Here is a 52,480-nt window from a genome sequence, read left to right as displayed (position 1 = left end):
GGGAACCGGGGGCCTGGTCGTTCTCCTGCGGGGTGGCTAGGCCGCCAGGGCCGTCCTTGGCCCCATCACCACCACCGGCCGCGCCGCCGGGTCCAGCCTGCGCAGTAGCTCCTGCATCCGCTCCCTCGGCAGCCCCACACACCCCTGGGTCCCCGCCCCGTGCTCCACATGGAGCCAGATGCCACCGCCCTTGGCGTTCCCCATCGGCCGGGTCCAACTCAAGGGGGTGTGCCCGGGTACGCGGTTGTAGTTGATCGCCACCACATAGTCGAAGGCACCGGTCAGCGGTTCGCCCTCGGCGTTGGTGCTGTTGGGCGGTGTGAAGCCGCGCCCCTGGTCGTACGGGAGTTTGCTGCCGGGGTCCTTCAACAGACCGCCGGCGTCGGTGAGGCCGTACACCCCGATCGGAGTGCGGAGATCGCCCTGCCGATGGTCCTCGGTCCAGCCGCGTACACCGTTTCGGGTGGGCCATACCGCCGAGACCGGCTGCCAGGCCCCTGACGCGGCGCGTTCATAGAGAACGGCGGTGCCCTTGTTGGCGTCGCGGCTCTCGGAGCTCACCACCAGCGCCTGTCGGGTCTTGAGGCCCAGCTGCTTTCTGGATTTTTGGACCAAGACCCGGTATCCCGGTGGATTTCGCGGACAGCGGGGAGGGTGCGGCCTGCTGGGCGGGCCGCGCCCCGGAGTTGCTGGGGGCGGGCTCGGCGCGCGCGGGTTCGCCACCGGGGGAGCCGTCGGCGGAGTCGGTCTGACAGCCGGCGAGCAGCAGGACGAAGACGAGCGCGGAGGCCGATATCGCTCCCGTACGGGAGGGCTTGGGGTTCACTGTCCTGCCTTGGAGCTGGAAGGGGGCTTGCTGGGGGAGGGCGCGGGGGAGGCGGAGCCGCCGAGACGGGCGTTGTCGATCATCGTCTGGACCTCGGCCCAGGTCGCGTCGGTCGTACCGGCCGCGGCACAGACCCGGAAGGTGGCCAGGATGCGGCGGTTGGGCTTCCCGTCATCGAGGAGGGCCACCCCACGCTTAGTGACACCTCCGATGGCCTCGCAGCCCTCGTCCGGGGCCGCGGAGGGCGAGAGTGCCCGCGAAGCCGTCTCGCTGGCCTGCTGCTTCCCGGACCATCCGCCCGACAGCGTGATCAGCACATCGCCACGGCCCAGCCGCCGCACCGGCGCGCAGTCGCGCGGGTCCGTCAGCTGGCAGGGGCGGGTGAAGGGGGCGAGTGACTGTGCCCCCAGAAAGCCCAGGGGGTCCGGGTGGACGGTGTCCGCGGGCACCGCCAGCGCGCTCCACCGCTCGGGCAGCTCGATCGTGAGCCCGTTCAGTTCGGGGAAGGACACCGGTTCTGCCAGGGGTGCCATCACCCCGGTGCTCGGCGGTGCCGCGGGCAGCGCCGGGCGCTGGGCCTCCTCGGTGGTGGGGAGGAGCAGCGCCCCGGCGAGCGTGAGGGCCGCCGCCCCGGTGGCGGTGGCCCCGGCCATCCGTAGCCGACGCCGGCGGCGCGTCACCCGCTCCCGCACCTGGCGCAACCGTCCTTCTGGAGCGCGCAACAGGGGTGTGCCGCGCTCCAGCAGTACCCGCAGTTCGTCCTCCAGGAGGGCGTGGTCGTCTTCATGCCGCACGTCGATCACCTGCCTCCGCCATGGTGGTGGGCAGCAGCGCCCGGAGCGTACGGAGCGCCTTTGACGCCTGACTCTTGACGGTGCCCGGGGCGCATCCGAGGGTGGCCGCGGTGTCCTCGACGCTCATGTCCTCGAAGTACCGCAGGACCACAACGGCCCGCTGGCGTACGGGAAGGGCCCGAATGGCCGCGGCGAGTGACTGCTCCAGATCGACGTGGGCGAAGGCGTCGATGGAGGTCACCGAGTCGGGGAGATCCCCGTGCGGCACCTCCCCGCGCCATCGGCGACGCCACCATGAGGCATGGGTGTGCACCATCGCCTTGCGGATGTACGCCTCTGGGTGTTCCGCGGCGATCTTCCGCCAGTTGGGCCACACCTTCGCCAGTACGGTCTGGAGCAGATCCTCGGCGAGATGCCGATCGCCGGTCAGCAGCCAGGCCATCCGCAGCAATCTGGGGCCGCGGGCGGCGACAAACGCCTCGAAGTCGCCGTCCCCGCCATCGGAGCCCATTGGCTCGCCCCCGCTTCCGTGTTTCGTCGACCACATAGAGAGAACGTGGTGACGAAGGGTTCGGGTTGCCCGAAAACAAGCAGATAAACGGTTCTTCAGAGAAGATCCGGAGAAGCAGGGCCGGGGGACGGTAGCGCGGAGATACGCATAGCCCGACCGGCGACCGACCGCAGACCGACCGTGAACCGGACACGGACCGGTCGCAGACCAGCCGTAGGCCAGACGCAGACCGACCGCGGGGTGTCCCAGCGGTACCGCGGACAGCGCTGAGGCCCCGCTACCGCGGTGGCGGCAACGGGGCCTCAGCCAAGCTCGTCATCAGCCAAGCCTTGGGCCCCATGCGAGTCAGCTTGCGGGACAGCCCTCACAACAGGCCGGGGGCGAGAGCCAATCGGCTGCCGATCGGGGCTGCTAGTCGGCGGACTTCGCCACCGGCTTGCGGAGCTGGATGTTCAACTCCCGCAGCCGGGACTCGTTCAGCTCGGTGGGCGCGCCCATCATCAGGTCCTGGGCGTTGCCGTTGAGCGGGAAGGCGATGGTCTCGCGGATGTTGGGCTCGTCGGCGAGGAGCATCACGATCCGGTCGATGCCCGGGGCGATACCACCGTGCGGCGGGGCGCCGAGGCGGAAGGCGCGCAGCATGCCCGCGAACTCGTGCTCGACGGTGTCCCGGTCGTAGCCGGCGATCTCGAAGGCCTTGAGCATGACCTCGGGCTCGTGGTTGCGGATCGCGCCCGAGGACAGCTCGATGCCGTTGCAGACGATGTCGTACTGCCAGGCGAGGATGTCCAGCGGGTCCTTCTCCTCCAGGTCCTTCATGCCGCCCTGGGGCATCGAGAAGGGGTTGTGGGAGAAGTCGATCTTGCCGGTCTCCTCGTCCTTCTCGTACATCGGGAAGTCGACGATCCAGCAGAACCGGAAGACGCCCTCATCGAAGTGGCCGGCGCGCTTGGCGGCCTCGACGCGGACCGCGCCCATGATCTTGGAGACCTCGTCGAACTCGCCCGCGCCGAAGAAGACGGCGTGTCCGGCCTCCAGGCCGAGCCGCTCGGTGAGGACCTTGACGTTCTCCTCGGTGAGGAACTTGGCGATCGGCCCGGAGAGGGTGCCGCCCTCGGCGACCCGCACCCAGGCCAGGCCCTTGGCGCCCTGCTCGATCGCGTACTCGCCGAGCTGGTCGAAGAACTTCCTGGGCTGCGCGGAGACATCCGGCACGGCCAGCGCACGGACGTGCTTGCCGGCGAAGGCATTGAACTCGGAGCCCTCGAAGACATCGGTGATGTCGACGAGTTCGAGTCGGGCGCGCAGGTCCGGCTTGTCGTTGCCGTACTTCAGCATCGACTCGCGGAACGGGATGCGCGGGAAGGGCGAGGTGACGTGCTTGCCGTCGCCGAACTCCTCGAAGAGTTCGGTCATCAGCCTCTCGACCGGCTGGAAGACGTCTTCCTGCTCGACGAAGCTCATCTCGACATCGAGCTGGTAGAACTCGCCGGGCGACCGGTCGGCGCGGGCGTCCTCGTCGCGGAAGCAGGGCGCGATCTGGAAGTAGCGGTCGAAGCCGGAGATCATCAGCAGCTGCTTGAACTGCTGCGGGGCCTGCGGCAGGGCGTAGAACTTGCCGGGGTTCAGCCGGGAGGGCACCACGAAGTCCCGGGCGCCCTCGGGGGAGGTCGCGGTGAGGATCGGGGTGGCCATCTCGTTGAAGCCGAGCGCGGTCATCTTGTGCCGGATCGCGCTGATCACCGCGGTCCGCAGCATGATGTTGCGGTGCATGCGCTCGCGGCGCAGATCGAGGAAGCGGTACTCAAGCCGGCGCTCTTCGTTGACGCCGTCGTCCGCGTTGATCGTGAAGGGGATCTGCTGGGCCGCGCCCAGCACCTCCACCTCGGCCACCTCGATCTCGACCTCACCGGTCGGCAGCTCGGGGTTGACGTTGTCGGCGCCCCGGCTGACGACCTTGCCGTCGATACGGACGACGGTCTCCTTGGTGAGGTGGCTCAGCGCCTCGTTGGCCGCGGTGCCGGGACGGGCGACGAGCTGGGTGATGCCGTAGTGGTCACGCAGATCGATGAAGAGGATGCCGCCCAGGTCTCGACGATTGTGCAGCCAGCCGCTCAGCCGGACGTCGGTGGAGACGTCAGAGGCGCGGAGCTCGCCGCAGGTGTGGGACCTGTACCGATGCATCGTCGTTCATCCAGTCTTAGCGGGAGTGGGGTGGGGTGGGCTTGTCAAGGTTACCGCCCGACTCACGCCGATCTCATTGGCATATACACGCCAGCGGTGGACACTGAGCGACACTGGGCCTGGCCGAGGTCGTAACTGACCCCACGAACAGCTGCCCGATGACCCCCGAAACGGACCAGGCGACGGACCCGGCGACGAACGGCACGACCACGACGCTCCATGCCCCGACCACGGAGTCTCGGCACCGCGCCTCCTCGCGTCGGCCGTCCCCTTCTACCGTCCACCCGGGGGCCGTTCCCCCGGCAGCGAGCCCCGGCAGGTCATGTGTCGGCAGATCGGAATAAAGTGAGGCAATGCGCACCGAGGACGTCCTGGCAGCTATCGCCACCGGCCTATGGCGGTGGGACAAGGCATCCGGGACGGTCAACCTCGACGCGGAGGCCGCCCGGCTGGTCGAGCTGCCCGCAGAGGCCGGTAGCCAACCCGAGTCAGTCGTACGCGCCCGTTTCCATCCCGTCGACTGGAACGAGATCAATGGCGTCGTCGGCCTAGCCATCGCCGAGGACACCCTTGCCGAGGGCCGGCTGCGGATCGTCGACGACGGCGGACGGGTGCTGCGTACGGTCCGCTTCCGCGCCAAGCCGCATCGGGTGGATCGCTCCCATGTCCTGGTGGGCATGCTCCAGGAGGTCGCCGAACCCACCGAGGGCACGGCGGCCAAGACCCCCATCACCGGAGACTGGCGCCGCTCGCGTGAGGCGTTTCTGCTGGACGCCGGGCGGGCACTGGCCGAGGCGCGCTCCACGGCCGAGGTACTGCGGGTGGCCGCCTCCCTGTCCATGCCCGGCTTCTCCCCCGATGGGCTCGCCGTCTTCGGGGCCGCGGGCGACCGGATCACCATCATCGGGCAGCACGGCCACCAGGGCGCCGGTGACGACCCCTTCAGCCATATGCGGATGGACACCGACCATCCGGCGGCCGAGGTGATCCGCACCGGGCGGGCCGTCTATCTGCCGAGCCCGGACGAGTACAACCGGCGATATCCGACCAGCTGGCCGCTGGCGCAGCCGCTGGGACGGCTGTCCTGGGCCTATCTGCCGCTGATCGTCGCGGGGCGCACGATGGGCGCCTGGATGGCGGCGTTCCGGCACCGGGTCACCTTCACCCCCGATGAGCGGTCGGTGCTGACGACGGTGGCCCGGATGCTGGCGCAGGCACTGGCCAGGGCCGGGGTCGCCGAGTCGGAGCGGGAACTCTCCCTGGGGCTCCAGCGGTCGATGATGCCGGTGCTGGGCCCGGCGATCCCGGGGATAGAGGTGGCGGCACGCTATGTGCCGACCGGCGGCGGGCTCCAGGTCGGCGGCGACTGGTACGACATGATCCCGCTGCCGTCGGGACGGATCGCGCTGGTCATCGGCGATGTCCAGGGCCATGACGTACGGGCCGCGGGACTGATGGGCCAGCTACGGATCGCCCTACGGGCGTACGCGTCCGAGGGGCATCGCCCCGACGCCGTGCTCTCCCGGGCCTCCCGCTTTCTGCATGGCATCACCGACACCTACGACCAGAGCGACTACTCCAGCCCCAGGTTCGCCACCTGTCTCTATCTGGAGGTCGATCCGGCGAACGGGCGCATCGACATCGCCCGGGCCGGGCATCCCGAGCCCGCGGTGCGGACGGCCGACGGAACGGTGCTGATGCGCCCGACCGAGGGCGGGCTGCCGCTGGGCATCGACCGCGATACGGACTATCCGACGACCCGGATGACGCTGGAGCCCGGCGAGACGATGATGATCTGTACCGACGGCCTGCTGGAGACCGGCGGACACGACCTGGACACCGGCTGGGCCCGGCTGCGCACGGTCCTGGAGGAGGACCTGGGCAAGTCGCTGGAGGAGTTGGCGGACGCCCTGGTGCAGGCGGTCCACGGCCCGGTCTCCCACTACACGACCGGCCCGCTGGCGGATCGCCGCGAGGACGATGTCGCGCTGGTACTGCTCTCCCGCGAGGGCGCCCCGGCCGCCCCGGCACCCCGCCGGATGGCGATGGCGGTGGCACAGGCCCAACCGGAGCGGATCTCGGCCGCCCGGCAGCAGGTGAAGGAGTTGCTGCACGACTGGACGGATGAGGAGCAGATCGACTCCGCGGTGCTGATGGTCTCCGAGATGGTGACCAATGTGCTGGTCCACACGGATGGGAACGCGCTGCTTTCGGCAGAGGTCACCGATGGCGACGGGGATGACCCACGGCGGCTCCGCGTGGAGGTGGCGGACACCAGCGATGAACTGCCGCACAAGCGGCGCCCGGGCGAGATGGCCTCATCGGGGCGTGGTCTGGTGCTGATGCAGATGCTGGCGGATGACTGGGGGGTGGACCCCCGGGGCGATGGGAAGTCCATCTGGTTCGAGCTGCACGAGTCGAGCACGGCGGGGGAGTCGGAGACCGCCGGGTCCCCCGGGTCGGGGTCTTGAGAGGGTCGGGGACCGGCGCGGTGAGCTGAACCGATCACCCAGCCCCTACCCACACGGACGGACACTTGGGACGGCCCGTACCAACCCTTCAGGGGGTCGGTACGGGCCGTCCGTGTCAGAGCGTGTGGGAGCGTGCCGGGGCTCCGAGGTCTACTTGCCGAAGTAGGCGTCGTGAACGGTGATGGTGCTCTTGTTGTTCTTCTTGTCCACGATCTGGGCCTTGAAGGCGATCGGCTTGCCCTTGGCGGGGTTCTTGATCGTGATCTTGCCCTTGGTGACGGTGACCTTCTTCCAGGTCCTGCCGCCGTCATAGGAGGTCGAGACCGTCAGGGACTTCAGTCCCTTGCCGGCCGCGGCGCCCTCGATGGTCACCGGGATGGTGACCAGCCTGCCCGCAGGAGCGGTGTTGTCCAGCGCCAGCTTCGGGGCGAAGCGGACCGAGGAGACCGGTAGCGCGGCAACCACGCCCTCAGCCGGCTTCTTGGAGCGGAAGGTCCAGCTGACGTCGATCCGGCTGGCGGACATCGCCGCGGTCTCGTGCTGCAGCACCGACGTCGCGAGCGTGTACTCCGCGTCCTCCGGGCCGACCGCGAAAGCTTCCCGACCCTCCAGCGGATCGTTGTTCTCACCGATCTTGATCTTGCCCTTGTGGAGGGTGGTCCTCGCCGAGGAGTAGTAGAAAGTCCCCTCGTTTCCCCTGCCGTCGGCGAAGACGTACGTCAGGCCCGCGATCTCGTTGCCGTACCTGAAGGCGCCGGAGTCCTCGTCCACCAGAGGAGAGTGGACCCCTGCACCGAGCGTCTCGGAGTAGGACTTGCCACCGGTGTACTTCCTGCCCGGGGTGCCGTACCAGGACTCCGGGGTGGGGAATCCATCCGGGTCCATTCCGTACTGCTGGGCCGACACGGACCAACTGCCCTTGCCGATCGTGGCCAGGTGCAGAGTCCCGGAGCCGGGGAAGGGCACCACGTGGCCGCTGCTCGCAGCCCAGCCCTCACCCAGCTGGCCCATCGCGTGTATCTCACCCCGCTTGTTCTTCATCGAGCCGGCGACGTTCACCTTGACCTTCGCGAAGTCACCGGTCTTGAACTTCTTGGTGTAGCCGGTGGAGTACTTCTTCACCGGGCCGCCGGCGATGGTGTTGTACTCCGTCGTCGAGGGACCCCTGCTCCAACGGGTGGAGAACACCTCGGAGAAGGAGCCGTCGGTGACCTCCGGGCCGAGGTGCGCGGTGCGCACATTGGCCAGCGTGGAGAACCTCTTCTCGCTCCCCACACCCGATTTCGGCTTGATCACCGTGTAGGAAACCGTGGCACGGCTCAGCCGGGCCTTCTTGTCCGGAACCGTGATCGAGACCGGCTTGGCCTTGCGGGCGTCGACCGTCATGGTGGTGTTCTTGTTCATCACCAGCTTCGGCTGGAGCAGGTGGTCAAAGCCCTTGGTGCTGTCCATGGGATCCACGGCCAGACCGGCGTCCAGAACGTATGCGCCCTTGGGGACACGGACCTTGGAGCTGCCCGACGTGCTGGTGAGGTGCTGCCAGTCGCCCCCCGTGCGATCATCCAGCGAACCGAGGGCGGTGGAGAAGCCATCGCTCGGCTTGCCGTCCCGCCCGAGGTGCTTGACGGTGAGGTCGTAGGACTCCACCTCGCGCTCCACGGCGGCCACGCTGCGCACACTCTGCCCACCGCCGGTCGCGACGACCGCGGCCGAGTAGGTGCCGTCGGCGGTACCGATACGGGTGTTCGCGGTGAGATCCACCGAAGCGGTGCCACCGGCAGGGACGATCACCTTGTTCGCGCCCAGGGCGAAGAAGCCGGCCGGGGCCGCCTTGCCCCGCGGGTCACGGCCGGTGACCGCCACATCGAGGGTGATGTCCCGATCACCCAGGTTGCGGTAGGTGACCTTCTGGGTCTCGGGCTTGTCGTCGTGGTGCGGCCACGCCTGCTTCGCGAAGCTCAACGATGAGGGCTCCGTGATGATGCTCTGCTTGATCGCCTGGTTCAGGGCGATACGCCCGGAGCCCTGCTGGAAGGAGTGGTAGCCACCGTCCTTGGTGGAGGCGGTCAGCGCGCTCTTCAGCTGCCCACCCTTCCAGGAGGGGTGCTGCTGCTTCAACAGGGCCGCGGCGCCCGCCACATGCGGAGTGGCCATCGAGGTACCGGAGATGGCGGCATACCCCGGTGGGCCCCCCGATCCGGTACCGGCCGCCGCCGCGGCGACGATGTTCACCCCCGGGGCGGTGACATCCGGCTTGATGGGGCCTCCACCGGACCGCGGGCCCACGCTGGAGAAGTCCGCCAACAGGTCCTTGTGGTCCACCGCGCCGACGGTCAGGGCGGCGTCCGCGCTGCCCGGTGAGTTGATCGAACCCGCGCCCGGGCCCGAGTTGCCGGCGGCGATGGCGAAGAGAACGCCCTTCTCCGCGGACAGCTTGTTGACATGGGCTTCCAGAGGGTCGATGTCCGGAGTGTCCCCGCCGCCGAGGCTCATATTGATGACATCGGCGCCCTGGGCCACGGCCCAGTCCATTCCGGCGATGATGCCGGAGTCCATACCGCCGCCGCCGTCGTCCAGCACCTTGCCGTTGAGGATCTTGGCACCGGGGGCGACCCCCTTGTGCGTGCCACCCGACTTCGCGCCCGTACCAGCGGCGGTCGAGGCGACATGGGTGCCGTGGCCGTTGCGGTCCTTCGCGTCCCTGGAGTCGCTGAAGTTCTTCCCCGCGACGACCTGGTTCTTCAGATCCGGGTGAGAGTCGTCCACCCCCGTGTCCAGGACGGCGATCTTGACGCCGGTGCCGTCGTAGCCGGCCTCCCACGCCTTCGGTGTGCCGATCTGGGCCACGCTCTTGTCGAGGTTGGCGGTGCGGACCCCGTCCAGCCAGATGTGCTGGACGCCGGAGACGGTGGTGGTACGCGCGTCCTTGCCGCTCGTGGTGCGGGTCAGCGCCTCCCACAGGGCGCCGGCCTCCCGCTCCGAGATGGTCACGGCATCCGCGTTCAGGCTCGGAAGGTTCCGGCTGACCTGGACATCACCCGTGGCGCGCAGTCCCTGCCTGGCCGTGGCAGCGGCGGCGCCGCTGTAGGCGACGATCACCTTCAGACCCTTGCGGTACGCCTTGCGGCTCTCCGCCTTGCTGAGCTCGGTGATGTTGAACAGCCGCTGGTCGAGGCGGCCGTCGGCGAGCAGCGCCCGCGCGTCGTAGGGCACCACAAAGGTGTTGTCGCCATGGGTGAAGGTCTGGACGGGCACGTTCTCCCGGCCCTTGGCGGAGTCAATGGTGACCACCTTGCCCTCGCCGTTCACCCCGACGCGGTCACCCGTGATCAGGGTCACCCAACGGAGTCCGGTGGTCTTGCCCTTGCTGAGCTTCTGGGTCAGCTCGGCGCCCGTCGCCGAAGCGGCGGCGGTGTCTCCGGGAAGCTGGGGAGCAGCGGACGATGCCGGGGCGGTCAATCCGGCGACGAGCGCTGCCGCAACCACCGTGGTGAGCGTTGCGGCACCGAGGTTCTGACGTCTCCTGGAAAACAATCAATTCCCCTTGCTGGGGCGGGGGTTGGGAGTAGGACCCGGAGTGGACCCGCTCCCCACTCCTGTCTGAGAACAGGGGAAAGGCGATCCTCTGGTTGTCACCCCATCCGGTGAATGGCTGGAACCCGTACCCAGGGAGGGAGTTCACCACCGCGATGATCTGCATGGATGCTGCTCGGTAGGAGAAAGAGCCGAGGAGATATCCCGTCAGCGAGGGCTGGATATGGATAGCCGGGCGGCCCCCGGCTCCCCGGCTCGCACCCCGGTCGTCAGACCCCCGGCATCGGGAGGGCGGAAAGCCTCCGGGACGCCCGACCAGCCCCGGGCAGCGGGGCTTCCGGGGCTGGTCAGGGCCTGGGGCAGACCATGGCACCGGGCCTGCCTATTACGGTGATACCCGTCTCGGGACCACCCGCGGGGGCAAGATGGGCGATCGCTCCGCGTCGATCGGGACGTGGGCCTGGACGGAGAGGTCAGCCATGTCCACAGCCGCACCAACGGATACCCGCGCGGTGGTTCACGATCTGCTGCGCAGGATCGGCGAAGGGGACCCCGAGCACATCGCCGAGTTGTATGCCGAGCAGGGTGATTGGAAGCTGAGCTGGCCGGAGGACGAACACGGTAGGGCTGCCACTCCGTGGATACGTCACCGGTCCACCCGGGCCGACGCGGCAGCCCACTATCGCGAGCTCGCCGAGCACCACCTGCCGGAGCAGGTGGCGACCGAAGTCGAGCGCATCCTCATTGACGGAAACGACGCGGTGGTGCTCGGCGAGATCCGCCAGATGGCCCGGCCCACCAAGCGTGCGTATCGCGCGCGGTTCGCCCTGCACCTCACCATCGAGGACGGGCTTGTCACCCGGCACCACGTCTACGAGGACAGCCTCGCCGTCGCGCGGGCCTTCGAGCCGGAGGATCGGTGAAGGGTGCGAACTGATCGCGATGACGCTGTTCACAGGCGCCTTTTGCTGACCGGGGCGAGGGTGTTGGCTTCGTAGCGGGTGATGAGTCGCCCACCGCGAGCGGCCAACGCCCGACGCCGCTTCAGGCGAATGCCCTCGGGCCCTTACGGGGACTTTGGCGGCGGCCCTTCCACCGCCGCTTGACCGGGCTCCTCGGAGCCGTCACCGCCGTACAGCTCCCGTAGCTCGCTGATGATCCCGAAGGCCGCGGCGGTCACGGGGACGGCGAAGAGCATCCCCAGGATCCCGGCCACCCCGGCCCCGGCGGTGATGGCCAGCATGACGACGGCCGGATGCATCTGGACCGTACGGCTCTGGATCATGGGTTGCAGTACATGGCCCTCCAGCACCTGCACGGCGAGGACGACGCCGAGCACCCAGAGCGCGATCACCCAACCCCGGTCGGCGAGTGCCACCAGCACCGCGACCGCGCCGGAGAGGAAGGCACCGAGATAGGGGATGTACGCGCCGACGAACACCAGCGCACCAAGGCCGAGCGCCCCCGGGACGCGCAGGATCAGCAGACCGATGGTGATGCAGACGGCGTCGATCAGCGCGATCAGCGTGGTCCCCCGCATAAAGCCCTCGACGGCGCCGAAGGCCCGCCGCCCCATGGCTTCGACGACCTTGGCGTTGCGCCCGGGAGCGATGGCTCGGGCCAGACCGGCCGCCCGGTCCGAGTCGCGGAGGAAGAAGAAGATCAGCAGCAGGGCGAGCACAGCGATGGCGATCATCTCCCCCACCACGCTGAGCCCGCTGATCACTCCGGAAGCGGCGGTCCCACCGAACTTGCCGAGCAGGTCCTTGGCATTGGCGGCCAGATCGCCCAGCGAGGTCCCAGCGGCCCCGAAGTGCTTGGCGATCCCCTCGGCGGCCTGCCGCAGCGAGGCGACGATCTGATCACCGGTGTCCACGAGGGCGCCGACGATGATGTAGACGGCCCCGCCCACGACCGCGAGTACCGCCGCACAGGTGAGCCCGGCCGCCAGCGACCGCTGAACCTTCATCCGGACCAGCCACCGGTACAGCGGCCCGAGAAGCGCGGTACCGAGCAGCGCGAGCAGCACCGGAGTGACCGCGGTCCGCAGATACCCGATCAGCCAGATCACCACCGCCGCGACCCCGGCGACCAGCAGCAGCACCACACACCAGGCGGCGAGCCGCCGCACGGGCTCGGGCAGAAGTCGTGACCGCTCTGGGGGCTGCACACCTCCAGCGGATCATGGACGGGCCCGGAGGGCGCGTGCTTGGGGGCCAGGTGGGTGACTGGGCATCAGACGGGCCCGTTGGTCGCTCCCGGGAGTGAATCACCGCACGGCCCGTACTCAGGCCGAGTATGGGCGGCATACGGTTGGGCTTCGGTAGAAGGAGGCTGCTCACCATGGCTGAGAAGACAACCTGGACAACGCTCGTCGACGGCCGGGAGGTACAGATTCCGGCGACCATCGACGGGGTACGCGCGACGCTCGCCGGTGAGCCCGAGCGGTTGGCGGAGTTCGAGGCCGAGATCGGACGGACTCCCGCGTTCCAGTTGGCGCAGACGCTGGCGACGTGGGCCTTGCCGGCCGAGGCATGGTCCGAGATCAACGCGGAGATGGACCGGCTCGCGGCCGGGGACTTCGCCGGCTGCACCCTGATGGAAGACCTGGAAGGGTACGACCCGGCCGGAGAAGAGGCCGCGTGAGCCGCTACCAGGTCCAATACACGGACCGGGCCCGCACGCAGCGGACGGCGATGAAGCCAGGAGTGCGGGACGCGCTGGATGCCGGGATGCGTCGGCTGGCGAGTTCGCCCTACGGGCTCGGCTCGGAGCAGGCCCCAGGCACCCCCCAGACCAAGGACAGGCGCGTGGTTTCCTTCCCCACCGCCATCGTTCTGTACTGGGTGCACGACAGTGTCCTCACCATCACCGCCGTCGACATCATCCACTGAACAGCGTCGCCGCCAAGCGATTCCAGGCACTCACGATCCCGCTGCTCTACTCACCGCACCAGCCAGAGGCGATCACTTGGTGTGGCGGCAGCGGGAGCTCTCCAGAAGGCCGGACGGGACGTTCTGCCCTCTGAGCGCGCCGTCTACCCCGTGCAGATGATGTTGCTGGGGGTGGGGCCCGGATCATGGTTGGGGAAGCAGTGGGGGCAGGTGTAGAGGGTGGTCCCGGGTCCGTTGGTGCTGCCGATATGGCGGATGGTGATGGGGGCTCGGGTGAGTTTGCCGCAGTCGCAGCAGTGGGCGACCGGGTCGGGTGAGATGTCGGGGAAGAGTTCGTCGGTGCTCATGCGGCTACCGCCGCTGTAGTGAACGAGACTTGGTGGACGCCGGTGGTGGCGGTGTACGGGTAGTCATAGCCGTGCTCGGCCCATGCGGTGGCGAAGAACCGCTCTCGGCACTCGGGGATGAGTAACTGCGCCTCTTCGGCTCGGAAGATCGAGCGGGCGAGTTCTGAGCTGGGGCCGGTCCACGGTCGGGACCATGCGCAGGAGTTGGGGCCGGGGTCCGGTTCCGGGGCCGTTGTGGTGAGGTAGCTGGCGGAGTGCCGTCCGGGCTGGGGGCGGCGGGTCCACGGCAGTACGTTCAGCACCCATACGAGTGCCCGGGCGATACGATCACACATACGTCGTTCAGCTCCTCTGAAGCTGTTCGGTGAGCCCCGATAGGCCGTTGCTGCGGCTTGTCGGGGCGTTGTTGTTTGGGACGGTAGACAACCGGTATAGGTCCGTCTAGGCATGTTCAGGCCTGACTAGGCTACCCATGTGGTGAGGTCCGTTGTCTACGCTTCGGCGTATGGCAGCGCGTGAGATTGACCCGAGGGCGCCAGAGCCCCCGTACCGGCAGATCGCTGCCGACCTGGGCGGAGAGATCGAACGGGGTGAGCTGGCCCCTGGTCGCCCGGTCCCCTCAGAGAAGGAACTGGTCGAGCGTTACGGAGTAGCGAGGAACACGGTCCGCTCCGCCCTCGCGGTCCTGCGGGCGTCGGGGCACGTCTACACCGTGCCGAGCCGAGGAACCTATGTCGCGGACCGGCCCGTAGCCGATCCGCGCGAAGGCGACGAGTAGACAGCGCACTCGATCTGACCCGGCGGGCATGTAGTGACGCTGGGCAGTGGGTGCGACTACCGAAGTTGCCCGCGTCGGTGGCTGACTAGCACATGAAGTCGAGCAGATGCCGAAAGCGCGCGTTACTGGTCGCCGCGTTCTCCTCGCCCACGCTCTCCGAGAAGTCACGGCACGTTACGGCTACGAACGCTTCGACGGCCCCGCGATCAGCCTGCCGCCAACTGGGCTGGCCAGACAGCCACGTATGTGCGTCCTCGGGCGTATGCCCATAGCTCATGAGCCAAGTGGCCAGATACGCCGCATCGACCCAGGCGGGTCCTATCGCGGGCATGGCCCAGTCGACGACGTAAGCGCGACCGTCCGCCGCGCCGATCAGGACGTTGTGAGGATTCATATCCGTGTGAAGGAGGTGCGACCCCTTGAGCGCATCCGCCTCGCCGGGACGCAAGCACCCGGCGAATCGCTCCGAGAGCTGGACGAGAGGCACCGCAGGAACCGGCAGCTGATGCATGCGACCCACAGTGAGCGCGATGGTCCCGAGGTCTCCCGTGCCAGGGCCGTAGTCGGCATGCCGGCCATCCACGTAACCGAAGGCCAGACATCGCCATCCAGCCCGTTCAAAGCGGTAACGGATGGTCGGGCTGATACCGCCCACCACACCGCCGATCTGTTCCTCGCAGCGCAGCCCAGCCATTCCGACATCGTCGGACAGACGAACGCCCTTGAGGAACAGCGAACCCGCCTTATGGGTGTGCACGACCAAGGCGAGCGAGCAGTTGAAACCACTGGTCACACTCTCCGACGTGATCACCGGGCCGGTGCAAGCTTCAACGGCCTCCCGGAGCACGGCCGGAAGCTCTTCCCACTGGACTCGTTCCACCATGTACTTCCCATCGCTGCTGGGAGGCGCACCAGGCTGCCCGGTGCCCCTCCCTCTTGGCTAGTTGTCAGCTCTGCGGCGCACCGCACTTACGACACCGGTTCGCCCCACTCCACTTGACCCACTCGTGCTTGCACTCGCCGAGAATCCACGGTTCCATCCCAGATCCCTTCTATGGGTGTGGTGCTCGTATGGCCCGCCCGACTGCTGCTGTCCGGGCTTGGTCGGGCGGGCCTTTTTCGCCACCCCGCTTGATAATCCCGCTGCATTTCCTTGGCCGGGTATTCAGGGGGTGGACGTTCTCAGGGCTGGTATCTCACCAGCAGGAACAGCAACACCAGGGACAAGGTGATTCCAAAGAAGAGGACCACCGGACAAGCGGTACGGGTCTTCTTCATGTGGTGACTCCCACAATGGTCCGGGGATCGTTGTCCCGGGGGGCGGGTCCCACTGCTTGGTGAAGGACTGGAAGAACAGATAGCGACGGTGCCCGGTCCGCCGAAAGTGGTGCTCCGTCCACGCCTCAGCGGCCTCAACGCCGAAGTCCTCAGCACCCTCCGGATCGGCACCACACACAGGTTCTCCCGAGACACAGGCGACATGCACGGAAACACCCCTGTCCTCGAAAAGCGTGAGCGTCCAGATCAGCTCCCGAAAGGTCCGGGTCATTCCCATCACAGCGCTCCTTGACGACTGTTGGCATTGGCAGAGTGGTGTACACGGCACGAGATGGACGCCTACCGGCCCAGGCCGGTCCGGCCCCATCGGATAAGCGAGAAAACTCAAGCAAAAAGAGAGCTTGCCCGAAGGGCAAAGCGGCCGTCCGGCGGTCAACTGCTCACTAGAGGGAGCTTAGTTGGAACTCGATCCACACTGTCTTGCCAACTGGGTGCTTCAGGACTCCCCAACGATGAGCTAGCTCTTCCACAATGCGTAAACCGCGCCCGGAGACTTGGTCCTGGGTAGGTGCGCAGACAAGAGGGGTCCCACCTCCACTATCGCGAACCTCGACGCGGACAACGTCGCCGTCGAACATGATCAAGACGTGGAAGTCCCGGCCCGGAGGGACTCCATGAGCCAGCGCATTTGTAGCCAACTCGGAAAGGCAAAGCACTACGTCACTCTGGAGACCGACGACGCCCCATTCTGCGAGGGCGAGGCATACCAAGTCTCGCGCGGCACTAACGGAGGTTCGCGATCGAGGGAACCTCCGTTGCCGCAACAGAGGGATGACTAGCACCTCTTTACTAGTGGAACGCACAGCGACTCCTCGCTAAGGGAGGGTTACCACCGGAACAGTCACCCCGGCACTCCTGGTAAGAGGGGGTTACCACCAAAGATGCATGCTCTCATGCGCCACTGTCAAGTCCCCCTTAGCATGGTCCTACGGGCACACCCCACGACAAGATCGGACGGTACCGAACAGTGATCGAAGAAGTGCGACGTGTCTCTTCGATGCAGAATCATGCGGTGCGAGTGAAAGCCGCAGTTGACCTCATGGCCGAACTTCAGGACGCCGTGATCGAGACATCGCGGATTCGTAAGGAGAGCATCGCCTGGCTTCGAGAGCATGGCCACTCGATGGCAGATGTAGCCAAGATCATGGGCGTTAGCAGGGCTCGCGTCGCGCAGCTTCGCGATGTTGGGCCACCAGCCGAGCGTGCGTTTCTAGGTCGGCGGCACCTCCGCGTTGCCGTGCCGCAACGCGTTGGCGAGCGCCAATATGTCACTGTTGAGGACAGCGCAACGGGACAAAAGTTGTTGGGGCTCGCTCATCGGCTGCAACTCAATGGCGAACTTGAGTACATCCCGACGACTGGCGAAATCGATCTGAATCGCGATGAACTCATCGTTGTCTGCGGGCCCAAGTCTTCAGCTGTGATAGCGGAGGCGCTACGGAAGGACCCGCAACTCTCTTTCGAGATGCTGCCTGACGGACGATGGGCGATCATCGAACGGCGCAGCGGGCGGGTGCATACCTCTCCATCAGATGCGCCAACCGACTCGATTCCCGGCGACATCGCGTACTTTGGCAGGCTATCCCGTCCAGATGGAAAGGGGTCCTTTCTCCTGATCGCCGGGGTTCATGCCGTCGGGTCCCTGGGAGTTGCCCACTTCTTGTCGAACAACCTGGCAACCCTCTACCACCGGGTAGGCACGGCGGACTTTTCCATGGTCATCGGCTGCGACTACAGCACGGAGACCAAGGCCGTGTCTGGCAGCAGGGAACTGACTCAAGCGCTTCTGCACGAAGTAACGTGAGCATCGTGCGAGTCTCGACCGCCAGCTTGAGCCGCCCGGGGCGAGCCAACGAAGACTTTGTGGTAGCCAGCCCAGAAGTCACGGTTGTCATCGACGGCGCCGGTACACCGGAAGGACTTGAAACCGGGTGTGTACATGGCGTCTCCTGGTTTGCTCGCAACCTGGGTATCGCCGCGTTTCGGGAAGCGCTCGGAGCGGATATCACTCTGAGCGCTTGCCTTGCAGCAGCGATTGAACAGACTGCTGACCTTCACCGCAGCACCTGCGCCGTAGATGATCCATTCTCACCATCCGCCACAGTCTCCATGTTTCGCGAGCGACCAACAGACTTCGAGTGGCTGGTACTCGGTGACTCCCTCGTGGCCCTCGACTCCGGCGGGCCAACACCACTTGCCGTCTCGGACCAACGGCTTGCCTTGATTGCAAGGGACATACGGGGAGATCTCAAGCACGCACGGTCAGACTCTCCAGAGCATCGCGAAACCCACCGTGTGCTAGTCGAAGCGGAACGCTCTCTGCGCAACACATCAGGGGGCTACTGGGTTGCTGCTGCGGATCCCCAAGCGGCAGCCGAAGCACACACCGGCAGTGTGGCGCGTAGCAAACTGGTCCGAGCCGCGTTGCTGAGCGACGGAGCAGCACGGCTCATTGATGAATTCAGGATCGCTAGCTGGTCAACAGGCCTCGACATCCTTGAACGCAAGGGCCCGGGAGAGTTCATTGACCAGGTCCGTCAGGCCGAGCTGAGCGATCCCGACTGCAAGCGCTGGCCGCGTGGCAAAGTGCATGACGACGCCACCGTAGCCTTTCTCCAACCCTGACCCCGCGACACACTGGCCCCGCCCGTCCAGAGTGGGAGTTGTCGACTCCGCCTTATTTGACGCGGTGACGCGAGTCCGCCCAGATGCTTCGGATCGTGTTCCGGTCCACTTACCATCGGCTCATCCGCGCCCCGAATGTAGGCCTATCCAGCCCTGTGCCCTCTCAGGAGGAAGGGCCCGGGGGTCCTGCCTTTCGTATCAACAGGGCGAAGTCCCACCCGCCGGTGGGACCTTTCCGTCGCGGACAGGGCCATTGCTTGGTGCCGACGGTGTGTGTGGGTGACGCTCACTCCGGCGGCTGGCTGTACCCCTCCAAGGCCGCCTTGCTGGTGGAGCGGTCAACAAGCCGCAACTCCCACGGTCCGGTGTTCACGTCAAAGTCCTTGCCAAAGCCAACCCACTTCCCTGCCATGCGTCGGCCGGTTGGCTCAACCAGGAGCTGAATGGCTCCGTGGTAGCGGGCGCCGTTGTAGTAGCCGTCTGCGGCTGTCTGCTCGACCCACGTACCTGTAACCACGTTGCGTTCAACCGTCAGATCCAGCGTGAGTGGGCTGAACGGATTACTGCTCGCCCCGGGCAGGCTCTGAGCGGTCAGCCGGTTTCCGTGCTGGACGATCACTACGTAGTGCTTGCCCTCATACGCCTCCCCCCGGCTCGAAGAGTAGAACTCGTAGCGACTGAGCCACACCCCCGAAAACGTCTCCTCACTCGTCTGCCCGGCGGACTGCACGCCCACTGCGGCAGAGATGGCGCCATCTACACCCGTCTCCATGTCGTGCCCGCCCTTCCCATCTCCGTGCACCCGTGCCATCGGTAGCGGCAGGGTGAACCCCAGGGCCTCGACCGGACGGCCCGTGACCCGCTCCAAGGCCCTGGCGTACACGCCCCGAGGGGTCTTGCTCGTACCGGACTCCCAGCGCTGCACCAGCCGCTTCGAAGCCTCGTTCGGTTCTCCGAGTTCCGCACCTGCCCGGCGGAGCGCCTTTGCCCAAGCGCATGCCGATACGTACGGCCCGCAGCACATCATTCAGCACCACGGCGGTCGTCATGTCGTCAAAGCTAGACCCGAACAGACCTCCAGTGACGCCCGTTTGACGCCCTCGCAGGCGTCATTGACCCCCCTCCGAGTGACGCCCCCGATCGCGGGGCTACAGCTGCCCGGCGTCGTATATCTCTCGCGGGTCTGACGAAGAGCCCGCTGTCGCCAAACGGTGGGCTTACGAACCAGATGTCTGGGTGCTACTCCTCAAGGAGTACGAGCAGGTACCGGACGTCGAAACCGTTGCGTGAGGCACGGGATAGTATCCGCGATCTGCTGTCGAACTAGGAGGACGCATGACGACTCTGGCAGTGACCGGGCACATGGATCTCGCCTCTGACAGCGTCCCCCTGGTGCGGGCGGCGCTCCGCGAACTGTTGGCTGGGCACCACGATGCCGATCTGATCGGTGTGTCCTGTATCGCCGCCGGGTCAGACTCGTTGTTCGCAGCGGAAGTAGTCGCCCTGGGCGGGCGCCTGGTCGTTGTCGTGCCGTCGCAGGACTATCGGGCCGCGAAGGTGAAGCCTGATCACGGACCTGTCTTTGACCAGCTGATCGGCACGGCCGCCGAGGTGTTGGTGCTGCCTTACGAGACCGCGAACCGGCGGGCCTACGAAGCCGCGAACCGCGTTCTGTTGGAGCGGGCTGACAGGCTCGTCGCCGTCTGGGATGGCGTACCGCCCTCAGGGAAGGGCGGCGGCACTGCGGATACGGTGGAACTGGCCCGCGCAGCCGGGCTTCCCGTCGATGTGGTGTGGCCGACTGGCGCCAGGCGCAGGAGCGCCATCGCCTGAATCCCCTGGCGAATCCGGGCGGGACGGACGGTCTAGTCACACGTACGGGCGTGGCGCGACCCCCTGTTTCGCACCACGCCCGACCCCGTACAGCTCGCTCGACCCGCCCGCTACGGACGGTCATCCGGTGCCGGGAACTGCTCGTCCAGGGTCGCGTTCAGCAGTGCCCGTACGTCTTCCCGTTCCATGCCCGTGGCCCGTGCGCTGTCCATCCAGGTGACGAGTGCGGTGGTCAGCCGTTCGCTGTCCTGGGTGGGGGGGCGGGCGAGGGACTGGGAGACGAAGGTGCCGACGCCGGGGCGGGGTTCCACCAGGCCCTCGCGTTCGAGTTCACGGTAGGCCTTGAGGGTGGTGTTGGGGTTGACCCGGGTGGTCGCGGCGACCTGGGCGGCGGTGGGGAGGCGGTCGCCCTCCACCAGGATGCCCAGTCTCAGCGCCTGCTTGACCTGCTGCACGATCTGGAGATACGTGGCCAGGCCGCTGCGCCGGTCGATCCGGAACTCGACCACGGTCACTCCTTCACTCTTCCCTCGTACTGCCTCACAGCGACTTGCGGTGCGTCCACCACACCGTGGCGGCGAGCATGGCGATGGTCATCGCGAGCAGTACCGCCGTCATGGACCATTGGATACCAGGCAGCTGATCGAGCTTCACATACTCGACCACGTTGTTCACGATGCCATGTTTGTTCACACATGCCGTGCTCTCGGCCTCCGTCATGCGGACGCAGGTGCCCCATCCGTACAGCTTTCCATCCGCGGTGCCGACCCAGTTGTCCACCTGGATTTCGCCGGGCTTGAGCTCGGTGAACTCGCTGGCGAGGGGATACGTGAACTGGTGCGGTGTGACGAAGTAGGACGCCACGCGATCCTTCACCGTCATGGTGGCCATGGTGAGGACGACGAAGGTGAGGCCCATGGCGGCGACGGAACGGCGCAGGATCGCCCCGGCGAGGATGCCGAAGGAGGTGGCGAAGAGGCTGAGCGCCACGGGGAGCGGTCCGGTGGCGTTGATGACACTGGAGCCCCACCAGTCTCCGCCGGCGTATTGGGTGTCCACCGAGCGCCACACCCAGGTGAAGGTCACCGTCATCAGGGTGGTGAAGACCGTGATGGCGAGCAGCGGCACGGCCAGCGTCGTCAAGATGATCCGCAGCCGGGCGATGGACTGCGTGGTGGTGAGCCGGAGCGTGCTGTTCTCGTGCTCGGCCGCGATCAGCGGGCCGCCGAGGAAGACGCCGAGGATGATCGGCAGGGTGGCGAGCAGCAGGAAGGCGTTGTCCAGCCTGTCTTCGTGCTGCGAGAGGAGCTGGCCGGGGAGCTCGGCGGCCTTGGGTGAGTTCAGGAAGTCGATGAGCTGGCCGCGCTGGTAGACGCAGAACGCGATGAACAGGGCGGTGGTGCCGAGCAGCAGCAGCAGGCCGGTGCGGTTGCGGCGCCACACCACCCAGGTCATTCCGCGAAGGAAGCTGCGGCCCGGCGTTGCGGTGCCCTCGCTCGGGGCGGCGGTGGTCGTCAGGGTGCTCATGCTGCCCTTCCCTTCTGCGAGGCCGGTACGGCGGTGGCGGAGACAGCGGCCCCGGGGGTGATCAGCGCGGGTGCTTCGGTGGAGCGCAGATAGGCGAGCAGGACCTCTTCGAGGGTCGGCTCCACGCTCTCGTAGGAGTCGTCCAGCTCCGATCCACCATGGATCAGGGCGGTGAACTGCCGCCCGGTGATGCGGGATTCGATCACGGTGTGGCGCTCGGCGAAGCCGGAGGGCAGAACTCCGTTGTCGTTGGGACCGGTGCCGGGGCCCGGGTCGGCGAGTCCGGTGATGAGCCGGTGGGCGGGCACCAGCTGGTCCGCGTAACCGGCCATCCGAAGCCGTCCGCCGGACAGGACGACCAGGTGATCGCACATCTCCTCCAACTCGGAGAGCAGATGCGACGACATCAGCACGGTCAGGCCGCGTTCGGCGACCTCCGAGAGGAGCAGCGAGGAGAGCTCGTGCCGGGCCAGTGGGTCGAGGTCGGCCATCGGCTCGTCAAGGAGGAGGAGCTCGGCCCTCTTGCCGAAGGCCAGTGCCAGTGCGACCCGAGTGCGCTGTCCTGAGGAGAGCGTGCCGATACGGGCGCCGAAGGGCACCTTGCCCGCTTCAACGATCCGTTCGGCGGTCGCCTGGTCCCAGTGCGGGTTGAGTTCCCGGCCCAGGCGCAGGGTCTCGGCGACCGTGAACCCCTTGTAGAGCGGGCGCTCCTGGTCGACGAACGCGGCGCGTTGGAGCGCCGCCGGGTCGCTGACCTCCATGCCGAAGAGCCGGAGACTGCCGGTGGTCGGGCGCAGCAGCCGGGCGGCGATGCCGAGGAAGGTGGACTTTCCGGCGCCGTTCGGCCCCACAAGCGCACTGACGCAGCCCGCGGGCAGCCGGAAGGAGCACTCCTGCAGTGCCCAGCCTCGCCGGTACTTCTTGCCCAGATCCAGAGCCTCGACGGCGTACGGATAGGAATCGCCGCTCATCTCGGTCCCCCCTTTCACTAGTTAGTTAGTGGAATGATGGTGAGTATGAGGGTCAGTCGGCCCGGGAGTCAAAGGGTGTGGCCGTACGGGCGTGCCGGGTGGGTGGCCGGGAACGGGGGCGGGGCGGCGTCGTCCGATGTGGTGTCGGAAGTACGCCGCCCCGGGTGGGACGAAGTGCGGGAGTGGCCCGCGGAAGCCGTCCGGGCTACTTCGGGTCCCGGTTGAAGAGCGCCCTTGACCAGAAGTAGCCGAGCGCCGCGAGAGCCAGGCTCCAGACGACGGTGAGCCATCCGTTGTGGCCGATCTCGGTGCCGAGCAGCAGGCCGCGCAGGGTTTCGATGGCGGGGGTGAAGGGCTGGTACTCGGCGATCGGCTGGAACCAGCCGGGCATGGTGTCGGCGGGGATGAAGGCGCTGGAGATGAGCGGGAGGAGGATCAGGGGCATGGCCATGTTGCTGGCGGCCTCGGCGTTCGGGCTGGCCATGCCCATCCCGACCGCGATCCAGGTCAGCGCCAGGGCGAACAGCGCGAGCAGCCCGAGCGCGGCGAGCCACTCCAGGGCCGTGGCGTTGGTGGACCGGAAGCCGATGGCCACACCGACGGCGCCGACGAAGACCAGGCTGGCGAGCACCTGGAGCAGGCTGCCGACGACGTACCCGAGGATCACCGAGTCGCGGTGGATGGCCATGGTGCGAAAGCGCGCGATGATGCCCTCGCTCATGTCCGTGGAGACGGAGACCGCGGCCCCGATCACGGTGCTGCCGATGGTCATCAGCAGGATGCCCGGGACGATGTAGGCGATGTAGTCGGAGCGGTCGGAGCCGCCGATGCCCGTGCTCATCACATCGCCGAAGATGTAGACGAAGAGCAGCAGCATCATGATCGGGGTGAGCAGCAGGTTCAGCGTCATCGACGGGTAGCGCCGGGCGTGCAGGAGGTTGCGGCGCAGCATGGTGTTCGAGTCGCGGACGGCGAGGGAGAGGGAGCTCATCGGGCGTTCTCCTTGGACTGGGTGGGGATGTTGGTGTTGCTGGTGAGGGCGAAGAACACGTCGTCGAGGTCGGGGGTGTGCACGGTGAGTTCGTCGGCCTCGATGTCGGCCGCGTCCAGCCAGTCGAGGAGGGAGCGCAGTTCGCGTTGGCTGCCGTCGCTGGGGATCTGGAGGGAGAGGGCTTCGTCGTCCGGGGTGACCTCGTCGAGGGCGTGGCGGGCGGCCTGGTAGGCGGCGGGGTCGGTGAAGCGGAGTCGGATGTGGCCGCCGGGGATGAGTCGTTTGAGTTCGTCGGCGGTGCCTTCGGCGGCGATCTTGCCGTCGTTGAGTACGGCGATGCGGTCGGCCAGTTGGTCGGCCTCTTCGAGGTACTGGGTGGTGAGGAAGACGGTGACGCCGTCGGAGACCAGTTCGCGGATGATCTGCCACATGTTGTGGCGGCTGCGTGGGTCGAGGCCGGTGGTCGGTTCGTCGAGGAAGATGATCCGCGGGTTGCCGACCAGGGTCATGGCGAGGTCGAGGCGGCGTTTCATGCCGCCGGAGTAGGTGGCGGCGGGCTTCTTCGCGGCGTCGGTGAGGTCGAAGCGCTCCAGGAGTTCGGCGGCCGTCCGGCGTCCCTCGCGCCGGGAGAGGTGGTGCAGGTCCGCCATGAGGAGCATGTTCTCCTCGCCGGTGATCAGGCCGTCGACGGCGGAGAACTGTCCGGTGACGCCGATCGCGGCGCGCACGGCCTGCGGGTCGGTGGCCAGGTCGTGGCCGGCGACCTTGGCCTCTCCGGCATCGGCGGTGATGAGGGTGGAGAGGATCTTGACGGCGGTGGTCTTGCCGGCGCCGTTCGGGCCGAGCAGCGCGAACACCGACCCCGCCGGGATGCGCAGATCGATGCCGTCGAGCACGGTCTTGTCACCGTAGGACTTGCGCAGACCGGCGGCGATGATGGCGGCGGGCGACTGCGAACCGCCACCCCACTCTGGCGTGGGCATGACAGAAGAAGGCATGGAGCCATCCCTTTCGGAGGCTGAAGTGACCGGAGGGTGCGATGAGATGGGGCCTGGCGCAGGGGGTTGAAGTGCTCAGGCATTGGCGCGCAGGGGATGAAAGCGCTCAGGCTCTGGCGCGGAGGACGTGACGGCTCAGGCTTTGGCGCGCAGGACGTCGATGTTGCCCCAGTTGGTCCGTGCGCGAACCTTGACGGCGCCCTCGATCTGCTCCGGGGCCTCGGAGGCGGCGAGGGTGTTGCGGACCTGCCCGCGGTTGGAGCTGACGTCGAGCCAGGCGGCGACGCCCTCACGGACGCCGATCTCGATGGCGCCGTTGGAGGTCTCCAACTGCACCTCGCCGCTGACGACTTCGGCGACGCGAAGGGCGCCGTGGGTGGTGGTGCCGGTGACCGAAGCCTCGGCCCGGGCGATGTCGATGCCGCCGTTGGCCCCGCTCACCCGCAGGTCACCGGTCACCACGCCGACTGTCGTGGTGCCGTGCGAGTTCTTCAGGACGGCGGGACCGTCGACGGTGCCGACGCGCACATTGCCGGAGCTGCTGGTGATATCGGCCATGCCCTCGACCCGGTCAACGGTGCTTGAGCCGTGCGACGCCTTCAGTTGCAGCGGACCGGTGGTGTCCAGGCGGACATCGCCGGCCGAGGTCTTCACCCGGACCTCGCCGAGCCGTCCCTCGCCGATCACGTTGACCCCGGCGCCGGTCGTGTCGATGCGCGAGCCGGTGGGCAGTTCGACCGTCACATCGACGGTGCCACCGCGCCCCAGCAGGTTGGCCTTGGGACCGCTGACGGTCAGGACGCCGCTCGCGTAGGTGACCTCGGTCTGCTCGGCCGACCGTGTGTCCAGTTCCTTCTGCGGATTGCGGGGCCGCACCTCGACGACGGTGTCGAGACGCTCGCCCGCGGTGAAGCGGATGGAGCCGGCGTACACGTAGGCGGTGACCAGAATCGGTTCGGGAGTGTCGAAAGAAGGCATGGCGGTACCGTCCTCATGGGTCTTTGGGTCGTCCCCGCAGGTGGGACGCGATGTGTGGTGGTGTGCGGCGGGCGCGGCTAGCGCACCCAACCCGTGAAGCTCTGTCCGAGGGTCCGGGTCCTCTCCGCCGTACGCGGGGCGCCACCGCCGTCGACCGCGGCCGACACGGCCCGCACCAGCCAGGCGTTGACCGACAGCCCCTCTCGACTAGCGGCCTCCTCGGCGCGCGCCTTGAGGTGGGCCGGCAGGCGGAGATTGACGCGGGCGGTGCCGCCCTCGTCCGTCTCGGCGGGAACCGGGGCCGGCGCGGGAGCCTGGGCGACGAGCGGTTCGGTCCGGTCCTCGTACTGCGGCAGTGTCACCACGAAGTCGGGGTCCAGCCCGCGCAGCCGTACATCGACCGAACCGGGGGCGAGCTCACGGGTGATCTCGTCCATCGCGGCGGAGAGCACATTGAGCATGGTCAGCCGGGTCGCCGACTCCAGAGGCGCGGTGAGCCGCTCGGCCAGCTCGCGAGCATCTTCCCCGCCGGCTTCGGCGGCCACCGCGAGTTCGCGGCGGAGGGTGTCGACATACGGCGTGAGGTCCATAACGCCATAGTGGCATCACTATGGCGCCACACGCAAGCCCCTATGGCGCCAACCGTGGCAACCGTTCCATGACGAACGCTCTGACCTGCGAAAATACCGAGAGGGCAATCTGAGCCAGGGTGACACCATGCGCATTTACGGGGCTCCTGAGACGCAGAATGGCACCGCGTGGCACCGATCCGGCACCACGCGGCGCCATGTGATGCCACGCGGCGCCAACCAGCGCCGTGTGATGCCAGGGGAAGTCGGCGTGCCCTGCCTCGCGGTTCCTCACCTGGCCGAGTCCACCCGGGGCGGCGCTCGGCCCTGCCTGCCCGGGCACGTTCAGGGCCAGGTTCAGGTAAGGGGCGCTGTCCACCTGCCTCTGGCGATCACTGACCCCCGTCATCGTCATCGAGCGCCTGCAGTACGCGGGCCACCAAGGCGGCCTGATCGATGCCGGCCCGAGCGAGGGCGCGTGGCACCTTGCCGACTTGAGCCTGAAGGACCCCGAGCAGCACATGCGGCGGCCGCAGGTCCTTTTTGCGAGCGACTGAGGAGATCATCCGATCCAGCGCGAGCTTGGCGGAAGCGCCTATCTTGGGCCGCTCGGCGGACGGGCTCGGCGCGGGAAGGTCATAGGCGGTCAACGACACTCCCACGGTACTCAGGCTGTGCTCGAACTCCCGGTCCAGCGCGTCCCGGACACCCGCGTGATCGAGCCCGACCGAGGCCAGGATCTGATGGGTGACGGCTTCCTGGTCCGCTGCGATCGACAGCAGCAGATGGTGCGCCTCGACCAGCGTCGATCCACCCTCGCGGGCTTCATCCACCGCCCGCACGATCACCGCGTGCAGATACTTGTCAAACGCGGTCATCGCCACGCCTCCTCAGCTTGACTCCGGCGGCGATGAGCCGCTTGGCGTGCTTCTTGTGGACGGCTTGACGAGTGACCCCGAGCGCCTCGGCGACAAGCGGCCAACCCCAGCCCTCTCGCATGGCCTGCTCGACTGCGGCGTCCTCCAGTTGATCAGCGAGGCGCCGCAAGGCCACGGCAGCCGCCAGGGCGTCCGCGGGATCTCGGGGAACGGGATTCTCAACGACAGGCATACAAGCAACCATAGTTGACTAATGACGATAGTCAATAAGAGTTGCCAATAAGCGCGGCGGGATCGAGCGGCCCCGCCTCGTGATCACGGAAGGCCGTCCAGCGGATCACCGGCCTGTTCGGCGTGGAGCGGTGAAAGCCGTGCGAGCAGCTGGGCGAGAGAAAGCGGCGCCCCCCTCCAGCCGACGAAGAACGCCGGCGCAACGTCCGAACAGCGTCCTGCCCCGGGCACCCGGCGCCGTGCTCGAACCTCGCCCACCCCGGCCGGGAGTCGAGTACGGGACAGGCCGCCCGGAGTAGCACGCCGCCGGTCATCGTCCAGGCAGAACAACCCATCCGTTGTCTGGTTCGCCCACCTCTTACCGCTCGTGAGAACGGCGGATGCGTCGCAGGACCAGCACGGACACCGCCAGCGAGGCGAGAGCTACCGCGTAGACGATCATCGCTGGAGCGTCGGCGAGGCCTGAGGTCGTGGTGGTGCGACCTGAGGCGTCCGTCGTGGTCTGCGAGCTTGAAACCGTGAGGAGGCCGACGAGGAGTACGACCACTGGCGCGGCGCAGATAAGCAGGGTGTCACGGATGTTTTGCTTCATGGTGATCTCCTGATGGTGATGGGGTCGGGTGAGGTGCGTGACGCGTGGCGGATACGCGCTGTGTGGTGAGGCGGCGTTCTCTCAGAAGTGCGGCAGCTGAACTGGCCGCAGCTGCGAGCAGTACGGCCCATATCCAGCGGGACGATGCCCAGGCCTGTGTGTAGGGCGTGGCGAACAGGTCCGATCGGGCTGGACTCAGGACAAGGAAGAGGGGCAGGAGCACGCTTCCTGGCGCGGCCACGGTGCTACCCCGCTCTCCTTTGGAGAGGCGAAGGCCTAGTGCGGACAGCAGGACGGCTACCACGGCCAGTGTGGCTGCTTCCAGGGACAGGCCCGCGAGAGGGAGCCCGACAAGGTTGCCCGGATTCAGTACGGCGCTGAGGAGGGCGCCACACACTGCCCAGATCGTGGCGAGTGGTAGCAGAGCCAGAGCCAGTCGGAGGAGTCGCCGAACCGTCAAGGAGAACGGGAGTGTGGCCGTGGTGCGGTGCGCCGGATCGTCCAGAGCGAGCGCGAGGGGGACTGCGCACAACACCGATGCCATGCGCAACAGCAGAGTCGCCTCGCCCAGTTCGAGGCTTTTGGCGAGGATGAGGGGCAGTGCGCAGACGACGAGGGCAGTCCCGCCTCCCACCGCTACGGGAAGGTGGGGCGCCATGCGGAACAGGTACGGGAGTAGCGCGGTTTGCAGGATCAGCGGGCTGCGCACGGGGTGCCCTCCGAGTCTTGCCGCGTATCGGTGGGACTGGTCACGCCGAGCAATCGGGCGGCTTGCGTGGTGTTGGTGCGCTGATCGGTCAGCTGGGACCAGGACGCGTTCAGGCGATCGGCGATTTCCTTCGCGGGCCTGTCCAGCAGATCGAGGACGATCTGCACTTCGGGGCCATTGACGGAGACCGAATCCGACGAATTCAGTGTGGGTAGTGTGATGCCCCCGATACTGCGTCGGCTGAGGGAGCGCAGGGCATCGGCGGTCTCAGGGGTCGCCTGCGCCGCGAGCCAAAGTACGGTCACGGCGCGGGCGTGGCACAGCGTCAGGGATTGCGGCTGACTCTTCGGGATGGAGTCAACGGCTACGCGATCGGCGAACCGTACGGCAAAGGAGAGCACGGCGCTGGCGCTGATCTCGTCCTTGCCCCATCGGGTACCGACGGTGACGGCTCCTGGTGTGTTGTGCCGGCTGTCGTCTTGGGCCCATTCCTTCAGCGGTGGATTGCTGGCGATACCGTCGCTGTCTCCGGCGAAGAACAGCCTTTGGCGCACTCCGTACGGGCCCGCCTGCCTGCTGAGCGGGACTTTGTTGAGGATTCCCCCGGTGACCTGTTCCCAGTCCGCGGTACGACCGAGGAAGTCGGGGAACGCGCAGAAGGTGACTGGGCCAGCGGTTCGGCAGCGTTGCTGATCTCCCGGATGCCTCTCCGCATCTGCTCGGCGGTCCAGCAAGGAGGCGGAAGGAGACTGGTACTGGAGGGTTCCGATCAGGATGGCGGACGCGGCCACGAGGAGGAGGCAGGACCGCGTCGCGATCGTACGCAGGCCGGAGCGAATGAGGGTTAGCAGGACCAGAACGCCCGTCAAAGCGATCAGATAGCCCAGATGGATGAGAGCGGGGCGGTCCATCAGGCCGGTGGGCAATGGGGCCGCGAACTCGTTTTCCACACCGAGGGGACCCAGCCACTTCATGCCCCGTATGCCCAGTGCGCTGCACAGGACGAGGGCCCCGATGAGCAGTGCCGCAAAAGGGCCTGCCACGGCAGCGGGAGTGAATCGGGCCAGGGCCACTCCCGTACAGCCGGCGAGGAGGACAACGATCGGTCCGGTGACGAGTTCTATCAGCGACGGGCTGCCGACCGCTGTGGGGGCCAGCGCGTAGTAGGTGATCCGGGTCGTGGTCAGGACCGCAGCCACCCCGGCCAGAGGAAGCACTGCGAAAAAATGAGCAAGTGATCGCCGCCAGAGCGGCAGTGTGAGTACCTCGCAGAGCGGTTCTGCGCCGTGTCGATGTGTCCGGGTGGCGGTGAGATGGGCTGCGATCAGAGCCCCTGCAGCCAGCAGGAACAGAGGCATCTGCGTGTAGCGGTCCTCGTCCTGGAGCACCGGGTACCGGCCGCGATGCCCAGTGCTCAGTACCTCGTACGTCCACAGGGCGGCGTAGGCGGCGACGGCAGCGAGAGTGGCTGGGTGCCGCAGCATCTGCCAGGATTCGAAGCGTGCGAGTGACCACTGAGCCGGTAACCCTTTTCGTGGCTGCGGCTCTGTGCGGGGGTCGGTGCGGGCGGACGCGCGGTCATTTCCTGTGCTGTGCTCGCTCATGCCGCCCCCGTAGGGGTGTGGGCACCTTCGAGCAGCAGGAGGTACCCGTCCTCGATGGTCGGTTCGACCGTGACCGCATCAGCGGGCGCCACTCCGATGTTGCGGAAGGTCCCGACGCCGGTTCGCCATGCCGCTAGGGCGCCGGGCGATCGCTCTCTGCTGCTCCAGACCCTCCCGTGCGCGAGTAGCGCCAGTTCGCTTGGGGTTCCTTGGAACTTCAGCGTGCCCTGGTCGAGTACCACGACTTTGTGGCACAGGGCCGCCACGTCCTCTGTTTGGTGTGTCGAGAGAAGGACAGTTCTCCCTTCTCCCAGTTCAGCGATGAGTTCACGAAAACGCAGGCGTTGTTCGGGATCGAGGCCCACGGTTGGCTCGTCCAGGACGAGTAGTTCCGGATTGCCGACGATGGCAGCGGCGAGGCCGACGCGCTGCCTCATGCCGCCTGACAGCTTTCGGATGCGCTTGCTGCGGTCGGCGGTCAGGCCGACCGCCTCCAGCACCCTGCGAGCCTCCGCCCTGCGGGACTCCCGGTCACTGATCTCCTTGAGTATTCCCACGTAATCGATGAACTCGAACGCGGTGAAGTGGGAGGGGAGCCCGGGGTTTTGAGGGAGATAGCCGAGCCGTCGTCGCAGGGCTTGCCGACCTGTGGGTGTCAAAGGGTCGTGCCCCAGCATCGACAGAGTGCCGGTGTCCGGGGTGCTCGCCGTGGCGAGAGTGCGCAGCAGGGTGGTCTTTCCCGCGCCGTTGGGACCGAGCAGCCCTGTCACCCCTTGCCCCAAGGTCAGGGACACATCCTTCAGCGCGATGTGGTGCCCATAGCGCACGCTCACATCGGCCAACGTGACCTGCGAAGTCGTGGATTCCATTTATGCCAGTTCCCTCGTGCCTGTAGTGGATAGCCAGAAGGGGGCTGTCCCACCCGGCTTGTTGTCGAACGTGTCGAATCCGTCGCGGAGGAACGCCAGCACGCCGCACGCCAACACGGCCACTGCGGCCATGATCATTTGGGAGGTGGGGAGAAGGAGCCGCGTTCCAGCGGGCAGGTCCGCGCTGTAGGCGAACACGAGCCAGATGGCCCAGGCTGTCAGTGTGAGGATGATGGCAGGAACAGCGTCCATTCGACTCATGAGCGCGAGACAGACCGCCGTGAGCATGAGTGAGGGGATCAGCCAGCCGAGCATGTGAGGAAAGGGCAGCGGCAGGCCCACCGCACCGGCACTGCTCATCGCGAGGCTCAGCACCTGCACTACGGCAGCACGCAGCAGCACGACACGGAATCCGTTCAGCGGGGAGACCGCCAGCCACACATACGCGGGATCAAAGCGCTGACCGGTCACCGCGACGACAGCGAGTGCCGAGAGCGCGGGTTCCAGTGCGAAGAACGCCAAGGACGCCGAGTTTGACTCGCTCAAGCGCGCAAAGACCACGGCCAGCAGAAGCAGCAGGGCTGCACCACCCCACCAGGACCACCGCAGCGAGGGCATTGCCGCGGACAGCCGGGCAGCGTCCTCAGGAACTCCGACGCGCAGTGCGCACCTCTCCAGCAGACTCCTTGACGGCTCGTCCGTGGCACGGTCGATCCGTACCCAAAGGCGGGACATCGCTGTCTCGTCCCCAGTGAGGGGGAACAGTTGGGAACGGCAGGTGGAGCAGTCCTGCAGGTGGGCTTCGACAAGCCCTCTGGGCCCCTCGGCGAGCGGTCGGTCCATGTACGCCCGAAGCAGGTCAGGGCTCAGATGCGCCGAGCCCTCATCCGGACCGTCAGCCGGACGGACCGGCTGTGCCTCACTCATCTGCCCCTCCTGTGGACCCGTTTCTGGTGTGCCACACTCACCGTTCTCTTCTCGGGAAAACCGGTCACGGCAGCAGCCTCTCCTTGAGTAGCCGTCTGGCACGAGAAGTCCTGGACTTGACTGTTCCGGTGGGGATTCTCAACTGCTCGGCGGCTTCTCGAACCGTGAGTCCGTCCAGCGACGTTGCCTTCACCACGGCCTTGAGGTCAGCGGGCAGGAGCTCCACCGCGGCCAGAGCCCCGTCGCCCAACTGTGCTAAGAGTTCGTCTTCTGCGGATATCACGTGACGTTTGGGAAGACTTCCCAGACGGCGCAGGAGGCTGCCTCGGCGTTCCTGTGCTCGTTGGGCGTCGATCAGCCGGCGCTGGGCGATGCGCCATAACCATCCGCTCACGTTGTCCACTTGCTCGACGCGCTTCCCCCGGCGATGTTCGCGATGCCTCCAGATCTCCACGAAGACGTCCTGGACGACCTCATCGACAAGGACAGGGTCGGTGCACCGCTGCCCCAAGAGCCCCCGGAGCCATGGAGCGAACCTGCGGAAGAGCTCCTCGAATGCCTCACGGTCCCCTTCGGCCATAGAGCCCAAGAGCTCACCATCGGCTTGCGCACCCCTTCGTTCGGCCATCACACCCCCTTGTCGAACCGAGTGGCCCGATTGGTTCACCTCAGAATAGTGATGCGCATCACATCGGGTGCGGAGTCAATTTTGGCTTTCCGAATTCCACTTGACGGTAACCAGGCGAAAGCTTGCTGACCGAACGTTTACAGTCGCGCACGCGCCATAGGGCGAAAACTGGACTGCTCGCGACAAGCCTTTGATCCAGGAGTGGATTGCGCAGGTGCGAATTTCACAGACCTTAAAGAGAGCAGCCGCCCTCGGGGTAGCAACCGCCGCTCTCTCCAGTGTTGCGGCAACAGCTCCTGCCGTAGCTTCTGTGGCAACGGCTCCTACCGTTGCCACAGAAGTCGACGCTCAAGCCTTGCCGACGTGCGTCAAAGGCTGGGTGAACTCGGGCATCGTCACTCAGACCGCCTACGCCAAGAACAACTGCAGCGTCACGTACCGGGTGAGGATTCTCTGGGACTGGGGCTTGGACGGCCCTTGTCAGACCATGGACCCGGGCGACCAGCAGAGCCACCAGGTTGCCATCACCCCGCGGGTCTTTGCCGGCTTGGCCAGCTGCTGAGCAGCATGAGGAGCTGAGCAGGATCGCAGCTGGGTACCGACCGCATTGCAGCTGCGGTCGGTACCCAGCCTGCCGGCGATTTTAGTGCCCTCTTGACGGCTTGAAAAGGTCAATCCCCTAGCGATTCTGGGCGCGAAAGGGGGCATCAGCAGTCGAATAGTCTCGTTTCCGCGCTGCGCGATCCGGCCTGTGCGACTGCCATTCCGGCGACTTCGGCGGGAATTGACTCCGCCTTACTGATCGCCTCTGGTACGAGACCCTGAATTTCACTACCAATAGGGACCAGCGGTAAATCTCGCATTCGCAGTTGGGTCCGGTACTGGAAACGGATCACCAGGCTCCGCGTCAGCCCGCCACCTCAGTGGGGAGCTTTAGGCGCCATTGGGCGGCCAAAAAACTACCGGCGGGTTCTCATTTCCCGGTAGCCGAGCCAGGACTACGAAGGAAAGCGCTCACACCAGTACGTCAGTACGTCGTATTCAGCATCGCGCGTAAACACGGGCTGACCAGCTTCGTGCCGCCCCATCGGGGCGGGTCAACATGATCGTTCGCAGGCCGGGGTCGGCCCAGCGCTCCAGCCGGATTCGCCGACAGCGCACATCCCCGCAGCACACGGCCCGGCTCACGAAGTACCGGGCGGCACACGGCGCAACTCCCGTATCGCGGTGCCCGCCACCCAACGGCCGCACACATCCAGAGCGTTGGGAAAGTGCGGGCAGTAGGCCGCGTACCACCAACCCCCGCATGGGCCCCGGCGGTCCTTCGAACCGTCGGGCCCCGTGCGGAAGAGCCATCACATCCCGTGCACCGCCGGTACGGTCCCCAGCCGGCCCGCCTGGAAGTCCTCGAAGGCCTGGCGCAGTTCGTCCTGGGTGTTCATGACGAACGGGCCGTAGTGGGCCATCGGCTCACGGATGGGCTGTCCACCCAGCAGGACGACCTCAAGATCCGGGGTGTTGGAGTCCTGGGACTCGTCCGCCCGTACCGTCAGTGCGCCGCCGTCGCCGAAGACCGCCGTCTGACCCAGATGGATCGGGCGTCGCTCATCGCCGACCGAGCCGCGGCCCGCGAGGACGTAGGCGAGGCCGTTGAAGTCAGCGCGCCAGGGCAGGGTGACCTCCGCGCCGGGGCGCAGGGTGGCGTGGATCATCGTGATCGGGGTGTGGGTGCTCCCCGGGCCCTCGTGTCCGTCGAGGCCGCCCGCGATGACGCGGAGCAGCGCTCCGCCGTCCGGGGAGGTCAGCAGCTGGACCTGGCCGCCACGGATGTCCTGGTAGCGCGGGGCCATCATCTTGTCCGCGGCAGGAAGGTTTACCCAGAGCTGGAGGCCGTGGAAGAGCCCACCGGACATCACCAGCTGCTCCGGGGGGGCTTCGATGTGCAGCAGGCCCGAGCCAGCCGTCATCCACTGGGTGTCGCCGTTCTGGATGGTGCCGCCGCCACCGTTGCTGTCCTGGTGGACGAAGGTTCCGTCGATCAGGTAGGTGACGGTCTCAAAACCGCGGTGGGGGTGCCACGGGGTGCCCTTCGGCTCGCCCGGCGCATAGTCGACCTCGCCCATCTGATCCATCATGATGAACGGGTCGAGATACTTGTAGTTGATCCCGGCGAACGCGCGTCGGACCGGGAAGCCCTCTCCTTCGAAGCCGGTGGGCGCGGTCGTCACGGCGAGCACCGGACGAGTCACGGCATCGGCGGGCGCGGCTACGCGCGGCAGAGTGAGCGGGTTCTCGACAGTCACTGCGGGCATGGCTGTACCTCCTTGTGCGACCACTTTAGTTGAATCGTGAACTTCCTGCTACCCGGGCAACGCGAAAGGCCCGGGAGGAATTCCTCCCGGGCGCCCGCAGGGGCCGGATTCGCCAGCCGCACCTGACCTACATGCCATCCGCACCGGGGGCGCCGCACACACCACCCGCCGCGACAGGCCCGCTATCCGTACATACGTCGCATCGCGAAGTCGACCATCTGCTCCACCGCCTTCGCGTCGAAGACCATCCGGTGCTCCCCCTCCATATCGAGGACGAAGCCGTATCCGGTCGGCAGCAGGTCGATCATCTCCGCACCGGTGATCACGAAGTACTTGGACTCCTTGCCCGCGTACCTCCGCAACTCCTTGAGCGAGGTGAACATGGGAATGACCGGCTGCTGGGTGTTGTGGAGCGCCAGGAAGCCGGGGTTGTCGCCCCGCGGGCAGTAGACCTTCGAGGTGGCGAAGATCTGCTGGAAGTCCTCGGCGGAGAGCGAACCGGTGGTGAAGGCCCGCACCGCGTCGGCGAGCGAGGGCGGTGACGGCTCCGGGTAGAGCGGCTGCCCCTGCGCCTGCCCCCCGTAGGGCTGCTGGGGTGCGTACTGCTGGTGAGCGCCCTGACTCTGGTCATAGCCGTACATGACCGCAAGAGTAACCAGTCACAGTTAGACCAAGAGGGGTTGCATCTTATTACCGACGGGTAGCATCATCGTAGCTACTTGCTGGTAAGTAAGAGAGCACACTGACTCCCGATCTTTACGGAGCCGTCGCCATGGGGCACTACAAGTCGAATCTCCGCGACATCGAGTTCAACCTCTTCGAGGTCCTCGGTCGCGATCAGCTGTACGGCACCGGCCCGTTTGCGGAGATGGACGTCGAGACCGCCAAGAGCATCCTCGCCGAAATCGCCCGTCTCGCGGAGAACGAGCTGGCGGAGTCCTTCGAGGACACCGACCGCAACCCCCCGGCCTTTGACCCCGAGACCGGTACCGCGCCACTCCCCGCGTCCTTCAAGAAGAGTTACCAGACCTTCATGGACTCCGAGTACTGGCGGCTCGGTCTGCCCGAGGAGATCGGGGGCACCACCGCTCCCCGCTCCCTGATCTGGTCCTACGCCGAACTGCTGCTGGGCTCCAACCCGGCCATCTGGATGTACTCATCCGGCCCGTCGTTCGCCGGCCTCCTCTACGAAGAGGGCAACGAGGCCCAGCGCAAGCTCGCCGAGATCGCCGTCGAGAAGCAGTGGGGCTCGACCATGGTCCTCACCGAGCCCGACGCCGGTTCCGATGTGGGCGCCAGCCGCGCCAAGGCGGTCGAGCAGGAGGACGGCTCCTGGCACATCGACGGCGTGAAGCGCTTCATCACCTCGGGCGAGCACGACCTCTCCGAGAACATCCTCCACTATGTCCTCGCCCGCCCCGAGGGTGCCGGCCCCGGCACCAAGGGCCTCTCCCTCTTCCTCGTACCGAAGTTCGAGTTCGACTGGGAGACGGGCGAGCTCGGCGAGCGCAACGGCGTGTACGCCACCAACGTCGAGCACAAGATGGGCCTCAAGGCGTCCAACACCTGCGAGATCACCTTCGGCGACCGGCACCCCGCCAAGGGCTGGCTGATCGGTGACAAGCACGACGGCATACGCCAGATGTTCATGATCATCGAGTTCGCCCGGATGATGGTCGGCACCAAGGCCATCGCCACCCTCTCCACCGGCTACCTCAACGCGCTGGAGTACGCCAAGGAGCGCGTCCAGGGCCAGGACCTGGTGAACTTCATGGACAAGGCCGCGCCCAAGGTCACCATCACCCACCACCCCGACGTACGCCGTTCGCTGATGACGCAGAAGGCGTACGTGGAGGGGATGCGCGCACTCGTTCTGTACACGGCGTCGATCCAGGACGAGATCACCGCCAGGGAAGCCGCCGACGAGGACGCCAAGAGCCTGATCGCCCTGAACGATCTGCTGCTGCCGATCGTCAAGGGATACGGCTCGGAGAAGTCCTACGAACAACTCGCCCAATCACTCCAGATCTTCGGCGGCTCCGGGTACCTCCAGGAGTATCCGATCGAGCAGTACATCCGGGACGCCAAGATCGACACCCTCTATGAGGGCACCACCGCCATCCAGGGGCAGGACTACTTCTTCCGGAAGATCGTCCGCGACCAGGGGCAGGCCCTGAACTCCCTCTCCGAGGAGATCAAGAAGTTCCTGTCCATCGGCACCGGCGGCGATGAGCTGGCCTCGGCCAGGGACGCGCTCGCCCAGGCGACGGTGGACCTGGAGGCGATCGTCGGCGCCATGACCAACGATCTGATCGCCACCGGCGATGACGTCAGGAACATCTACAAGGTCGGTCTGAACACCACCCGGCTGCTGCTCGCCTCCGGCGATGTGGTCGTGGGCTATCTGCTGCTGCGCGGTGCCGCCGTCGCCGCCGAGAAGCTGCCGACCGCCTCGGCGAAGGACGCGCCGTTCTACCGGGGCAAGATCGCGGCCGCGCGGTTCTTCGCCGCCGACATCCTCCCCGGCGTCTCCGCCCAGCGACTGCTCGCCGAGACCGCGGACCTCTCGCTGATGGACCTCGACGAGGCCGCCTTCTAGACCATCCCCGTCCCCCATGGCCCGCTGCCCCCGGTGAGAGTGACCCCGCCGGGGGCAGCGGGTCGTTCCGCGCGCCCCGACCGGCCCCCGCGCCCCCGGGCCAACCGCCCCCGCCGAACCGCCGCCAGGAACCCGACCAAGCTCCCGCCCCCGGCGCGAGAGGGACCTTGGCGTCAGGGGGTATCCAGGGGTGATACGTGCCACGACCCCGGCGCATTCTCCTCGTTAAGGTGGATTCATGAGCACCAGCGCACACCTGCGGTTCGATCGCGGACACACCGACGACCTGATGAACTTCCTGGCCTCCGCGCCCTCCCCGTACCACGCGGTGGCCGTCGCGGCCGAGCGGCTGGAGAAGGCGGGCTTCCGGCAGGTGAGGGAGACGGCGGTCTGGGACGGGACGACCGGTGGCCGCTATGTCATCCGCGGGGGCGCGCTCATCGCCTGGTTCGTGCCGGCGGACGCCGTCGCGCACACCCCGTTCCGGATCGTCGGGGCGCACACCGACTCACCCAACCTGCGGGTCAAGCCGATGCCGGACGCGGGTTCGCACGGCTGGCGGCAGATCGCCGTCGAGATCTACGGCGGCCCGCTGCTGAACAGCTGGCTCGACCGCGACCTCGGTATCTCCGGGCGGCTGAGTCTGCGCGATGGGTCGCATCGGCTGGTGAACATCGACCGACCGCTGCTGCGGGTGCCGCAACTGGCGATCCACCTCGACCGTTCCGTGCACACGGACGGCCTCAAGCTCGACAAGCAGCGCCATATGCAGCCCATCTGGGGTCTGGGCCAGGTCCACGAGGGGGATCTCATCCGGTTCCTGGAGGAGGAGAGCGGTCTGGGTGACGGCGAGGTGACCGGCTGGGACCTGATGGCCCACGCCATCGAACCGCCCGCCTACCTCGGACGGGACGAGGAGCTGCTGGCCGGTCCGCGGATGGACAACCTCATCTCGGTGCACGCCGGAGTGGCCGCGCTCACCGCGGCCGCGGCCACCCCCGGGCTCCCGTACATCCCGGTGCTCGCCGCCTTCGACCACGAGGAGAACGGCTCCCAGGCGGACACCGGCGCTGACGGCCCGCTGCTCGGCTCGGTGCTGGAGCGTTCGGTGTTCGCCCGGGGCGGCGCGTACGAGGACAAGGCGCGCGCCTTCGCCGCGACGGTCTGCCTCTCCTCCGACGTCGGCCACGCGGTGCATCCCAACTACGCGGAGCGCCATGACCCGACGCACCACCCGCTCCCCAACGGCGGCCCGATCCTCAAGGTCAATGTGAACCAGCGGTACGCCACCGACGGCAGCGGGCGCGCGGTGTTCGCCGCGGCCTGTGAGAAGGCCGGGGTGCCCTGGCAGACGTTCGTGTCGAACAACGCCATGCCGTGTGGAACGACGATCGGCCCGATCACCGCGGCTCGGCACGGCATCCAGACCGTGGACATCGGGGTGGCGTGTCTGTCCATGCACAGCGCGCGCGAGCTCTGCGGGTCTCAGGACCCCTATCTGCTGGCGAGCGCGCTGACGGCGTTCCTCGAAGGCGCCTGACGTTCCTGGACGCGCCTGGCTCGCACGGGTCCCGGCTCAGGGGGTACGCCCGCCCTGAGCCGGAATCGGGCGCTAAGCGGCGCATCTCCTCCTGACTAACGAACGCAAACCAACAGGTTCGGTCAGCCATACAAGGGGAAACGCTCAGGAAACGCCGTGCTGGTCAGGGTGTTCCCATGAAGCGATACAGCGCGGTCACCGCCATCCCACTCAGCCGTACCCCCGCTCCCCGCCTCCCCGCCGCCGTGTCAGCCGTCGAAACCGGGGAGCCGGAGTGGGACCCGGGCTGATCGATCAGCCCGGGCGGCGGCCCGGTGTCCCGAGCGGCCTCGGCGGGTGGCTAGGCCATCCCGGCCAGGATCAGCGGCAGCCGGGCCGTCCCCGTCGCGGTCACCCGTACCGGAACCCCCCAGTCCTGCTGATGCATATGGCAGGCCGGGTACTCGTTGGCCGGGTCGTCGTCGCAGGACGCCGCCATCGCCGACACATGCAGCACCCCTTCGCCCACCCCGGGGTCGATCTCCACCTCCCGGAACAGGTCAGTGCCCGCGCCCTCGCCGGCGAGCAGCAGCTCGGGCGGGGTCGAGGAGACAAGGAGCCGGGTGGACGGGCCGTACCGGGTGTCCAGCTTCTGGCCGGTCGGCGCCTCGAAGACCACATCGAGCCGTAGCGTGCCCGCCGCCACTTCGGTGGCGGCCCGCTGGGTCCGGTGGGCGACGGCCTCGACGCGTACCGCCTCCTCGGGCAGCCGCAGCCGGGTCAGCCGGTGCCGGGCGGACTCCACCACCACGATGTCCTCGCCGACGAGTACCGCGCCGGACGGCTCCCGTAGATCCGTGGCCAGGGTGGTGACCTGCCCGGTGGCGGGGTCATAGCGGCGCAGCGCGTGGTTGTAGGTGTCGCTGACGGCGACCGAACCGTCGGGGAGGGCGGTGACCCCCAGCGGGTGCTGGAAGAGGGCCTGCCCGGCGTCCCCGTCCCGGTGTCCGAAGTCGAAGAGACCGGTACCGACGGCGGTGTGCACGGTGTTCTCGGGATCGTCAGCGTCGATGTAGCGCAGGGAGGAGGTCTCGGAGTCCGCGATCCACAGCCGTTCATCGGTCGCGGCGAGCCCGGAGGGTTGGGCGAACCACGCCTGCGCGGCCGGCCCGTCGACAAGACCCTCGTTGGTGGTTCCCGCCGCCACCCGCACGGTGCCGTCGGCGGGGTCGTAGGTCCACAGCTGGTGCACACCGGCCATGGCGATCCACAGCCGTCCCTGCCACCAGGCCACGTCCCAGGGCGAGGAGAGGTCGACCTCCAGCGCCGGCCCCTCGGTGGGGGTCCCCTGCCACCACTGCTTCCCCGTCCCGGCGAGCGTCTCGATCGCACCGCTTGCCGGGTCGTACGCGCGGATGGAGTGGTTGACGGTGTCGGCGACGGCGACGCGTCCATCGGGCAGCAGCGCCAGTCCCTGCGGTTCCCTGAACTCGCCGGCCCCTCCGCCACCGATCCGCCGTACGACGGACTCACCGTCCGGAGCCAGCTCCACGAGCTGGTGCCGGGTGGTGTCGGAGACCAGGAGGTTTCCCGACGGCAGCACCACGGCCTTACCGGGGAAGCGCAGATCGCTGGCGACGGGCTCGGGCGGCACATAGGGCCCGTCCCCGCGCCGCAGGGTCCCCTTGGCCGCGTGCTCGGTCTCCAGCTCCGCCACCAGTTGGGCGATGGCGTGCGCATGCCCCTCACCGGCGTGCTGGGCGACGACATACCCCTCGGGATCGACGACCACGAGGGTGGGCCAGGCGCGCACGGCGTACTGCTTCCACGTCACCAGCTCCGGGTCGTCCAGAACCGGATGGTGCACCTGATAGCGCTCCACGGCATCGACCACGGCCTGGTGCTCGGCCTCATGGACGAACTTCGGCGAGTGCACCCCGACGATCACCACGGTGTCGCGGTGCTTCTCCTCCAGCTCCCGCAGCTCATCGAGGACATGGAGGCAGTTGATGCAGCAGAAGGTCCAGAAATCGAGCACCGCGATCTTGCCGCGAAGATCGGCGAGGGTCACTTCCCGTCCGCCCGTGTTGAGCCAGCCACCCTTGCCGATCAGCTCGGGGGCACGGACACGGGCACGGCGCGGGGCGGGCGAGGAAGCGTTCATGGCCTCCAGGGTGCCACCCGCGAAAGAACATGTGTATGTGGCCATTACCGCAGCACAAGGGGAACGCGTGGAGCGGCGAAATGGGGTAGTCGAACCCCGGCATCCGCGTCCGCGGAACGGCGCCCGGCATTTCGTACGGATATGAGGGGACCTGGTGGGACGAGCTGTACACAGCTGCGATGCCCTGGTCTTCGGCCTCCGGGCACGGGCCTACGATCGTCACACGAAAGGACTGCCGGGGCGACGCTCGGCAGCGTAACTTAATCGCCGAACCTCACACGCCGCCAAGCCGCCCGCCGCCCGCCGCCAGCAGTCAGTAGCCAAGCCCGCGTCCACGCAGAACCGCCGAGGGGTCCCGTGACCGTCCATCCCAGCCTCCAGACCTACGCCGATGCCTGGACCCACGCCGTCGAGTCGATAGCCGAGCTGGTGCAACCACTCGTCGAGGGGGAGTGGAACCGAGCCACCCCGTGCCCTGCCTGGTCGGTCCGTGACGTCGTCTCGCACGTCATCGGCATGGAGACCGAGATGCTCGGCGACCCCCGGCCCATACACACCCTCCCTCGTGATCTTTACCATGTGCAGAGCGACTTCGCCCGGTACATGGAGATGCAGGTCGATGTGCGGCGGCATCACACGGCTCCGGAAATGACGTCGGAGCTGGAGTACACGATGATCCGGCGGGCGCGTCAGCTGCGCAATGAGAGCCGCTCCCCCGACGCCTCGGTCCGGGCACCGCTCGGGGCCGAGCAGACCCTCGAAGTCGCCATGCGGATGCGCGCCTTCGACACCTGGGTGCATGAGCAGGATCTGCGTACCGCGCTCAACCAGCCGGGCAATCTTGACTCCCCCGGCGCGCACATCACCCGTGACTGCCTGCTGGAGGCCCTGCCGAAGGTCATCGCCAAGGACGCCGCCGCGCCGCCGAACTCCGCCGTGGTCGTCGATGTGCACGGGCCGATGGAGTTCCTGCGGACGGTACGGGTGAACGCGGACGGTCGCGGATCGGTCGACGGCTCACCTTCGCTGGGACCCATCGTGACCCTCGCCATGGACTGGGAGACCTACTACCGGCTGGCGTGCGGGCGGGTGCGGCTGTCGTCCGTGGCCGACCGGGTCAAGATGGACGGCGATCAGGAACTGGCGGCCACGATCCTGCGCCACTTCGCCGTCACCCCCTGAACTCCACGGGCTCTCCAGGTGCCTGCCTGGTCGGAACGGTGGTCCTCAGCCGACTCAGACCGGTACGTGCACCGCCTCCACCCTGCTGGCCACCAGCCGCTCCCGCTCCAACTGAGCCGTCCGTCTGCGCAGTCGTAGGATCTGTGCGATCCCCAGCGCCTCCAGTACGAAGACACAGGAGAAGGCGATCCGGTAGTCGCCATCGGTCGCGTCGAGGAGCAGACCGATCGCCAGCAGGGTCGTCATGGATGCCGTGAAGCCGCCCATGTTGACGATTCCCGACGCGGTGCCCTGCCGCTGTGGTGGGTTCGCCGGGCGTGCGAAGTCAAAGCCGATCATCGAGGCCGGACCGCAGGCCCCGAGCACCACGCAGAAGATGACCAACAGCCACATCGGGGCGTGTTCACCCGGATAGCCGATGGTGATCGCCCAGATCAGCGAGGTCGCCCCGATCGTGCCCAGGACCAGGGGCAGTCGGGCCGCGTTATGGCGGGCGATGACCTGTCCGTACACCAGCCCGACCACCATGCTCACCAGCACGTTCAGGGTGAGCAGTGAGCCCGCCGACTCCCGGGTGAGACCCTGTGCCTCGATCAGGAAGGGCATCCCCCAGAGCAGCATGAACACCATGCTGGGGAACTGGGTGGTGAAGTGGACCCACATGCCCAGCCGGGTGCCGGGCTCCCGCCAGGACAGGACGATCTGCTTCCGTACGAAGGCGGAGCCCTGGTGCTGGGCGGGCGGTGGTTCATGACCGTCCGGATGGTCCTTGAGGAACAGCAGGGCCAGGACCACCACCACCGCACCGGCCACCGCGCTACCGGCGAAGGTGGCGACCCAACCCATGTCATGGAGCAGCCGGGCGATGACCATGGTGGAGACCAGATTGCCCGCCATCCCGAACAACGCGGCCACCTGCGCTATCAGTGGACCCCGGCGGGCCGGGAACCAGCGACTGCCCAGTCGCAGCACGCTGATGAAGGTCATGGCGTCACCGCAGCCGAGCAGCGCACGCGCGGCGAGGGCGGTGCCGTACGAAGGCGAGAGCGCAAAGCCCAACTGCCCCAGGGTGAAGAGGGCCGCGCCGAGGGTCAGCACCTTCTTGGTGCCCAGTCGGTCCACCATCAGGCCGACGGGTATCTGCATTCCCGCGTAGACCAGGAGCTGGAGGATGGAGAAGGTGGAGAGCGCGGAGGCGTTGACGTCGAAGCGGTCCGCGGCGTCTATCCCGGCGACACCCAGCGAGGTGCGGAAGATGACGGCGACGAAGTAGACGGCCACGCCTATGGACCAGACCGCGGTGGCCCGACGGCCGCCCGGCGGGTCTCCCGGTAGGGCGGCGAGCCGGCTCACCTGGCCTCCCCCCGGGCCAGTTCGTTGAACCAACCCACATGGCGACGGACCAGGGCGGCGGCCCGGTCGGGATCGCCGGCGCGCAGCGCTTCGAGGATCTCGCTGTGCTCGGTGACGTTCTTGGCGATGCGGCCGGGGTGGGCGTGCATCACGGCGACGCCCATCCTCAGCTGACGGTCGCGGAGTTGGTCATAGAGCCGGGAGAGGATCTCATTGCCGCCGTTGCGCACGATCTCGGCGTGGAAGGCGCGGTCGGTGACGGCGACGGCGGCCAGGTCCCCGGCCTCACCCTGTCTCTTCTGCTGCTCAAGGAGCTCCTCCAGCCGGGCCAGGAGCTGGGGGGAGGCGGGCACCGCCTTGCGGGCCGCGTGCTCCTCGACCAGCAGCCGGGTCTCCACGACATCGGCGATCTCCTGCGCGGAGACGGCCAGCACCAGGGCGCCCTTCTTGGGGTAGAGCTTGATCAGCCCCTCGACCTCCAGCTTGAGCAGCGCTTCCCGCACGGGGGTGCGCGACACCCCTACGGCGTCGGCGAGTTCACCTTCGGTGAGCAGGGTTCCACCCTCATAGCGTCGGTCGAGGACGCCCTGCTTGACGTGTGTGTAGACGCGTTCGGCTGCGGGTGCGGTGGCGGGGGCTGCGGCAGGCATGCGCACAGCATAGATACAAGAGAGGTGCATCAGTAGGGCGCGTCCACCATGCAGGACTCGGGGCGAGGGCGGCCCCTGGGCTGGGCGAGGTCACATGGAAGGGCGGGGCGCAGGGGGCGCCAGCGATGAGGCCCCTGGCGCCGGGGAGACCGGTGCGGCGGTTGATCCAACCCCGCGACCGGCTGATCAGTCGCGTCATAGGACAACTCCTGCTCCGGATCGGTATGTTCCCGCCGCCCAGCGTGTCCGATCGATGCCCGGCGGCGTTGCACCCTTCGGGTACACCGAGCAGTCCGGCCCCTGACACTTCGAGTGCCGATGGCGATCTCTGCGATCCATGGGACCCATGTGATCCAGAAGGCGAAAAGGTCGAGAGAATACGCCTCATCCGCGTACATCCTTTACGCGCGTTCGCACGTCTCACATCGGGGGCTTGCGCTTTTGGTACCCCGACCGAACTTCCCGATGGATGTGCGAACTCGGAGTGTTTCCTTTGATACTCAGCAACACGAGCGTGCGCAGAGCCGCCACGGTTGTCATCTCCGGTGGTCTTCTGCTCACCGTTTCACCACTAGCCGCCCCTGCCCAGGCGGCACCCCGCCCGGTCCCGAAGGTCACCGCCAAGGGCGCGTACCTGATGGACCAGGCGACCGGCAAGGGCGTCTACGCCAAGGGCGCGGACACCCAGCTCCAGATGGCGAGCACCACCAAGGTGGTGACGGCGATCACGGTTCTGACCACCCCCGGGGTCAGCCTCACCAAGAAGGTGACGGTCAAGCAGGCCTACCGCGACTATGTGACACGGGAGAAGGGCAGCACCGCCGACCTCAAGACCGGCGACAAATTGACGGTCCGTCAGCTGCTCTCGGGGCTGATGCTGCCGTCAGGTTGTGACGCCGCCTACGCGCTGGCCGACGCCTTCGGCACCGGCTCCACCACCGCCGCGCGCACCAAGTCGTTCATCGGCAAGATGAACGCCAAGGCCAAGGCGCTGGGCATGAAGAAGACCAACTTCGACTCCTTCGACGGAATCTCCGCGGGAGGAAAGAACTACACCACCGCGTCCGACCTGACCAAGATGGCTCGACACGCGTTCTCGAACAAGACCTTCCGTGAGGTCGTCGTGGCGCAGAAGTACGTCGCCAAGGCCACGACCAGCAAGGGCAGCGCCCGCACCTACACCTGGTACAACACCAACAAGCTGCTCGGTACCTACAAGGGTGCCGTCGGCATGAAGACCGGTACCGGCTCGACGGCCGGGCCCTGCCTGGTCTTCGCCGCCACCCGTGGCTCCAAGACGTACGTCGGAGTCGTCCTCGGCTCCTCCAGTGTGAACGAGCGCTTCAAGGACGCCGGCAAGCTGCTGGACTACGGCTTCGGCTCCACGACCGCGAAGAGCATGCAGCTTCGCTCGCTGCCGGTCGGTGCTCAGCAGGACTGATCCATCCGTCGCAGTAGTGATGACGTCGCTGAGGTCGATGGAGTCGATCTACTGGGTCGACGACAAGGAGAGAGCGAGGGCTCCTGGCACTGTGCCGTGCCACGAACCCTCGCTCTCTTCGTTTCCCGTCAGGCCCCGAGGCGGGCCCTCACCGGCGTACTCCCGGCGGTGAGGACCCGACCGGTGGCCGCAGGCCCGTCAGGACCAGGTGATCAGCCGGCGGGGGTTCTCCAGGACCGCCGCCACATCCGCCAGCACCTTGGAGCCCAACTCGCCGTCGACCAGCCGATGGTCGAAGGAGAGCGCGAGCGTGGTGACCTGACGTGCCTTCACCTTGCCCTTGTGGACCCATGGTTGCGGCTTGATCGCACCGACGGCGAGGATCGCGGACTCACCGGGGTTGAGGATCGGTGTCCCGGTGTCGACCCCGAAGACGCCCACATTGGTGATGGTCACCGTGCCGCCCTGCATGGCCGCGGGGGTGGTCCTGCCCTCCCTGGCGGTGGTCACCAGTTCGCCCAGGGCCGCGGCCAGTTGCGGCAGCGTCAGCTCGTGCGCGTCCTTGATGTTGGGCACGATCAGCCCGCGCGGAGTGGCCGCCGCGATGCCCAGGTTCACATAGTGCTTCTGGACGATCTCCTGGTTCGCCTCGTCCCAGGCGGCACTGACCTCGGGGTTCCGCTTGATCGCGACCAGCAGTGCCTTGGCGATCAGCAGCAGCGGGTTGACCCGCAGCCCAGCGAGGTCCGGATCGGACTTCAGCTCGGCGACCAGCTTCATCGTGCGGGTCACATCGAGCGTGATGAACTCGGTGACATGCGGCGCGGTGAACGCGCTGCCCACCATCGCCGCCGCTGTGGCCTTCCGTACGCCCTTGACGGGGATACGGGTCTCCCGAGCTCCCGCCGGTACGACTACCGAAGTCTGCGGCTCGGGCTGGGGTGCGGCAGCAGGCGCCACGGGCTCCGGCTCCGCAACCGCCGCGTGGATGTCCTCGCGGGTGATGATGCCATCGGGACCGGTCGGAATGACGACGGTGAGATCGACGCCGAGGTCCTTGGCGAGCTTGCGCACGGGAGGCTTGGCCAGCGGACGGGCAGCGGACGCGGTCGGCGCCTCAGCGGTCGGAGCGCCGCCGTGCCCATTGAGCTCGGACTGCGAAGCCGGCGTCGACTGCTCCGGCACCGGGGCGCCCCTGCGCGGTCGGCGCTTGGTGGACGATTCGGCCACCCCGTAGCCCACCAGGACCGGCTGACGGCCCCGGGGCTTCTCCTCCGGCTCCGCCACCTCCGGTGCCCGGGCCGCCGCCGAAGGCTCGGCGGCGGGTGGCGCGGACGGCTCACCGGGAGTGATGTCCACGGAGATGATCACCTGGCCGACATCGACCGTCGTGCCCTCCGGGAAACGCAGCTCATGCACGACCCCGTCATAGGGAATCGGCAGTTCAACGGCCGCCTTCGCCGTCTCCACCTCGCAGACGACCTGTCCGTCCGTGACGGTGTCACCCGGCTGTACGTACCACTTGAGGATCTCCGCCTCGGTGAGCCCCTCGCCCACATCGGGCATCTTGAACTCGCGGTAGCGGAGTGTTGTGTCTTGCGTCATGGTTCTCGGCACCCCTAGTACGCGAGCGAGCGGTCGACGGCGTCCAGCACCCGGTCAAGCCCGGGGAGGTACTCCTCCTCCAGGCGGGCCGGCGGATACGGCGAGTGGAACCCGCCGACCCGCAGCACCGGGGACTCCAGGTGGTAGAAGCACCGCTCGGTGATGCGAGCGGCGATCTCCGCGCCGGAGCCGTAGAAGACGGGGGCCTCGTGCACCACGACCAGCCGGCCCGTCTTCTCCACCGAGGTCTGGATGGCGTCGAAGTCGATCGGGGACATCGAGCGCAGGTCCAACACCTCGATGGACTTGCCCTCCTCGGCGGCGGCTGCCGCCGCTTCCGTACAGACCTTCACCATCGGCCCGTACGCGGCCAGGGTCAGGTCCGAACCGTCCCGCACCACCCGGGCGATGTGCAGGGGGTCGGGGATCGCCTCGGTGTCGACCTCGCTCTTGTCCCAGTAGCGCCGCTTGGGCTCGAAGAAGATGACCGGGTCATCGCTCTGGATGGCCTGCTGGAGCATCCAGTAGGCATCCGATGAGTTGGAGGGCGAGACCACCTTGAGGCCCGCGACATGCGCGAACAGGGCCTCGGGAGACTCACTGTGGTGCTCGACGGCGCCGATGCCACCGCCGTACGGAATGCGGATCACCACCGGGAGCTTGATCTTGCCCAGCGCCCGGGCGTGCATCTTGGCGAGCTGGGTGACGATCTGGTCGTACGCCGGGAAGACGAAACCGTCGAACTGGATCTCGGCGACCGGACGGTAGCCGCGCAACGCCAGCCCGATGGCGGTGCCGATGATGCCGGACTCGGCGAGCGGGGTGTCGATGACCCGGTCCTCACCGAAGTCCTTCTGGAGTCCGTCGGTGACCCGGAAGACTCCGCCGAGCTTTCCGACGTCCTCCCCCATGATCAGTACCTTGGGGTCGGTCTCCAGGGCCTTGCGCAGGGACTCGTTGAGGGCCTTGGCGAGGGGAAGTTTCTGGGCGGCCATGGTCAGTTACCCTCCTCGGCGAAGGACGCCTGGTACGCGGCGAACTGCGCGCGCTCCTCGTCGACGAGCGCATGGCCGTCGGCGTAGATGTTGTCGAAGATCGCCATGGGATCGGGGTCCGGCATGGCCCGCACCGCCTCACGCACCCGCTTGGCGAGTACGTCGCTCTCCTCCTCCAGTGCGGCGAAGAACGCGTCGTCGGCATGGGCTTCTTCGGTCAGGAGGGTCCGCAACCGAAGGATCGGGTCCTTGGCCTCCCACGCGGCCCGCTCGTCGTCATGGCGGTACTTCGTGGGATCGTCCGACGTGGTGTGCGCACCCATGCGGTAGGTGAACGCCTCGACCAGCGTCGGGCCCTCGCCACGACGGGCACGCTCCAGGGCCCACTTGGTCACGGCGAGACAGGCGAGCACGTCGTTGCCGTCCACCCGTACGCCGGGGAAGCCATAGCCCTGGGCGCGCTGGTAGAGGGGCACCCGGCTCTGGCGCTCGGTCGGCTCGGAGATCGCCCACTGGTTGTTCTGGCAGAAGAACACCACGGGGGCGTTGTAGACCGCGGAGAAGGTGAACGCCTCCGCCACATCGCCCTGGCTGGAGGCACCGTCGCCGAAGTAGGCGATCACCGCGGAGTCCGCGCCGTCCTTGGCCACACCCATGGCATAGCCGGTCGCGTGGAGGGTCTGGGAGCCGATGACGATGGTGTAGAGGTGGAAGTTGTTGGTGTTGGGGTCCCAGCCGCCGTGGTTGACCCCGCGGAACATCCCGAGGAGATTGGTGGGATCGACCCCGCGACACCACGCCACACCGTGTTCGCGATAGGTCGGGAAGACATAGTCATCGTCGCGCAGGGCCCGGCCGGAGCCGATCTGCGCGGCTTCCTGACCCAGCAGTGACGCCCACAGTCCCAGTTCGCCCTGGCGCTGGAGAGCGGTCGCCTCAGCGTCGAAGCGACGGGTGAGGACCATGTCCCGATAGAGCCCGCGCAGCTCTTCGGACGTCAGGTCAATGCTGTAGTCGGGGTGCTCTACGCGCTGGCCCTCGGGCGACAGCAGCTGTACGAGCTGGGGCTCGGAACTCTGTGGCTTCTTCGCGGCGCTCACCCGCTTGCTGCTGCGTCGCGGCTTGCGCGCGGCAGTGCTCTCCACGGTCACGTGCGTGCTCCTCCGTCTATCCGGTCCCCCGGGTTCGCCGGGAGCCTGGGGTCGCCCCTGCCGAAGACAGGGGGAGGCTCGCCCCTTCGTCTACCCCCGCACGGGGTGGGTGCGGCTCGTAGCCGAACGGGCGTGACAGGTGCCCCGACGAGACCCTGTCAAAAGGCACGTTACCCAGTGTGGGACATTCCTGCGAAACCCCATTTGACCTGCGTTTTTTGCTTGGATTTCCAAGTAAACGAAGAAAACCGGGGGATCACTGTCGGCAAGAATGCTGATCAGCACTGGTCACGACCTTGCGGGCCGCCGAGACACCGGCACGTTATCCCGGGCACCCGGGGCACGGGAAGAGCTGGTGTGTGAGACTGCATTCGTGCGCGAACAACGAAAAATCACCGTATTCCTCTTGGATGACCACGAAGTCGTCCGACGTGGTGTCCATGAGCTGCTTTCGGTCGAAGACGACATCGAGGTCGTCGGCGAGGCCGGAACAGCCGAGGACGCCGTGGTCAGAATCCTCGCCACCCGTCCCGATGTCGCCGTACTGGATGTACGGCTGCCGGACGGCAGCGGGGTCGAGGTCTGTCGGGAGATTCGTTCCCAGGACGAGAACATCAAATGCCTCATGCTGACGTCGTTCGCCGACGACGAGGCACTCTTCGACGCCATCATGGCCGGTGCGTCCGGTTATGTCCTCAAGGCGATCCGCGGAAACGAGCTGCTGGAGGCGGTACGGGGAGTGGCGGCCGGCAAGTCGCTCCTGGACCCGGCGGCCACCGCACGCGTACTGGAGCGACTGCGCCACGGAAACAACCCGAAGAGCAACGACAAGCTGTCCGGGCTGACCGAGCAGGAGCGCAAGATCCTGGATCTGATCGGCGAGGGGCTGACCAACCGGGTCATCGGCGAGCGGCTGCACCTCGCGGAGAAGACCATCAAGAACTATGTCTCCAGCCTGCTCTCCAAGCTGGGGATGGAACGCCGTTCGCAGGCCGCGGCCTATGTGGCACGGATACAGGCGGAGCGGCAGCACCACTGAAACGGCTGGCTCCGGAAGAATTCCGCGCTGGGGCGGAGTTCGACGCGGCGCCTCCCCTTCGGTGCGCTCCCTCCTGCGGGATGCCTTCCCCAGCTGAACCAGTGGGCCGCTTCAAGGAGACGGCCCCGCCGGCCACCCCCCTTGCGCAGCGGTCGCCGACACCACGCTGAACAGGGACTTCCGCCAAGTCCCGACCGTGCGGCGGTCGAGTGAGCGCTCGGGCAGACGCTCCTGGCACCGGTGTTCCACTTGACCGGTGGCGGCGGCCCCGGAGACCGCCCAAGCCTGCCCGGGCCCGACAAGCAGGGACTTTCGGCCCCCACTGACGAAGGGCTGCTGCCCCTTCCCCCGCAGGGCGAAGTAACCGAAAGTGGAGCTATGTCCACCGAGGAACTCCACGCCATCGAGCTGCTCTCCCGGGTCTCGTACGGTCGGCTGGCGACGAGCATGCGGGCGATGCCCTTCGTGGCTCCGGCCCGACACATCGTTCACGACGGCGGTGTCCTACTGCGCATCCACCGGGGTTTCGGCTACCACCGCGCCTGCAACGGCAGCGTCGTGGCGTACGGCGCGGACAACTTCAACTCCGGTGGCACGGTCATGTGGTCCGTACAGCTCACCGGCATGGCGGAGATCGTCCAGCCGACCGATGGGCAGATACAGCTCTTCGGCAGCGAGCCGCTCAAAGCCGACGGAGAGAGCTTCCAACCGGTGTTTATGCGCGTAGAGCCCCAGTTCGTCACCGTGCACACCCTCAATTATTGCGAAGAGCTGCACGCTGACCACGCAGCGTGATCTATCATTTGGTGAGTGCTGCGCTCATCTGTCATCGCGCCGCCGGTTGGCGCCCTGCTGCGCCGCTATGAGAATCCCGGGGAATTGCTCTCCTGCGAGCGGGTAACCCAGGGCCTTCTCAACCGCGGCTACCGTCTCGTCACCACCAGAGGCACGTACTTCCTCAAGCATCATCTCGACGGCGACCAAGAGGTCATCGCCCGCCAGCATCGCGCCACCCAGCGTCTTCAGACGCTCGGCGTACCGGTCGCCCCGCCCGTCCCGGACGGTCACGGCGAAACGGTCGCGGTGATCGGCGACGGCTGTTACGCCCTGCATCCCTGGATCGAGGGCCGACATCGCGACGGGGCTCATCTGAGCATGCTCCAGTCGCGCCAACTCGGCTCGCTGCTGGGGCTGGTGCATGTCTGTCTGGCCCAGATCATGGACCCGGGCCAGGTCATGGACCCCATAGACCGCCAGGAGTACGAGAGCGCCAACCCCGCGGAAACCTTCAGCCAGATCGATGAACTGCTGGCGCTCTCCCGCTCGGCGCGCCCCCATGACATCTTCGACACCCTGGCCGAGCACCGGCTGCTGGAACGCCGGGCGCTCCTGGAACGCCATGCCGATCGCAGACCGCCCCCGGCCTCCTCCGGAGGCTGGGTGCACGGGGACTTCCACCCTCTCAACCTGCTCTATCGAGGCACCGAACCGGCCGCCATCCTGGACTGGGACCGGCTGGGGGTGCAGCCTCGCGCGGAGGAGGCGGTGCGGGCGGCGGCGATCTTCTTCGTCCAGCCGGCCGGCGAACTGGCACTGCCGAAGGTGCGGGCCTATGCGAGGGCGTACCGACGGGCGGTGGGAGCCGAGCCGGCCGAGTTGGCGGCCGCGGTCCATCGAGTGTGGTGGGAGCGGCTCAATGACTTCTGGATACTTCGCTGGCGCTATCAACTGCACGACCGCAGGGCCGACCCCCAGTTCGGTGCGGTCTCGGCCCTGGCGGTGTGGTGGACACGGGAGTACGAGGCGGTCCGCGATGCCTTCACGGCGTAGCGAGGCGGACCCGGGAAGCTGACACGACAGCGC

Annotated in this window: 50 protein-coding genes; 16 read left to right on the top strand and 34 right to left on the bottom strand. The window is 67.3% G+C overall.

Features of this window, described 5'->3' with window-relative positions; genetic code table 11:
• Positions 1–36 precede the first annotated feature (36 nt).
• The 4 genes from NBG84_RS11695 to aspS form a co-directional block, all read right to left on the bottom strand.
• Positions 37–561: a L,D-transpeptidase family protein gene (locus NBG84_RS11695; RefSeq protein ID WP_250919290.1), complete on the bottom strand. Its 525-nt coding sequence runs from the start codon at positions 559–561 to the stop codon at positions 37–39.
• Between the two features lie 261 nt (positions 562–822).
• Positions 823–1,620, bottom strand: a complete 798-nt coding sequence (locus tag NBG84_RS11690) for a hypothetical protein (RefSeq protein ID WP_250919289.1) — start codon at positions 1,618–1,620, stop codon at positions 823–825.
• Positions 1,610–2,131 carry a SigE family RNA polymerase sigma factor gene (locus tag NBG84_RS11685; protein WP_250919288.1) on the bottom strand — a complete coding sequence of 174 codons (522 nt, stop codon included), beginning with the start codon at positions 2,129–2,131 and terminating at the stop codon, positions 1,610–1,612. The genes NBG84_RS11690 and NBG84_RS11685 overlap by 11 nt, the downstream gene beginning before the upstream one ends.
• A 411-nt stretch (positions 2,132–2,542) precedes the next feature.
• A complete protein-coding gene (aspS, locus tag NBG84_RS11680; protein WP_250919287.1) occupies positions 2,543–4,315 on the bottom strand; it encodes an aspartate--tRNA ligase in 1,773 nt (590 codons plus the stop codon).
• A 353-nt stretch (positions 4,316–4,668) separates the two neighbouring features.
• Here aspS and NBG84_RS11675 point away from each other — a divergent pair, with 353 nt between their 5' ends.
• On the top strand, positions 4,669–6,786 hold the full coding sequence (locus NBG84_RS11675) for an ATP-binding SpoIIE family protein phosphatase (protein WP_250919286.1): 2,118 nt from the start codon (positions 4,669–4,671) through the stop codon (positions 6,784–6,786).
• A 150-nt stretch (positions 6,787–6,936) separates the two neighbouring features.
• Here NBG84_RS11675 and NBG84_RS11670 read toward each other — a convergent pair whose 3' ends face one another.
• The gene (locus NBG84_RS11670) at positions 6,937–10,320 is read right to left on the bottom strand and encodes a S8 family peptidase (protein WP_250919285.1); all 3,384 of its coding nucleotides are present in this window, start codon (positions 10,318–10,320) and stop codon (positions 6,937–6,939) included.
• Positions 10,321–10,799: 479 nt separating this feature from the next.
• On the opposite strand from NBG84_RS11670, the gene NBG84_RS11665 reads away from it, so the two are divergent.
• A complete protein-coding gene (locus NBG84_RS11665) occupies positions 10,800–11,243 on the top strand; it encodes a nuclear transport factor 2 family protein (RefSeq protein ID WP_250919284.1) in 444 nt (147 codons plus the stop codon).
• Between the two features lie 143 nt (positions 11,244–11,386).
• On the opposite strand, the gene NBG84_RS11660 is transcribed toward NBG84_RS11665, so the two are convergent.
• Positions 11,387–12,490: an AI-2E family transporter gene (locus NBG84_RS11660; RefSeq protein ID WP_250919283.1), complete on the bottom strand. Its 1,104-nt coding sequence runs from the start codon at positions 12,488–12,490 to the stop codon at positions 11,387–11,389.
• A 173-nt stretch (positions 12,491–12,663) separates the two neighbouring features.
• Between NBG84_RS11660 and NBG84_RS11655 the strand changes: the two genes are divergently transcribed.
• Positions 12,664–12,966 carry a hypothetical protein gene (locus NBG84_RS11655; protein WP_250919282.1) on the top strand — a complete coding sequence of 101 codons (303 nt, stop codon included), beginning with the start codon at positions 12,664–12,666 and terminating at the stop codon, positions 12,964–12,966.
• Positions 12,963–13,214, top strand: a complete 252-nt coding sequence (locus NBG84_RS11650) for a hypothetical protein (protein ID WP_250919281.1) — start codon at positions 12,963–12,965, stop codon at positions 13,212–13,214. The genes NBG84_RS11655 and NBG84_RS11650 overlap by 4 nt, the downstream gene beginning before the upstream one ends.
• A gap of 143 nt (positions 13,215–13,357) precedes the next feature.
• On the opposite strand, the gene NBG84_RS11645 is transcribed toward NBG84_RS11650, so the two are convergent.
• Together NBG84_RS11645 and NBG84_RS11640 are read right to left on the bottom strand one after the other, a co-directional pair.
• Positions 13,358–13,561 carry a hypothetical protein gene (locus tag NBG84_RS11645; RefSeq protein ID WP_250919280.1) on the bottom strand — a complete coding sequence of 68 codons (204 nt, stop codon included), beginning with the start codon at positions 13,559–13,561 and terminating at the stop codon, positions 13,358–13,360.
• The gene (locus NBG84_RS11640; RefSeq protein WP_250919279.1) at positions 13,558–13,896 is read right to left on the bottom strand and encodes a hypothetical protein; all 339 of its coding nucleotides are present in this window, start codon (positions 13,894–13,896) and stop codon (positions 13,558–13,560) included. The genes NBG84_RS11645 and NBG84_RS11640 overlap by 4 nt, the downstream gene beginning before the upstream one ends.
• A 170-nt stretch (positions 13,897–14,066) precedes the next feature.
• On the opposite strand from NBG84_RS11640, the gene NBG84_RS11635 reads away from it, so the two are divergent.
• Positions 14,067–14,339: a GntR family transcriptional regulator gene (locus NBG84_RS11635; RefSeq protein ID WP_250919278.1), complete on the top strand. Its 273-nt coding sequence runs from the start codon at positions 14,067–14,069 to the stop codon at positions 14,337–14,339.
• Between the two features lie 85 nt (positions 14,340–14,424).
• On the opposite strand, the gene NBG84_RS11630 is transcribed toward NBG84_RS11635, so the two are convergent.
• Entirely contained in the window at positions 14,425–15,186 is a 762-nt protein-coding gene (locus tag NBG84_RS11630) for a phosphotransferase (RefSeq protein ID WP_308312044.1), read from the bottom strand.
• Between the two features lie 874 nt (positions 15,187–16,060).
• Entirely contained in the window at positions 16,061–16,459 is a 399-nt protein-coding gene (locus tag NBG84_RS11625; protein ID WP_345780613.1) for an ATP-binding protein, read from the bottom strand.
• 185 nt (positions 16,460–16,644) lie between these two features.
• Here NBG84_RS11625 and NBG84_RS11620 point away from each other — a divergent pair, with 185 nt between their 5' ends.
• Entirely contained in the window at positions 16,645–17,481 is an 837-nt protein-coding gene (locus tag NBG84_RS11620) for a sigma-70 family RNA polymerase sigma factor (protein ID WP_250919276.1), read from the top strand.
• A gap of 5 nt (positions 17,482–17,486) precedes the next feature.
• Positions 17,487–18,302 (top strand): integrase, encoded by an 816-nt coding sequence (locus NBG84_RS11615; protein ID WP_250919275.1) that lies wholly within the window; start codon positions 17,487–17,489, stop codon positions 18,300–18,302.
• Positions 18,303–18,588: 286 nt separating this feature from the next.
• Here the strand turns inward: NBG84_RS11615 and NBG84_RS11610 are convergent, their stop codons facing one another.
• Positions 18,589–19,227 (bottom strand): XRE family transcriptional regulator, encoded by a 639-nt coding sequence (locus NBG84_RS11610; RefSeq protein ID WP_425608618.1) that lies wholly within the window; start codon positions 19,225–19,227, stop codon positions 18,589–18,591.
• A gap of 410 nt (positions 19,228–19,637) precedes the next feature.
• Between NBG84_RS11610 and NBG84_RS11605 the strand changes: the two genes are divergently transcribed.
• Positions 19,638–20,135: a hypothetical protein gene (locus NBG84_RS11605; protein WP_250919274.1), complete on the top strand. Its 498-nt coding sequence runs from the start codon at positions 19,638–19,640 to the stop codon at positions 20,133–20,135.
• Positions 20,136–20,245: 110 nt separating this feature from the next.
• Here NBG84_RS11605 and NBG84_RS11600 read toward each other — a convergent pair whose 3' ends face one another.
• The 15 genes from NBG84_RS11600 to NBG84_RS11530 all read right to left on the bottom strand — a co-directional run bounded on the left by NBG84_RS11600 (position 20,246) and on the right by NBG84_RS11530 (position 32,607).
• Positions 20,246–20,650 (bottom strand): GntR family transcriptional regulator, encoded by a 405-nt coding sequence (locus NBG84_RS11600; RefSeq protein ID WP_250919273.1) that lies wholly within the window; start codon positions 20,648–20,650, stop codon positions 20,246–20,248.
• A gap of 25 nt (positions 20,651–20,675) precedes the next feature.
• Positions 20,676–21,662: an ABC transporter permease gene (locus tag NBG84_RS11595; RefSeq protein ID WP_250919272.1), complete on the bottom strand. Its 987-nt coding sequence runs from the start codon at positions 21,660–21,662 to the stop codon at positions 20,676–20,678.
• Entirely contained in the window at positions 21,659–22,633 is a 975-nt protein-coding gene (locus tag NBG84_RS11590) for an ABC transporter ATP-binding protein (RefSeq protein WP_250919271.1), read from the bottom strand. Before NBG84_RS11590 ends, NBG84_RS11595 begins: the two co-directional genes overlap by 4 nt.
• Before the next feature lie 205 nt (positions 22,634–22,838).
• Entirely contained in the window at positions 22,839–23,624 is a 786-nt protein-coding gene (locus tag NBG84_RS11585; RefSeq protein ID WP_250919270.1) for an ABC transporter permease, read from the bottom strand.
• A complete protein-coding gene (locus NBG84_RS11580; protein ID WP_250919269.1) occupies positions 23,621–24,622 on the bottom strand; it encodes an ATP-binding cassette domain-containing protein in 1,002 nt (333 codons plus the stop codon). The genes NBG84_RS11585 and NBG84_RS11580 overlap by 4 nt, the downstream gene beginning before the upstream one ends.
• Before the next feature lie 135 nt (positions 24,623–24,757).
• Positions 24,758–25,600 (bottom strand): DUF4097 family beta strand repeat-containing protein, encoded by an 843-nt coding sequence (locus NBG84_RS11575; RefSeq protein WP_250919268.1) that lies wholly within the window; start codon positions 25,598–25,600, stop codon positions 24,758–24,760.
• A gap of 77 nt (positions 25,601–25,677) precedes the next feature.
• On the bottom strand, positions 25,678–26,190 hold the full coding sequence (locus NBG84_RS11570; RefSeq protein WP_250919267.1) for a toxin-antitoxin system HicB family antitoxin: 513 nt from the start codon (positions 26,188–26,190) through the stop codon (positions 25,678–25,680).
• Between the two features lie 371 nt (positions 26,191–26,561).
• Entirely contained in the window at positions 26,562–27,047 is a 486-nt protein-coding gene (locus NBG84_RS11565; RefSeq protein WP_250919266.1) for a Clp protease N-terminal domain-containing protein, read from the bottom strand.
• Complete coding sequence (locus NBG84_RS11560) at positions 27,034–27,279, bottom strand: hypothetical protein (RefSeq protein WP_250919265.1); 246 nt, start codon at positions 27,277–27,279, stop codon at positions 27,034–27,036. Before NBG84_RS11560 ends, NBG84_RS11565 begins: the two co-directional genes overlap by 14 nt.
• A 357-nt stretch (positions 27,280–27,636) precedes the next feature.
• Complete coding sequence (locus NBG84_RS11555; protein ID WP_250919264.1) at positions 27,637–27,870, bottom strand: hypothetical protein; 234 nt, start codon at positions 27,868–27,870, stop codon at positions 27,637–27,639.
• Positions 27,851–28,579, bottom strand: coding sequence for a hypothetical protein (locus NBG84_RS11550; RefSeq protein WP_250919263.1), 729 nt, complete (start codon positions 28,577–28,579; stop codon positions 27,851–27,853). Before NBG84_RS11550 ends, NBG84_RS11555 begins: the two co-directional genes overlap by 20 nt.
• Positions 28,564–30,063: a hypothetical protein gene (locus NBG84_RS11545; RefSeq protein ID WP_250919262.1), complete on the bottom strand. Its 1,500-nt coding sequence runs from the start codon at positions 30,061–30,063 to the stop codon at positions 28,564–28,566. Before NBG84_RS11545 ends, NBG84_RS11550 begins: the two co-directional genes overlap by 16 nt.
• Positions 30,064–30,179: 116 nt before the next feature.
• Positions 30,180–31,052: an ABC transporter ATP-binding protein gene (locus NBG84_RS11540; RefSeq protein ID WP_250919261.1), complete on the bottom strand. Its 873-nt coding sequence runs from the start codon at positions 31,050–31,052 to the stop codon at positions 30,180–30,182.
• Positions 31,053–31,979, bottom strand: coding sequence for a zf-HC2 domain-containing protein (locus NBG84_RS11535; RefSeq protein WP_250919260.1), 927 nt, complete (start codon positions 31,977–31,979; stop codon positions 31,053–31,055).
• 64 nt (positions 31,980–32,043) lie between these two features.
• Positions 32,044–32,607 carry an RNA polymerase sigma factor gene (locus NBG84_RS11530; protein ID WP_250919259.1) on the bottom strand — a complete coding sequence of 188 codons (564 nt, stop codon included), beginning with the start codon at positions 32,605–32,607 and terminating at the stop codon, positions 32,044–32,046.
• A 214-nt stretch (positions 32,608–32,821) separates the two neighbouring features.
• Here NBG84_RS11530 and NBG84_RS41515 point away from each other — a divergent pair, with 214 nt between their 5' ends.
• Entirely contained in the window at positions 32,822–33,169 is a 348-nt protein-coding gene (locus NBG84_RS41515; RefSeq protein WP_425608617.1) for a hypothetical protein, read from the top strand.
• Between the two features lie 793 nt (positions 33,170–33,962).
• On the opposite strand, the gene NBG84_RS11525 is transcribed toward NBG84_RS41515, so the two are convergent.
• Complete coding sequence (locus tag NBG84_RS11525; protein ID WP_250919258.1) at positions 33,963–34,919, bottom strand: pirin family protein; 957 nt, start codon at positions 34,917–34,919, stop codon at positions 33,963–33,965.
• A 182-nt stretch (positions 34,920–35,101) separates the two neighbouring features.
• Entirely contained in the window at positions 35,102–35,560 is a 459-nt protein-coding gene (locus NBG84_RS11520; protein ID WP_250919257.1) for an SseB family protein, read from the bottom strand.
• Positions 35,561–35,691: 131 nt separating this feature from the next.
• On the opposite strand from NBG84_RS11520, the gene NBG84_RS11515 reads away from it, so the two are divergent.
• The gene (locus NBG84_RS11515; protein ID WP_250919256.1) at positions 35,692–37,518 is read left to right on the top strand and encodes an acyl-CoA dehydrogenase; all 1,827 of its coding nucleotides are present in this window, start codon (positions 35,692–35,694) and stop codon (positions 37,516–37,518) included.
• A 238-nt stretch (positions 37,519–37,756) separates the two neighbouring features.
• Positions 37,757–39,058, top strand: a complete 1,302-nt coding sequence (locus tag NBG84_RS11510) for a M18 family aminopeptidase (RefSeq protein WP_250919255.1) — start codon at positions 37,757–37,759, stop codon at positions 39,056–39,058.
• Between the two features lie 340 nt (positions 39,059–39,398).
• Here the strand turns inward: NBG84_RS11510 and NBG84_RS11505 are convergent, their stop codons facing one another.
• The gene (locus NBG84_RS11505) at positions 39,399–41,201 is read right to left on the bottom strand and encodes an NHL domain-containing thioredoxin family protein (RefSeq protein ID WP_250919254.1); all 1,803 of its coding nucleotides are present in this window, start codon (positions 41,199–41,201) and stop codon (positions 39,399–39,401) included.
• A 357-nt stretch (positions 41,202–41,558) separates the two neighbouring features.
• On the opposite strand from NBG84_RS11505, the gene NBG84_RS11500 reads away from it, so the two are divergent.
• Entirely contained in the window at positions 41,559–42,383 is an 825-nt protein-coding gene (locus NBG84_RS11500; protein WP_250919253.1) for a maleylpyruvate isomerase family mycothiol-dependent enzyme, read from the top strand.
• A gap of 54 nt (positions 42,384–42,437) precedes the next feature.
• On the opposite strand, the gene NBG84_RS11495 is transcribed toward NBG84_RS11500, so the two are convergent.
• Entirely contained in the window at positions 42,438–43,736 is a 1,299-nt protein-coding gene (locus NBG84_RS11495; protein WP_250919252.1) for an MFS transporter, read from the bottom strand.
• Positions 43,733–44,386 (bottom strand): GntR family transcriptional regulator, encoded by a 654-nt coding sequence (locus tag NBG84_RS11490; RefSeq protein WP_250919251.1) that lies wholly within the window; start codon positions 44,384–44,386, stop codon positions 43,733–43,735. The genes NBG84_RS11495 and NBG84_RS11490 overlap by 4 nt, the downstream gene beginning before the upstream one ends.
• 469 nt (positions 44,387–44,855) lie before the next feature.
• On the opposite strand from NBG84_RS11490, the gene NBG84_RS11485 reads away from it, so the two are divergent.
• A complete protein-coding gene (locus NBG84_RS11485) occupies positions 44,856–45,827 on the top strand; it encodes a D-alanyl-D-alanine carboxypeptidase family protein (protein ID WP_250919250.1) in 972 nt (323 codons plus the stop codon).
• A 198-nt stretch (positions 45,828–46,025) separates the two neighbouring features.
• Here NBG84_RS11485 and NBG84_RS11480 read toward each other — a convergent pair whose 3' ends face one another.
• Genes NBG84_RS11480 through pdhA form a run of 3 tightly spaced genes read right to left on the bottom strand, consistent with a single transcriptional unit; the run spans position 46,026 to position 49,578 of the window.
• Positions 46,026–47,432, bottom strand: coding sequence for a dihydrolipoamide acetyltransferase family protein (locus NBG84_RS11480; RefSeq protein WP_250919249.1), 1,407 nt, complete (start codon positions 47,430–47,432; stop codon positions 46,026–46,028).
• Positions 47,433–47,446: 14 nt separating this feature from the next.
• Positions 47,447–48,427, bottom strand: a complete 981-nt coding sequence (locus tag NBG84_RS11475; protein WP_250919248.1) for an alpha-ketoacid dehydrogenase subunit beta — start codon at positions 48,425–48,427, stop codon at positions 47,447–47,449.
• 2 nt (positions 48,428–48,429) lie between these two features.
• Positions 48,430–49,578, bottom strand: coding sequence for a pyruvate dehydrogenase (acetyl-transferring) E1 component subunit alpha (gene pdhA, locus NBG84_RS11470; protein WP_250919247.1), 1,149 nt, complete (start codon positions 49,576–49,578; stop codon positions 48,430–48,432).
• A 373-nt stretch (positions 49,579–49,951) separates the two neighbouring features.
• On the opposite strand from pdhA, the gene NBG84_RS11465 reads away from it, so the two are divergent.
• The 3 genes from NBG84_RS11465 (at position 49,952) to NBG84_RS11455 (ending at position 52,447) form a co-directional block, all read left to right on the top strand.
• Positions 49,952–50,617 carry a response regulator gene (locus NBG84_RS11465; protein ID WP_250919246.1) on the top strand — a complete coding sequence of 222 codons (666 nt, stop codon included), beginning with the start codon at positions 49,952–49,954 and terminating at the stop codon, positions 50,615–50,617.
• A 378-nt stretch (positions 50,618–50,995) separates the two neighbouring features.
• A complete protein-coding gene (locus NBG84_RS11460) occupies positions 50,996–51,412 on the top strand; it encodes a pyridoxamine 5'-phosphate oxidase family protein (RefSeq protein WP_250919245.1) in 417 nt (138 codons plus the stop codon).
• A 15-nt stretch (positions 51,413–51,427) separates the two neighbouring features.
• Positions 51,428–52,447, top strand: a complete 1,020-nt coding sequence (locus NBG84_RS11455) for a phosphotransferase (protein ID WP_250919244.1) — start codon at positions 51,428–51,430, stop codon at positions 52,445–52,447.
• The last annotated feature ends 33 nt before the right edge of the window (positions 52,448–52,480 follow it).

Source organism: Streptomyces albipurpureus (assembly GCF_023701525.1).
GTDB classification, from domain to species: Bacteria; Actinomycetota; Actinomycetes; order Streptomycetales; family Streptomycetaceae; genus Streptomyces; species Streptomyces albipurpureus.
Note: the sequence above shows the minus strand (reverse complement) of the source record. Positions and strands in the feature narration are given on the sequence as shown.

What these genes read in the sequence shown, in the direction of transcription:
- NBG84_RS11580 (WP_250919269.1), bottom strand. Translation starts at nt 24,622, where the DNA reads ATGCCTTCTTCTGTCATGCCCACGCCAGAGTGGGGTGGCGGTTCGCAG.
- NBG84_RS11555 (WP_250919264.1), bottom strand. Translation starts at nt 27,870, where the DNA reads ATGAAGCAAAACATCCGTGACACCCTGCTTATCTGCGCCGCGCCAGTG.
- NBG84_RS11590 (WP_250919271.1), bottom strand. Translation starts at nt 22,633, where the DNA reads ATGAGCGGCGATTCCTATCCGTACGCCGTCGAGGCTCTGGATCTGGGC.
- NBG84_RS11635 (WP_250919278.1), top strand. Translation starts at nt 14,067, where the DNA reads ATGGCAGCGCGTGAGATTGACCCGAGGGCGCCAGAGCCCCCGTACCGG.
- NBG84_RS11665 (WP_250919284.1), top strand. Translation starts at nt 10,800, where the DNA reads ATGTCCACAGCCGCACCAACGGATACCCGCGCGGTGGTTCACGATCTG.
- NBG84_RS11575 (WP_250919268.1), bottom strand. Translation starts at nt 25,600, where the DNA reads ATGCCTTCTTTCGACACTCCCGAACCGATTCTGGTCACCGCCTACGTG.
- NBG84_RS11520 (WP_250919257.1), bottom strand. Translation starts at nt 35,560, where the DNA reads ATGTACGGCTATGACCAGAGTCAGGGCGCTCACCAGCAGTACGCACCC.
- NBG84_RS11475 (WP_250919248.1), bottom strand. Translation starts at nt 48,427, where the DNA reads ATGGCCGCCCAGAAACTTCCCCTCGCCAAGGCCCTCAACGAGTCCCTG.
- NBG84_RS11685 (WP_250919288.1), bottom strand. Translation starts at nt 2,131, where the DNA reads ATGGGCTCCGATGGCGGGGACGGCGACTTCGAGGCGTTTGTCGCCGCC.
- NBG84_RS11490 (WP_250919251.1), bottom strand. Translation starts at nt 44,386, where the DNA reads ATGCCTGCCGCAGCCCCCGCCACCGCACCCGCAGCCGAACGCGTCTAC.
- aspS (WP_250919287.1), bottom strand. Translation starts at nt 4,315, where the DNA reads ATGCATCGGTACAGGTCCCACACCTGCGGCGAGCTCCGCGCCTCTGAC.
- NBG84_RS11585 (WP_250919270.1), bottom strand. Translation starts at nt 23,624, where the DNA reads ATGAGCTCCCTCTCCCTCGCCGTCCGCGACTCGAACACCATGCTGCGC.
- NBG84_RS11570 (WP_250919267.1), bottom strand. Translation starts at nt 26,190, where the DNA reads ATGGACCTCACGCCGTATGTCGACACCCTCCGCCGCGAACTCGCGGTG.
- NBG84_RS11515 (WP_250919256.1), top strand. Translation starts at nt 35,692, where the DNA reads ATGGGGCACTACAAGTCGAATCTCCGCGACATCGAGTTCAACCTCTTC.
- NBG84_RS11480 (WP_250919249.1), bottom strand. Translation starts at nt 47,432, where the DNA reads ATGACGCAAGACACAACACTCCGCTACCGCGAGTTCAAGATGCCCGAT.
- NBG84_RS11675 (WP_250919286.1), top strand. Translation starts at nt 4,669, where the DNA reads ATGCGCACCGAGGACGTCCTGGCAGCTATCGCCACCGGCCTATGGCGG.
- NBG84_RS11535 (WP_250919260.1), bottom strand. Translation starts at nt 31,979, where the DNA reads ATGAGTGAGGCACAGCCGGTCCGTCCGGCTGACGGTCCGGATGAGGGC.
- NBG84_RS11485 (WP_250919250.1), top strand. Translation starts at nt 44,856, where the DNA reads ATGTGCGAACTCGGAGTGTTTCCTTTGATACTCAGCAACACGAGCGTG.
- NBG84_RS11640 (WP_250919279.1), bottom strand. Translation starts at nt 13,896, where the DNA reads ATGTGTGATCGTATCGCCCGGGCACTCGTATGGGTGCTGAACGTACTG.
- NBG84_RS11595 (WP_250919272.1), bottom strand. Translation starts at nt 21,662, where the DNA reads ATGAGCACCCTGACGACCACCGCCGCCCCGAGCGAGGGCACCGCAACG.
- NBG84_RS11460 (WP_250919245.1), top strand. Translation starts at nt 50,996, where the DNA reads ATGTCCACCGAGGAACTCCACGCCATCGAGCTGCTCTCCCGGGTCTCG.
- NBG84_RS11655 (WP_250919282.1), top strand. Translation starts at nt 12,664, where the DNA reads ATGGCTGAGAAGACAACCTGGACAACGCTCGTCGACGGCCGGGAGGTA.
- NBG84_RS11560 (WP_250919265.1), bottom strand. Translation starts at nt 27,279, where the DNA reads ATGCCTGTCGTTGAGAATCCCGTTCCCCGAGATCCCGCGGACGCCCTG.
- NBG84_RS11505 (WP_250919254.1), bottom strand. Translation starts at nt 41,201, where the DNA reads ATGAACGCTTCCTCGCCCGCCCCGCGCCGTGCCCGTGTCCGTGCCCCC.
- NBG84_RS11525 (WP_250919258.1), bottom strand. Translation starts at nt 34,919, where the DNA reads ATGCCCGCAGTGACTGTCGAGAACCCGCTCACTCTGCCGCGCGTAGCC.
- NBG84_RS11510 (WP_250919255.1), top strand. Translation starts at nt 37,757, where the DNA reads ATGAGCACCAGCGCACACCTGCGGTTCGATCGCGGACACACCGACGAC.
- NBG84_RS11530 (WP_250919259.1), bottom strand. Translation starts at nt 32,607, where the DNA reads ATGGCCGAACGAAGGGGTGCGCAAGCCGATGGTGAGCTCTTGGGCTCT.
- NBG84_RS11605 (WP_250919274.1), top strand. Translation starts at nt 19,638, where the DNA reads ATGACGACTCTGGCAGTGACCGGGCACATGGATCTCGCCTCTGACAGC.
- NBG84_RS11545 (WP_250919262.1), bottom strand. Translation starts at nt 30,063, where the DNA reads ATGCTGCGGCACCCAGCCACTCTCGCTGCCGTCGCCGCCTACGCCGCC.
- NBG84_RS11540 (WP_250919261.1), bottom strand. Translation starts at nt 31,052, where the DNA reads ATGGAATCCACGACTTCGCAGGTCACGTTGGCCGATGTGAGCGTGCGC.
- NBG84_RS11645 (WP_250919280.1), bottom strand. Translation starts at nt 13,561, where the DNA reads ATGAGCACCGACGAACTCTTCCCCGACATCTCACCCGACCCGGTCGCC.
- NBG84_RS11565 (WP_250919266.1), bottom strand. Translation starts at nt 27,047, where the DNA reads ATGACCGCGTTTGACAAGTATCTGCACGCGGTGATCGTGCGGGCGGTG.